The organism is Actinomyces acetigenes, assembly GCF_031296635.1.
GTDB classification, from domain to species: Bacteria; Actinomycetota; Actinomycetes; order Actinomycetales; family Actinomycetaceae; genus Actinomyces; species Actinomyces acetigenes.
Window position 1 is genome coordinate 57,672 of the sequence record NZ_JASPFC010000002.1, and the last position, 57,671, is coordinate 115,342.

General features: G+C 68.7%; 47 protein-coding genes and 1 riboswitch (2 of these 48 cut by a window edge). Of the genes, 23 read left to right on the forward strand and 24 right to left on the reverse strand.

The window, feature by feature from the left end; translation table 11 throughout:
* The 4 genes from RIV14_RS01240 to RIV14_RS01255 form a co-directional block, all read right to left on the reverse strand.
* Positions 1–830: the 5' portion of an EamA family transporter gene (locus RIV14_RS01240; protein WP_075371844.1), read on the reverse strand. The gene continues 43 nt to the left of window position 1, outside the view; only the first 830 of its 873 coding nucleotides appear in the window; the start codon lies at positions 828–830; its stop codon lies beyond the left edge, outside the window.
* An 85-nt stretch (positions 831–915) separates the two neighbouring features.
* Positions 916–1,662 carry an ABC transporter permease gene (locus tag RIV14_RS01245; protein WP_075371843.1) on the reverse strand — a complete coding sequence of 249 codons (747 nt, stop codon included), beginning with the start codon at positions 1,660–1,662 and terminating at the stop codon, positions 916–918.
* Positions 1,662–2,495 (reverse strand): ABC transporter ATP-binding protein, encoded by an 834-nt coding sequence (locus RIV14_RS01250; protein ID WP_178387828.1) that lies wholly within the window; start codon positions 2,493–2,495, stop codon positions 1,662–1,664. The genes RIV14_RS01245 and RIV14_RS01250 overlap by 1 nt, the downstream gene beginning before the upstream one ends.
* A gap of 208 nt (positions 2,496–2,703) precedes the next feature.
* Positions 2,704–3,321: a TetR/AcrR family transcriptional regulator gene (locus RIV14_RS01255; protein WP_075371842.1), complete on the reverse strand. Its 618-nt coding sequence runs from the start codon at positions 3,319–3,321 to the stop codon at positions 2,704–2,706.
* A gap of 392 nt (positions 3,322–3,713) precedes the next feature.
* Between RIV14_RS01255 and RIV14_RS01260 the strand changes: the two genes are divergently transcribed.
* Entirely contained in the window at positions 3,714–3,983 is a 270-nt protein-coding gene (locus RIV14_RS01260) for a ribbon-helix-helix protein, CopG family (RefSeq protein ID WP_009397524.1), read from the forward strand.
* A 90-nt stretch (positions 3,984–4,073) separates the two neighbouring features.
* Here RIV14_RS01260 and RIV14_RS01265 read toward each other — a convergent pair whose 3' ends face one another.
* Positions 4,074–4,886, reverse strand: a complete 813-nt coding sequence (locus RIV14_RS01265) for a 16S rRNA (uracil(1498)-N(3))-methyltransferase (RefSeq protein ID WP_075371840.1) — start codon at positions 4,884–4,886, stop codon at positions 4,074–4,076.
* A gap of 60 nt (positions 4,887–4,946) precedes the next feature.
* Here RIV14_RS01265 and RIV14_RS01270 point away from each other — a divergent pair, with 60 nt between their 5' ends.
* A complete protein-coding gene (locus RIV14_RS01270; RefSeq protein WP_075371906.1) occupies positions 4,947–5,765 on the forward strand; it encodes a YggS family pyridoxal phosphate-dependent enzyme in 819 nt (272 codons plus the stop codon).
* Positions 5,766–5,806: 41 nt separating this feature from the next.
* Here RIV14_RS01270 and dnaJ read toward each other — a convergent pair whose 3' ends face one another.
* Positions 5,807–6,931, reverse strand: coding sequence for a molecular chaperone DnaJ (gene dnaJ / locus RIV14_RS01275; RefSeq protein ID WP_075371839.1), 1,125 nt, complete (start codon positions 6,929–6,931; stop codon positions 5,807–5,809).
* A 93-nt stretch (positions 6,932–7,024) separates the two neighbouring features.
* Positions 7,025–8,110, reverse strand: coding sequence for a heat-inducible transcriptional repressor HrcA (hrcA, locus tag RIV14_RS01280; RefSeq protein ID WP_075371838.1), 1,086 nt, complete (start codon positions 8,108–8,110; stop codon positions 7,025–7,027).
* 171 nt (positions 8,111–8,281) lie between these two features.
* On the opposite strand from hrcA, the gene RIV14_RS01285 reads away from it, so the two are divergent.
* Positions 8,282–9,358 carry a DUF3097 domain-containing protein gene (locus RIV14_RS01285; protein WP_075371837.1) on the forward strand — a complete coding sequence of 359 codons (1,077 nt, stop codon included), beginning with the start codon at positions 8,282–8,284 and terminating at the stop codon, positions 9,356–9,358.
* Between the two features lie 31 nt (positions 9,359–9,389).
* Here RIV14_RS01285 and RIV14_RS01290 read toward each other — a convergent pair whose 3' ends face one another.
* The 4 genes from RIV14_RS01290 to RIV14_RS01305 form a co-directional block, all read right to left on the reverse strand.
* Positions 9,390–10,811: a sodium:proton antiporter gene (locus RIV14_RS01290; RefSeq protein WP_075371836.1), complete on the reverse strand. Its 1,422-nt coding sequence runs from the start codon at positions 10,809–10,811 to the stop codon at positions 9,390–9,392.
* A 134-nt stretch (positions 10,812–10,945) separates the two neighbouring features.
* The gene (hemH, locus tag RIV14_RS01295) at positions 10,946–11,989 is read right to left on the reverse strand and encodes a ferrochelatase (protein WP_075371835.1); all 1,044 of its coding nucleotides are present in this window, start codon (positions 11,987–11,989) and stop codon (positions 10,946–10,948) included.
* 279 nt (positions 11,990–12,268) lie between these two features.
* Positions 12,269–12,583, reverse strand: a complete 315-nt coding sequence (locus tag RIV14_RS01300) for a hypothetical protein (protein WP_256699047.1) — start codon at positions 12,581–12,583, stop codon at positions 12,269–12,271.
* 45 nt (positions 12,584–12,628) lie between these two features.
* Positions 12,629–13,018: a hypothetical protein gene (locus RIV14_RS01305; protein ID WP_256699045.1), complete on the reverse strand. Its 390-nt coding sequence runs from the start codon at positions 13,016–13,018 to the stop codon at positions 12,629–12,631.
* A gap of 588 nt (positions 13,019–13,606) precedes the next feature.
* On the opposite strand from RIV14_RS01305, the gene RIV14_RS01310 reads away from it, so the two are divergent.
* Positions 13,607–14,308 (forward strand): hypothetical protein, encoded by a 702-nt coding sequence (locus tag RIV14_RS01310; RefSeq protein WP_075371833.1) that lies wholly within the window; start codon positions 13,607–13,609, stop codon positions 14,306–14,308.
* A gap of 158 nt (positions 14,309–14,466) precedes the next feature.
* Entirely contained in the window at positions 14,467–15,432 is a 966-nt protein-coding gene (locus tag RIV14_RS01315) for an ImmA/IrrE family metallo-endopeptidase (protein ID WP_256695018.1), read from the forward strand.
* Positions 15,433–15,459: 27 nt separating this feature from the next.
* On the opposite strand, the gene hemW is transcribed toward RIV14_RS01315, so the two are convergent.
* The 6 genes from hemW to RIV14_RS01345 all read right to left on the reverse strand — a co-directional run bounded on the left by hemW (position 15,460) and on the right by RIV14_RS01345 (position 23,315).
* On the reverse strand, positions 15,460–16,707 hold the full coding sequence (gene hemW, locus RIV14_RS01320; RefSeq protein ID WP_075371831.1) for a radical SAM family heme chaperone HemW: 1,248 nt from the start codon (positions 16,705–16,707) through the stop codon (positions 15,460–15,462).
* Between the two features lie 35 nt (positions 16,708–16,742).
* Complete coding sequence (locus RIV14_RS01325) at positions 16,743–18,023, reverse strand: MFS transporter (protein WP_428978856.1); 1,281 nt, start codon at positions 18,021–18,023, stop codon at positions 16,743–16,745.
* Positions 18,024–18,058: 35 nt separating this feature from the next.
* Entirely contained in the window at positions 18,059–19,069 is a 1,011-nt protein-coding gene (trmB, locus tag RIV14_RS01330; RefSeq protein ID WP_075371829.1) for a tRNA (guanosine(46)-N7)-methyltransferase TrmB, read from the reverse strand.
* 76 nt (positions 19,070–19,145) lie between these two features.
* Positions 19,146–19,961, reverse strand: coding sequence for an MOSC domain-containing protein (locus RIV14_RS01335; RefSeq protein ID WP_075371828.1), 816 nt, complete (start codon positions 19,959–19,961; stop codon positions 19,146–19,148).
* 74 nt (positions 19,962–20,035) lie between these two features.
* Positions 20,036–21,919, reverse strand: a complete 1,884-nt coding sequence (gene lepA, locus RIV14_RS01340) for a translation elongation factor 4 (RefSeq protein WP_075371827.1) — start codon at positions 21,917–21,919, stop codon at positions 20,036–20,038.
* A 301-nt stretch (positions 21,920–22,220) separates the two neighbouring features.
* Positions 22,221–23,315 (reverse strand): pentapeptide repeat-containing protein, encoded by a 1,095-nt coding sequence (locus tag RIV14_RS01345; protein ID WP_143223433.1) that lies wholly within the window; start codon positions 23,313–23,315, stop codon positions 22,221–22,223.
* Between the two features lie 796 nt (positions 23,316–24,111).
* Between RIV14_RS01345 and RIV14_RS01350 the strand changes: the two genes are divergently transcribed.
* The 16 genes from RIV14_RS01350 (at position 24,112) to ribH (ending at position 43,545) form a co-directional block, all read left to right on the forward strand.
* Positions 24,112–24,600: a DedA family protein gene (locus tag RIV14_RS01350; RefSeq protein WP_081379546.1), complete on the forward strand. Its 489-nt coding sequence runs from the start codon at positions 24,112–24,114 to the stop codon at positions 24,598–24,600.
* Positions 24,601–24,748: 148 nt separating this feature from the next.
* Entirely contained in the window at positions 24,749–26,350 is a 1,602-nt protein-coding gene (locus tag RIV14_RS01355; RefSeq protein ID WP_075371825.1) for a S8 family peptidase, read from the forward strand.
* 274 nt (positions 26,351–26,624) lie between these two features.
* Positions 26,625–28,382 (forward strand): anthranilate synthase component 1, encoded by a 1,758-nt coding sequence (locus RIV14_RS01360; RefSeq protein WP_075371824.1) that lies wholly within the window; start codon positions 26,625–26,627, stop codon positions 28,380–28,382.
* A 6-nt stretch (positions 28,383–28,388) separates the two neighbouring features.
* A complete protein-coding gene (locus RIV14_RS01365; RefSeq protein WP_081381226.1) occupies positions 28,389–29,096 on the forward strand; it encodes an anthranilate synthase component II in 708 nt (235 codons plus the stop codon).
* 114 nt (positions 29,097–29,210) lie between these two features.
* Complete coding sequence (gene trpD, locus RIV14_RS01370; RefSeq protein WP_075371823.1) at positions 29,211–30,275, forward strand: anthranilate phosphoribosyltransferase; 1,065 nt, start codon at positions 29,211–29,213, stop codon at positions 30,273–30,275.
* Positions 30,276–30,284: 9 nt separating this feature from the next.
* Entirely contained in the window at positions 30,285–32,552 is a 2,268-nt protein-coding gene (gene trpB, locus RIV14_RS01375; protein WP_075371822.1) for a tryptophan synthase subunit beta, read from the forward strand.
* 1 nt (position 32,553) lies between these two features.
* Positions 32,554–33,429, forward strand: coding sequence for a tryptophan synthase subunit alpha (trpA, locus tag RIV14_RS01380; protein WP_075371821.1), 876 nt, complete (start codon positions 32,554–32,556; stop codon positions 33,427–33,429).
* 211 nt (positions 33,430–33,640) lie between these two features.
* A complete protein-coding gene (locus RIV14_RS01385) occupies positions 33,641–35,170 on the forward strand; it encodes a hypothetical protein (protein ID WP_075371903.1) in 1,530 nt (509 codons plus the stop codon).
* Between the two features lie 132 nt (positions 35,171–35,302).
* Complete coding sequence (locus tag RIV14_RS01390; RefSeq protein WP_075371820.1) at positions 35,303–36,814, forward strand: hypothetical protein; 1,512 nt, start codon at positions 35,303–35,305, stop codon at positions 36,812–36,814.
* 162 nt (positions 36,815–36,976) lie between these two features.
* Complete coding sequence (locus RIV14_RS01395) at positions 36,977–37,558, forward strand: type II toxin-antitoxin system PemK/MazF family toxin (protein ID WP_075371819.1); 582 nt, start codon at positions 36,977–36,979, stop codon at positions 37,556–37,558.
* A 240-nt stretch (positions 37,559–37,798) separates the two neighbouring features.
* A complete protein-coding gene (gene rpsT, locus RIV14_RS01400; protein WP_009396927.1) occupies positions 37,799–38,059 on the forward strand; it encodes a 30S ribosomal protein S20 in 261 nt (86 codons plus the stop codon).
* 107 nt (positions 38,060–38,166) lie between these two features.
* A complete protein-coding gene (locus RIV14_RS01405; protein ID WP_075371818.1) occupies positions 38,167–39,654 on the forward strand; it encodes a DUF1846 domain-containing protein in 1,488 nt (495 codons plus the stop codon).
* A 132-nt stretch (positions 39,655–39,786) separates the two neighbouring features.
* Positions 39,787–39,916, forward strand: a riboswitch (FMN riboswitch).
* Between the two features lie 86 nt (positions 39,917–40,002).
* Positions 40,003–41,091, forward strand: coding sequence for a bifunctional diaminohydroxyphosphoribosylaminopyrimidine deaminase/5-amino-6-(5-phosphoribosylamino)uracil reductase RibD (gene ribD, locus RIV14_RS01410; RefSeq protein WP_075371817.1), 1,089 nt, complete (start codon positions 40,003–40,005; stop codon positions 41,089–41,091).
* Positions 41,091–41,750 (forward strand): riboflavin synthase, encoded by a 660-nt coding sequence (locus tag RIV14_RS01415; protein ID WP_075371816.1) that lies wholly within the window; start codon positions 41,091–41,093, stop codon positions 41,748–41,750. Before ribD ends, RIV14_RS01415 begins: the two co-directional genes overlap by 1 nt.
* Complete coding sequence (locus RIV14_RS01420) at positions 41,744–43,075, forward strand: bifunctional 3,4-dihydroxy-2-butanone-4-phosphate synthase/GTP cyclohydrolase II (RefSeq protein ID WP_075371815.1); 1,332 nt, start codon at positions 41,744–41,746, stop codon at positions 43,073–43,075. Before RIV14_RS01415 ends, RIV14_RS01420 begins: the two co-directional genes overlap by 7 nt.
* The gene (ribH, locus tag RIV14_RS01425) at positions 43,072–43,545 is read left to right on the forward strand and encodes a 6,7-dimethyl-8-ribityllumazine synthase (protein WP_075371814.1); all 474 of its coding nucleotides are present in this window, start codon (positions 43,072–43,074) and stop codon (positions 43,543–43,545) included. Before RIV14_RS01420 ends, ribH begins: the two co-directional genes overlap by 4 nt.
* Before the next feature lie 8 nt (positions 43,546–43,553).
* On the opposite strand, the gene holA is transcribed toward ribH, so the two are convergent.
* From holA to RIV14_RS01450, 5 genes are all read right to left on the reverse strand, one after another.
* Positions 43,554–44,456, reverse strand: a complete 903-nt coding sequence (holA, locus tag RIV14_RS01430) for a DNA polymerase III subunit delta (RefSeq protein ID WP_256699062.1) — start codon at positions 44,454–44,456, stop codon at positions 43,554–43,556.
* The gene (locus RIV14_RS01435; protein WP_075371813.1) at positions 44,453–46,351 is read right to left on the reverse strand and encodes a ComEC/Rec2 family competence protein; all 1,899 of its coding nucleotides are present in this window, start codon (positions 46,349–46,351) and stop codon (positions 44,453–44,455) included. Before RIV14_RS01435 ends, holA begins: the two co-directional genes overlap by 4 nt.
* Complete coding sequence (locus RIV14_RS01440) at positions 46,348–47,130, reverse strand: ComEA family DNA-binding protein (protein WP_075371812.1); 783 nt, start codon at positions 47,128–47,130, stop codon at positions 46,348–46,350. The genes RIV14_RS01435 and RIV14_RS01440 overlap by 4 nt, the downstream gene beginning before the upstream one ends.
* A 157-nt stretch (positions 47,131–47,287) precedes the next feature.
* Complete coding sequence (locus RIV14_RS01445; RefSeq protein WP_075371811.1) at positions 47,288–48,163, reverse strand: DegV family protein; 876 nt, start codon at positions 48,161–48,163, stop codon at positions 47,288–47,290.
* Between the two features lie 130 nt (positions 48,164–48,293).
* Entirely contained in the window at positions 48,294–49,550 is a 1,257-nt protein-coding gene (locus RIV14_RS01450) for a glycosyltransferase (RefSeq protein ID WP_075371810.1), read from the reverse strand.
* Between the two features lie 269 nt (positions 49,551–49,819).
* On the opposite strand from RIV14_RS01450, the gene RIV14_RS01455 reads away from it, so the two are divergent.
* Positions 49,820–51,757, forward strand: a complete 1,938-nt coding sequence (locus RIV14_RS01455) for a helicase HerA-like domain-containing protein (RefSeq protein WP_075371809.1) — start codon at positions 49,820–49,822, stop codon at positions 51,755–51,757.
* 132 nt (positions 51,758–51,889) lie between these two features.
* Here RIV14_RS01455 and RIV14_RS01460 read toward each other — a convergent pair whose 3' ends face one another.
* Entirely contained in the window at positions 51,890–52,165 is a 276-nt protein-coding gene (locus RIV14_RS01460) for a hypothetical protein (protein WP_075371808.1), read from the reverse strand.
* A gap of 424 nt (positions 52,166–52,589) precedes the next feature.
* Positions 52,590–55,571 carry a leucine--tRNA ligase gene (locus RIV14_RS01465; protein WP_075371806.1) on the reverse strand — a complete coding sequence of 994 codons (2,982 nt, stop codon included), beginning with the start codon at positions 55,569–55,571 and terminating at the stop codon, positions 52,590–52,592.
* A 282-nt stretch (positions 55,572–55,853) separates the two neighbouring features.
* Here RIV14_RS01465 and RIV14_RS01470 point away from each other — a divergent pair, with 282 nt between their 5' ends.
* A protein-coding gene (locus RIV14_RS01470) for an HNH endonuclease signature motif containing protein (protein WP_075371805.1) crosses the window boundary here: on the forward strand, positions 55,854–57,671 show its 5' portion. Its footprint extends 735 nt past the window's final position; 1,818 of the gene's 2,553 nt are visible here — the first part of the coding sequence; the start codon lies at positions 55,854–55,856; the stop codon falls past the right edge of the window.

Below are 57,671 nucleotides of genomic sequence, written 5' to 3' on the forward strand. Positions count from 1 at the left end.
AGCCCGACGAGGTAGCGCCTGTTTACGGCCTCCCGCAGGACGAGGGTGGAGAAAAGGACGGTGACCAGCACGCTCAGCTTGTCGATGGGGACGACCACGCTGGCGGGGCCGTCCTGGAGCGCCCGGTAGTAGCAGAGCCAGGAGGCACACGTCGCAGCCCCGGAGGCCAGGACAAAGCCGAGCTCACCACGCGGCACGGCACGGACCTCCCGGAGTCTTCCGGTGACGACCACCATCACCCAGGCCATCACCAGGACCACCCCCGTACGGATCGCGGTACCGAGATTGGACTCCACCCCAGTGATGCCAGCCTTACCGAGGATCGCGGTGAGCGCGGCGAAGAAGGCTGAGCCGAGCGCATAGAGCAACCAGCCCCCGCCGCCGCGCACGGCCCGGGGCAGGACGCGCAGGTCATCGGCGTCGAGCATCAACAACGTCCCGACCGCAATGAACACAACCCCGAGCGCACCGATAAGGCGCACCCTCTCCCCCAGGAACATGAGGGCCAGCAGCACTGTCAGCACTGTGCTCAGCTTGTCGATCGGCACGACCTTGCTGACGCTACCGAGCTGGAGCGCCTTGAAGTAGCAGAGCCAGGAAGCCCCGGTTGCCAGCCCCGAAAGCACCAGCAGGCCGGTGCTGCGGACATCGAGGTGAGTCAGGTCGGTCTGCGAGCCGACGATGAACACCATGCCCCAGGCCCCCACCAGCACCACGACAGTGCGCAGCGCCGTCGCCACAGTCGAGTCAGTGGTGCGGATCCCCTCCTTGGCCAAGACGGCGGTGATGCCGGCAAAAAGCGCTGAGCCGCAGGCGAAGACGATCCACATAAGGCAACCCTAACCCCGCCCGACGCCACGGCACGGCGGGCACGAAGGCCCTCACCCTCGCGCCCGCCGTCGCACGTTTCCCTGCTCAGCGGGTCTTGCGCGGCACGGTGGAGGCCGCCACCCCCAGCACCACCAGGCCGAAGCAGACCAGGTAGGCCAGGTATCGGAAGAAATCGTCGGAGGGCTCGCTGGCCGTCGTGAGCTCGGTGACGGCGTCAACCGCCCAGCTCATGGGCAGGGCGTCGCCGACCGCCTCCAGGGCGCGCGGCAGCTGGTCGCGACTGACCAGGAGCCCGCACAGGAACAGCTGGGGTGCGATAACCACCGGCATGAACTGGACGGCCTGGAACTCGGTGCGCGCGAAGGCCGAGACCAACAGCCCCAGAGACACCCCGACGAAGGCGTCGACCAGGGCGGTGAGCACCACCCACCCCCAGGAGGCGGAGATGTCCACGTCCAGGCCCCAGGCGGCTACGGCGCACAGGATGAGGGACTGGATGACGGCGGTCAGCGCGAAGGCGGTGGCGTAGCCGAACAGGAGGTCGGCCCGGTGGATCGGGGTGGTCCACAGCCGCTCCAGGGTGCCGCCCACGCGCTCGCGCAGCATGGCGACGCTGGTGACCAGGAACATGACCGTCATCGGCAGGATCGCCATCATGGAGACGGCGATGTGGTTGAACAGCAGGTCCGCACCGGGGTAGTCGCGGTAGACGAAGTACAGCAGCGTCAGCAGTGCGGCGGGCACGATCGAAATGAGGCCGACCGTGCGCCGGTCGGCACGCAGTTGAGCCAGGATGCGGCGGGTAGTGGCCAGGTAGGTGCGCAGACGCATCAGCGCTGCCCTCCCTTCTGCCCGAGCCGGCTCTCGGAGTCGGCGATGACGGCCAGGAAAGCGGCGTCCACCGTGTCCGCCCCGGTGCTGGCCAGGAGGTCCTTGGCCGTGGTGGTGGCCAGGATGCGGCCCTGACGCATGAGGAGGACCTGGTCGCAGCGGAAGGCCTCATCCATGACGTGACTGGAGACAAGGAGGGTGACGCCGCGCTCAGCCAGGGCGTGAAAGGTGGTCCACAGCTCCTCACGGGTGACCGGGTCCAGGCCGACGGTCGGCTCATCCATGACAAGCAGGTCGGGGTCAGCCACAAGCGCGCAGGCCAGGCTCACGCGGCCGGCCTCGCCACCGGAGTAGGTGGACACCGGTCGGTCCGCCAGGGCGGTCAGCCCGACAACGTCGAGAACCTCGTCCAAGTCGCGGGCCCGGCTACCGGCCAGGGAGGCGAAGTAGCGCAGGTTCTGGCGGGCAGTCAGGTCGGTATAGACGGCCTGGTCCTGGGTGACATAACCGACTCGGCCGCGCACGGCGGCGGCACCGGGGGCGTGCCCGAGGACCTCGACCTGCCCGCGGTAGCGCTGAACCCCAACGACGGTGCGCATGAGGGTGGTCTTGCCGCAGCCCGAGGGACCGAGCAGGCCGGTGATCGTGCCGGGCGCCAGGTTCAGGGCCAGGCCGTGGAGGATCTCCTTGCGCCCGCGACTCACGCGCAGGTCCGTCGCGGTGACGGCCGGCTGCGCCGAGGAGGCGCAGGACGTGATGTCTCGGCTGGAGTCGTGCGATTGGTTGCCGGCCCCCGACTCCCGGGGCGCCTCTCCTTCATCGCTTTTCATCATGTGATGAATATAGGTCGACGATGACCCGCTGTCCAGAGGCTGGGGCTGGAAACTGTCCACATGGGACGACTTTGAACAACCCTTCAGCCAGAGCGGTTCCCATCCGTGCAGGTCAGGGTGGCTTAGCTGGGCCCCAGGCCAGAAACGCAGCTTCAAAGCCGTCCCAAACGGACAAAACTCGGCTCGGAGACCGAGCCGATCTCAGTGATCAGACGGGATCAGTGACGTCGGGCAGGTCGTCGAAGGCGTAGTGCTGAATGGTAGGGCCGACGAGCGCGGCGACCGCCTCGATGTCGAGGCCGGCGATGTGGTCCATGCGGGCGACCCAGCGGGCCAGGCCGAGTCCGATGATCTGGCTGGCGATGAGCTGGGCGCGCAGCTGGGGGCGGTCGGGGCAGAAGTGGGTGACGATCGGCGAGAGAACCCCGGTGGCGATGAAATCACGGAAGGGCTCGACGTCACTGCCCTGACCGAGCGCGGCATGGATGACTGCGGTGAAGCGGTCCGCGCCCGCGTCGTCCCACAGGCCGATGAAGGCGCGCACGATTCCCTCCCCCAGCCGTTCGGGCTCGAGCTCGGTGATGGAGGCCGCCCGGTGCATGAGGTTGGCGTCAACCCCGGCGGTCGACTCGATGACGGCCTTGGCGAAGAGCGTGGCGCGGTCCGGGAAGTAGTGGTGGACCAGGGCAGGGTCGACGCCGGCGTCGCGCGCGATGCCGCGCAGGGAGGTCTGGTAGCCGTCGCGGGCGAAGGCGGTGCGGGCCGCCGCCAGGATGGCCTCACGCGTGTCCGGGCTCCCCGCCGGCCGCCGTCCCCGCGGGCTCATCGCTCACTCGTCTCACTCATAGACAGAGCATGCCTGCGATCCATCCCATTGGGAAGCGACCCTGCGACACGACATGCTAGAATTTTGTTTGACAAAATATGTCGGCAGGAGATTGTGCGGATGTTGGACAGGATCACCGTTCATCCTCGCATCACCCGCCGTCACCCTGACATACAGGTCGCAGACGTTGAGTCCGCCTGGCGCAGCGCCATCGCAGTCCGCCGAAGAAACTATGACCCGCCTGAGTACTACGCAGCAGCCGGAGCAGACCCTCATGGACGGCTGCTCGAGATGGTTGGGGTGGAACTCGACGATGGCAGCCTACTGATTTTTCACGCTATGAGACTCACCGACAAGATGGCTCAGGAACTACAGGTTAGGAGGGAGAACACATGAGCACCTATAAGACGAAGAGCGGCGCCACGCTCACTGATGACGAGATCGAGCGACTTGGTGAGGCAGCAGAACGAGGAGAGTATCCCGGCACTCCAGGAGAGTTCATTGTTTCTCCAGGCAGGCCTCGACTCTCAGACGAGGATCTTGTCACCATCGCCTTCAAAGTGCCACGCTCACATCGAGATGCACTGGACCGTAGGGCTGAGGCTCAGGGCGAAACTCGCAGTCAGTTCATGCGAGAAGCACTCGAAAGAGCACTAGCCTGAAGCAAGCGGCATCCACGCTGAAACCACGTTCGTCAGCCAGCCGACTCAGCTCCTCCGATCTCCACAAGGATCGTCACCATCACCACTGCCTCACTCCCACAGGCCGCTGGCGTGGGCGAGGACGGCCAGGGCGACGGGGCCGGCCGAGGCGGTGCGCATGACATGTGGGCCCAGCCGCACCGTCGTCGCCCCGGCCACCTCCAGGGCCGCCGTCTCCTCGGGGCTGATACCGCCCTCGGGCCCCACGACGACGGCCAGCGCCAACGGCGCCTGTCCGGGCGCGGGCAGGCGCACCGACTCCATCGCGGTGCTGATCGGGGTGCTGGCCTCCTCGTGCAGGACCAGCACCACGCCCCCGCCACGAACCGTCTGCCCCACCCAGTCGACCAGCCTGCGGGTGTCCCGCACCTCCTCAACCTCGGGCACGCGGGCCCGACGGGCCTGCTTGGCTGCCTGGAGGGCGGTGGCCTGCCAGCGCTGACGCCCCTTAGCCTGTTTGGCCCCCTGCCACACGGACACGCAGCGCTCGGACTGCCAGGGCAGCACCAGCCCCACCCCGACCTCGGTGGCGGTCTCCACGGCCTGCTCATCGCGCCCGCCCTTGGCCAGGGCCTGAACGAGGGCCAGCCGCAGCGACGGTTCGGGCTCCTCAACGCGCTCCAGGACCCGCACGGCCAGGCGGTCCTTGGCACCGCCGACGCCGGCCCCGGTCACCTCGCACAGCAGGCGCAGGCCTGCACCGTCAACGAGGTCCACGCGCTCCTGAGCACGCAGGCGCTTGACGGTCACGGCATGGCGGGCTTCAGGCCCGGTGAGCATGAGGACAGTTCCGGTCCCCGCCGATGCGACAGCGTCGGCAGGCTCAATGGTCTCGGGCGTCAAGAGAAAGACGGGTGCGGTCACGGCCCCAGCCTACGGGCCGCATCGAACCGGTGTCCGTCGGCGGTGCTAGCGTCAGTGACCATGACCGAGTTATCTTCAGCCGCCCATTCCCCTCAGTCGTCCCCGACCCCCACCTACACCACCGCCATCACGGTGGAGGACTTCCACCGCAACCTGGACGCCGTCCGCGCCCGAATCGACGCCGCCGCGAAGCGCGCCGGCCGCGACGCCTCCCAGATCCGTCTGCTGCCGGTGTCCAAGACCGTCCCCGAGGAGCGCCTGCGCACCGCCTTCGCCGCGGGTATCACCCAGATGGGTGAGAACAAGGTCCAGGAGGCCCAGCGCAAGAGCGAGAACCTGGCTGACCTGGGCATCTCCTGGTCGGTCATCGGCCACCTGCAGACGAACAAGGCCAAGAACGTGGCCGCCTTCGCCGACGAGTTCCAGGCCCTGGACTCCCTGCGCCTGGCCGAGGCCCTCGACCGGCGCCTGCAGGCGGCCGGGCGCGGCCTGGACGTCTACGTGCAGGTCAACTCCTCGGGCGAGCCCAGCAAGTTCGGGCTGGAGCCGGCCGACGTCGCCGACTTCCTCGCGGCACTGCCGGCCTACTCCTCGCTGCGGGTGCGCGGGCTCATGACCCTGGCCGCCAACACCAGTGACGAGGCACGGGTGCGCGAGTGCTTCAGCATCATGCGCCGGCTGCGCGACGCCGCCCTCCAGGCGGGCACCGTCGGCGACGGGCTGCTGTCGATGGGGATGAGCGGGGACTTCGAGGCCGCCATCGAGGGCGGCTCCACCTGCGTGCGGGTGGGCCAGGCGATCTTCGGGGCCCGGGCCACCCCCGACTCCCACTACTGGCCCGAGTCACCTCGCGCCGACCAGCCGCCGGCCAGCAGCTGAACGGCGGTCCGCAAAGCCGCCGCCCAGCCGCCAGGTAGCGCTCAGCGCCCGGAGAAGCGCTCCTTGAGCTTGCCCATGACGCTGGAGTCGCGCACAGGCTCGACGTCGTCCTCCCCGCGCAGGCGGGCCAGCTCGGCCAGCAGCTCGCGCTGGCGGTCGTCCAGGTGCGTGGGGGTCTCCACGACGATGGACACGTGCAGGTCCCCGCGGCCTTTGCGGCGCAGGCGTCCCACGCCCAGGCCGTCGAGGACGACCTCGTCGCCGGGCTGGCTGCCGGCCTTGACGGTGACGTTCTGCTCGCCATCGAGGGTCTGCAGCGGGAAGACGGCGCCCAGGGCGGCCGCGGTCATGGGCACGCGCAGCTCGGTGTAGAGGTCGTCGCCGTCGCGCTCGAGGAACTCGTGCGGCTTCTCGTGGATCTCCAGGTAGAGGTCGCCGTTGGGGCCGCCGGCCGGGCCGGCCTCGCCGCGCCCCGACATGCGGATACGGGTCCCGGTGGACACCCCGGCGGGGATGGAGACCTCCAGGTCCTGGCGCACCCGGGTGCGGCCCTCGCCGGAGCAGTCCTTGCAGGGGGTGACGATGACGGTGCCGTAGCCCTGGCAGCCCGGGCAGGGTGAGGAGGTCATCACCTGCCCCAGGAGGGTGCGGGTCATGCGCTGGACGTTGCCGACACCGTTGCACTGGGAGCAGGTGACCGGCTCGGTGCCCGGCGCGCAGCAGGAGCCCTCGCAGGCGGTGCAGGTGACGTAGGTGTCGATGGGTACTGACCGGGTCGCCCCGAAGGCGACGTCGGAGAGCTCCACGTCCACGGCCACGAGCGAGTCCTGGCCGCGTCGGGCCCGGGAGGCCGGTCCGCGGCTGGCCGCTCCCCCGCCGAAGAAGGACTGGAAGATGCCGCCCAGGTCGCCGAAGTCGGCTCCGGCGAAGCCCCCGCCGAATCCGCCGCCGCCTCGCACGGCGTCCTCCCCGCCCAGGTCGTACATCTGGCGCTTGTCGGCGTCGGAGAGGACCTCGTAGGCGGTGGAGACCTCCTTGAACTCCTCCTCGTGGCCGGGGCCGGCGACGTCGGGGTGCAGCTGGCGGGCCTTCTTGCGGTAGGCCTTCTTGATCTCCTCGGGGCTGGCGTCGCGGCTGACGCCGAGGACCTCGTAGTAGTTGCTCACTGCGTTCTTCCTTTACGGCTACGACTTCTTCGGTGGATGTTTGGGGGGCGGGCCCGGCCAGGCCGCTTGGGGGCGGGTCGGGCAGGCCGGTTCTCACGTCTCCGGTGGGGACAGGAACCGGGACAGGTAACGGGCCACGGCCCGGACGGCGGTCATGGTGGCCGGGTAGTCCATGCGGGTGGGGCCGATGACCCCGAGGTGGGCGACGGCCTCACCGGTTCCCGGCCCGTAGGTGGTGGTGACGACAGAGGCTTCGGCCAGGGCGTCGTCCTTGTTCTCCGAGCCGATGCTCACGCGCATCCGGTTCTCGCCGGCCGGGGCACCGTCAGCGGCGGTGAACAGGCGCAGCAGCACCACCTGCTCCTCGACGGCGTCCAGGAGCGGACCCAGGGAGGAGAAGTCCGGGGTGGCGCGGGCCAGGTTCGCGGTCCCGGCGACAACGAGGCGCTCCTCCGCGTCGGGGCGCAGGGCGGCGATGAGCTCGTCGGAGACGGCCTCGAGCAGGAAGCGCTCGTCGGCGGACGCCTGCTCGGCCAGGGTGGCCAGGATCGGGGCGACGTCGGCGGCGCGGCGACCCGCGAGGGCGCCGTTGAGCCGGGTGCGCAGGCGCTCCAGGACGAGGGGGTCGACGACGTCGGCGATGTCGAAACCCCCGTCATGGCGCGCGCTCAGGGAGCCCCGGGACCTGAGGGTCACGGTGCGCTGGTCGACGCGGCCGGTGTCGGTGATGATGACCAGCAGGACGCGCTCGGGCCCCAGGGCCACGAGCTCGAGGTGCTGGAGGGCAGCGTACCGCAGGCTCGGGTACTCGACGACGGCGAGCTGGCCGGTCAGCTGGGCCAGTGCCCGCACGGTGCGGGCCACGACCTGCTCCAGGTCGACCGCCCCGGACAGGAGCGCGGTGATGGCGGCCCGCTCGGGCGCCGAGAGGGGCTTGATGCGGGCGACCTCGTCGACGAAGAGGCGGTAGCCCTTCTGGGTGGGCACGCGCCCGGCCGAGGTGTGCGGCTGGTGGATGTAGCCCTCGTCCTCCAGGGCCGCCATGTCGTTGCGGATGGTCGCCGGGGACACGCCCAGCTGGTAGCGCTCCACGAGGGCCTTGGACCCCACGGGCTCGCGCGTGCGCACGTAGTCGGTGACGATGGCGGACAGGACCTTGAGACGTCGGTCGTTGGCCACGGGTCCTCCTCCCCTCATCAGTGCCGAGACGCGATCAGTGCTGGCGTCAGGCGGCAAGCCACCCGCACACCGGTGGGGTGCGGCCAGCGATTAGCACTCACCCCACGTGAGTGCCATCCTACGCTGTGGTCCGGCGGGTCCACCGCCGGCGGACCGTGAGTTTCCCCTACCGTGCCGAGGGTGAACACGCCCGCCCCGTACCACTCCCCCGTCCCCGGATCGACTGCCGCCCGCCGAGCCGCCCTGAGGGCTCGCGCCGAGGCCGAGCAGAAGCAGCAGGCGAAGGGAGCCCCGGCCGGTTCGCGCTCGCGCGGTGGGGCGGCTGCGAGCAGGTCCGCTGCCCGCAGGCCGTCGTCGAGTGACCGCTACGGCGGGGACGTCCTGTCGGTCAACCCGCACCGTACGGGGCCCGGCGCTATACGCCCGGAGTCGGTGCACGTGCCGGTGACGCCGGGACTGGTGGTTGAGGACCGGCAGACCGGGTTCGTCGGTGCTGCGGTGGCGGTGGAGAAGTCGGGCGGTCAGCACGTCGTGGTCCTGGAGGACCGTCACGGCGTGCGCCGCGGCTTCGCCCTGGGGCCGGGGTTCTGGATCGAGGGCCGCCCGGTGATCCTGGACCCGCCCGTGGCGCGCAGGCGCACGCCCACCGGAGCGGTAAGCGCCGCCGGGAGACGACTGACGGCCTCAGGCTCCTACGCGGTCGAGGGCGAGCGGGCCAAGGTGGCGCGCGCCTCACGCATCTGGGTGGAGGGCAAGCACGACGCCGAGCTGGTGGAGAAGGTCTGGGGTGACGACCTGCGCCACGAGGGCGTCGTCGTCCTCATGCTCGACGGCGTTGACAACCTCGAGGAGGTCATGGCCGACTTCGGCCCGGCCCCCGAGCGGCGGGCAGGCGTCCTCGTGGACCACCTGGTGGCCGGCTCCAAGGAGTCGCGGATCGCCCAAAGGGTGGCCGAGATGCCCGGTGGAGAGAACGTGCTGGTCCTGGGGCACCCGTACGTGGATGTGTGGCAGGCGGTCAAGCCGGCCCGGGTGGGGCTGGAGCGCTGGCCGGACATCCCGCGGGGCACCGACATCAAGCACGGCACCCTGGAGGCCCTGGGCTGGCCGCACGCCACCCAGGCCGACATCGCCCGGGGCTGGCAACGCATCCTGGCGACGGTGCGCTCCTACAAGGACCTCGAGCCGAGCCTGCTGGGCCGCATGGAGGAGCTCATTGACTTCGTCACCGCCCCGGGAACGCGCTGAAGCCGGAGACGGCTCATGAGGACAGGGCGGCTCAGCCCTCAGCGTCCTCGGTCTGGTCGGCCAGGGCCAGGCGGCGGGACTGGGACAGCAGGCGGGCGTCGAGCGCCAGCAGTCCCACGGTGAGCACTCCGCCCAGGATCTTCCACAGGAGGCCCGGGGCGATGAAGAGCAGGACCATGGCGGCGATGACCGGAACCAGGTGCTTCATGGAGCGCCCCACGTAGCCGCCGAAGCTGGGCATCTCGACGCCGTCGGACTCGGCGACAGACTTGACCATGAAGTTCGGGCCGTTGCCGATGTAGGTGATGGCACCGCACAGGACGGCCCCCAGCGAGATGGACACGAGGTAGAGCTCGGGAATCCCGGCCACCGGAACGCCGCCGGGGTGGGGAACCTTGCCGGCCATCTCGAAGAAGGTCGCGTAGGTGGGGGCGTTGTCCAGGACGGAGGAGAGCCCGCCGGTGAAGATGAAGAAGGTGACCTCGTTAAGCGGCAGCGAGCCGGCGACCTCGTCGAGGTAGTGCAGGGCCGGGATCATGGTGAGGAAGATGCCGATGAACAGGATGGCGACCTCGGCGATGGGGCCCCAGGTGAACTGGTTGTCCTTGAAGCGGGCCTCGCGGCTGCCCAGGAAGTAGGAGCCGGCCGCGGAGGCGAGCATGATGAACTCGCGCACGGGGATCCAGTCGCCCAGGGCGGCATGCCCCTCCTCGATGGCGTGCGCGTCGACGGAGGGGGCGAAGGCAACGGCGGCGATGATGGCGGCGAAGAAGACGAAGTTGAGCGAGCCCTTGAGGCCCAGGGGCTCGATCTCGGTGTCGTCGTCGTGCACGGCCTTGGCGGGCTCCTGGGAGTAGTAGTAGGAGTCCAGGGCGTAGTAGCTCACCAGCAGCATGGCGTTGACGAAGAGGTACTCGCGCAGGAGGTTGAAGGTCCAGGTGAAGGGCACCCCGCGCAGGAAGCCCAGGAACAGGGGCGGGTCGCCCAGGGGTGTGAGGAGCCCACCGCAGTTGGCCACGACGAAGATCGTGTACAGCACCGTGTGCACGCGGTAGCGGCGCTCCTTGTTGGTGGCCAGCAAGGGCCGAATGAGGAGCATGGCGGCACCGGTGGTACCCACGAAGGAGGCGATGACGCCGCCGATAGCCAGGAAGATCGTGTTGTTGCGGGGCGTGGCGCGGATGTCGCCCTTGAGGAAGATGCCGCCGGAGACCACGAACAGGGCCAGCAGCAGGGTGATGAACTGGAAGTACTCGACCACGGAGGCGAAGACGACCTCCCAGCCGCCGAGGACCCACATCCAGGCGGCCACCGGCACACCCAGGCTCACGGCGACGAGCAGCTGGCTGGAGTGCTTCTCCCACCAGTGGGCCGTGGCCGGAATCAGCGGCAGGACGGCGATACAGGCGAGCATGCCCGCGAAGGGCAGGACGGACCACCACTCAAGATGCACGGCGACTTCCTCACAGAATCGGGGTTGTTTACGTCACCATACCGTCCCGGGCATCAGTTTCCCCGGCGAGGGCCTGTGGTCTCTCGTGCTGAGACCGACCTTCCGGGCCGATGCCGCAGTGAGGGAGGCCGGGCTCAGATCCAGCCGGCCAGCACGTTTCGGGCCTGCTCAGCCAGGGTGGCGATGGCGCCCTCGGAGTCGTTGCCCCAGGGGATGTAGTGGAAGCTTCCGCCTCCGGCAGTGGTGAAGGTCTCGCGGTTGAGCTGGTTGATCTCCTCGAGGGTCTCCAGACAGTCGGAGAAGAAGCCGGGGCAGATGACGTCGAGGCGGGGGCAGCCGGCGCGGCCGAGCTCGCTGACTGTGTCAATGGTGGCCGGCCCGATCCAGGCGGCGGGTCCGAAGACGGACTGGAAGGTGAGCTCGGCGAGTCCCTCGGGCAGGTCGAGCCGCCGTGAGAGGAGCTCGACGGTGCGCTCGCACTCGGCGCGGTAGGGGTCCCCGGCGTTGTGCATGGCCTGGGGGATGGAGTGGAAGGACAGCAGGAGGCGCTCGCCGGCGGCCGGGTCGGGGCGGCCGTGGATCTGCCAGTGCTGCTCCAGGGCGGTGGCGAGGGCCTCGATATAGGCCGGGGCGGTCTCGAAGGAGCGGATGGTGCGCAGCTCGGGCTGGTTGCGGGAGGCCAGGATGAAGCGGGCGGCCTCATCGACGACGGTGCCGGCCGAGGAGGCCGCGTACTGCGGGTAGAGCGGGATGAGGGCGATCCTGTGGCAGCCGGCCTCCATGAGCTCACCCATGATGCGGCGTAGGGCCGGCTGCCCGTAGCGCATGGCGACACGCACCTGGACTGATTCGCCGAGCTCTTCCTGGAGCAGCTCGCCCTGGCGCTTGCTGTAGTGCATGAGCGGGGAACCGGAGCGGCTGGTCTCCTCGCCGGGGCGCCAGATGGTGGCGTACTTCGCTGCCGATGCGCGAGGGCGCACCCGCAGGATGATGCCTTCCAGGACGGGGCGCCACAGGAGGGGGTGCGTCTCAACGATCCGGCGGTCGGAGAGGAACTCCCGCAGGAAGGGCCGAACGGCTCTGGCCGTGGGGGCCGACGGCGTACCGAGGTTGGCCAGAATGAGGGCGGGACGCTCGTCCGCGCCACGCGGGACGGGGGCGGTGGGGCTCAGGGGCACGGAGGTCCTTGGGATGGGCAGGATCGTTCTCGACGACGGCGTTGAGCGACGTCGGCCTCACTCTAGCCGAGCGGGTGCGCCCTCCGGCTCGCAACGAGTCCGCGCCCCGCCGTCTGTGACGAGCGGGGCGCGGAGGAGACCTGAAGAGATGAGGTCAGCGAACGACGTCGTAGCCCTGGATACGCACGTAGGAGTAGGCGGAGAGCAACATCACCAGCGGGACCGTCACAAGCCAGCCGATCAGCGTGATCCCACCGAGGATGTAGAGGCCAGCACCGGTCAGGGCGAAGGGGATGAGCTCTCCGAGGCGATGTAGGTTCCAGAGGGACCCACCAAGCCGAAACCGTGCTCCTCTCCGTTGATATTATAGTGAGCCTCAATAGTGAAGCTCGAGAGAACGGTCCACAGACCAATCCCCACAATGAGAATGAGCGCATTCTCCTTGAACTTGGACCACGCCCAGGACATGCCGTCGCCGACGCTCATCGGCACGCCGCCCATCGCGCCCGCAGGGTAGGGAGGCATCCCTCCACCGGCACCCATACCGGACTGGGAACCGTCGTCTGGGTAACCTGGATACTGCGGAGTAGTCATCTCGCCAGCCTGCCGTGAGTTCCTGACACAACGCTGGATATATTACTACATCAGCTGAGGCAGACCTTGAGCGGCTCGCGCCTGCTGGATCGCCGCAAGGATCTTCCTCCTGCTCCACGTCACGAACTCCAGGTCGCCTCCCCGTGCGGTTGAGATGACGACGGTGACGTGGAGAATGAAGGTCTTGGGGCGTGCAGCAAGGATTTCTACCACGGGGATACGTAGCCGACTTCGCTCACTGTTGAGATTCATGGCGTGGGGCTCGAAGATGACCTCTGTGGTGGTGACCAGGAGATGGCCTCCACGTGCCACGCGACCCCGTGCACCAGTGACGATGGCAGGCAGCGAGATGAACCGCTCGAAAGCAGAGGCTGGCCGGTCGAGATGGTTCGCCGGCACCCTGAGCAGGACCTGCACCCCAGGTGTCATCGCCATAGCCGTCCCCTCTCGATTCTGCCCAGGTATTGGCCTGCCGTGAGCCTACTGCCTCACCGGCTCAGCGCGATGGGTAGAACCACCCGACAACACACGGATTCGTTCGTCACAATGCCCTTCCTGAGGTAAACACCTCTGCGGCCAGAAGCACGGGACGTTCTCAGCTCCCTGCCTCCAGCAGTCGCAGCCTTGCAGGCTCACTGGGTCAGGGCGCGGGTGACGGTGTCAGTCATGAGGCGGCTGCGCAGGGTGAGGAGCGCCCGCCCCCCTTGAGGCAGCACTCACATGGAGGAAGCCCGTCAACCACGAGACCTACCCAACGACGAGGAGCGCCTGCGTAAGGTCTACCAGCGCAAACGCAACCAGGGCACACAGCCTTAGGCCATGCCGTCCTCGCCCTAACCCACCGCGACACCCTGACCCTGCACGCCATGATCCGCAACGACATTCTCTACGCCCCCATCCATCAACACAGCCACCCGCAGCCGCTTGACACACCACACAGCACCCCTGCTACTTCCGGTTCTGTACGCTCATCTGTGGTAACTTCTGGTTCCGTCCACTCGTTCGAGGCTCCGGGAGGCCCTCATGACTCAGCCCACAACACAGTTGCCACGCGCACGAGTCATCACCGGGACGGCGGCCGAGCAGGAGCTCCGCGCGATGGGCCTGTCCCCCTCCAACCTCACTCGGCCCTGCGTTGAGGGGTTGCAGAACGCAGTCGCCGGATACTCACCTTTTGAACCGGCGATCTCCTTCGGGTTCTCCATCTGGTCGAAGATCGTGGGAGCGCTGCGCAAACAGCTCAACGGCGAGGATTGGAAGCACCATGACATCGCCAACGCTCCCCGATCAGTCAGCCCAGACGGAACCACGGCAATCGCAGCAGTTGGCGGCGACTCACAGACTGCTCACGCGGATGGTAACCCGCGCAACGCACGCACCAAAGGCCCCAGATTCGCCAATGAGGTCGAAAACAACGCAGCAAAGAGTAGCGCTCCGCGATACACGCAGTGTCGGCTCGACCTCGGACCGGGCGATAAGGATACAGTCTTCGCCGACCTGCAAACCTGGGTCCTGCTCTATTTCTGGGACCGAGCCAGCAATGAGTTACGCCTGGAGCTGTCACTGCCGATAGACTGCGACAAAGGCTTCGTCACCCAGTGGGAGACGCGCATCATTCTGCCCACACAAGACCTTTCAGGATACACTGACTTGACTTCCGGTGACGGAATGCAGGCCTACGCAGCCACACAGGACGTGGACTTCGAGATCACCGCCATCTCATGACACTCGAGGCATCGCGAGTCACCCTGGCCAGACAGAGGGCAGGACTGTCCAAGTCAGCACTAGCCCACAAAGCAGGGACGACACCTCGCACAGTAACAACATGGGAGTCTGTGGGACCCCCCTCATCAAGATTGCATCAGATCGCGACCATCACAGGCATGCCGCCTGAGTTCTTCTCAACCAAGGAGATTGACCTACTGGACGAGAAACAGGTGTTCTTCCGGGCACGACGACGTTCTCCTTCCGTCTTACTGCGTCGTTCAACAGCCTTCGGAGCACTGGGCGTCGAGTTCTACAGGTCCATCTCTAAACATTTTAGGACACCCGCCCTCAACCTGATCGACACCGAGTTTCGCAACTCACCTCAAGAGGCGGCTATGGCTCTGCGTCTAGCATGGGGAATGGGCCTGGGACCTGCCCCCAATCTGGTGCAGATGGCTGAGGCTCACGGCATCAGAGTCCTCGGGATTCCATTGGAGGACGTCAAAGTGGATGCATTCAGTTTCTGGTCAGCGGAGGGACGCCCCTTCATCTTCCTGTCCCGAGTCAAGACAGCGGAGCGTTCACGTTTCGATCTAGCACACGAGATCGGCCACCTGATACTCCACTCAGATGTCACCAGAACCGAAGAGTCGACAGACCGACAGATCGAGCATGAAGCGAACATTTTTGCCGCCGAGTTCCTGCTTCCCACAGAGTCCTTGCGTGCCAAACTATCAAATCCTCCGTCGCTCAATACTCTGATGAAGATCAAGATCACCTACGGAACGTCGGCCATCGCAACGGCGCGTTCGATCTACGACGCAGGAGTGCTGTCGGACTGGGGATACCGGCAGATGCTCGCTGCGCTCACCACACGAGGCTTCCATCAAGGGGAGCCGGGCAGCACACTCCCCTACGAGAAATCACGAGTCTTCAGCACACTCAATGATCATCTCAGGTCTCGGGAACTCTCGGTCTCGGACTGGGCCAGGACAATCGGTCAACGTCCTGACGATGTTACTGGTTTTATGCTCGGCCAAGCACTTCACGCAGCCCCGACTCCGGGTACGGAATCCAGTTTTGAGAATCTGGTCAGCGAGAAGCACCCGGCTGTCAAACCAAAACTTCAGATTGTGAAGTAGCCCAGTTCAGCAGTACCGTGGTTGGGTTCATCGAGTCAGGGCGCGGGTGACGGTGTCAGCCATGAGACGGCCGCGCAGGGTCAGGACCGCACGGCCCCTCAGGGCCGCTCCAGCGTCGAGGAGTCCATCGCCGACGAGGCCGGCCACAACGGGCACCAGGTGCGGTGGGGTGGCTCGGCCCGCATCAGGGCGCTCCGCTGAGGGGCAGTCCGGCCGGTTCCCGAGGCTCGCCAGCTCGATGCCCTCACGCAGCCGGATACCCAGCATGATCCGCTCCAGCTCGCGGGACTCGGCATCGATGACCTCGTGCCCGGCCACGGGCAGGTGACCGGTGGCGATCTGCCCGGCCCAGGCGACCGGGTGCTTGGTGTTCCACAGGCGCACGTCGCCCAGGTGGGAGTGGGCTCCGGGCCCGGCGCCCCACCAGTCCCAGTCGAGCCAGTAAGCCTGGTTGTGGCGGCACTCGGCGCCGGGCCGCGCCCAGTTGGAGATCTCGTACCACTCGTAGCCGGCCTGCCCCAGGGCAGCGTCGGCCATCTCGTACTTGGTGGCCTCGTCGTCGTCCTCGGGCATCGGGAGCTCTCCGCGGCGGACCTGCCCCCACATGCGAGTGCCCTCCTCGATGACCAGGGCGTAGGCGCTCACATGGTCCGGGCCGATGAGGGTCACCGCGTCCAGGGAGCGCTGCCAGTCCTCGGCGGACTCCCCCGGCGCCCCGTAGATGAGATCCAGGGAGGTGCTCAGGCCCGCCCTCCGCGCCCACTCCACCACGCGGGGCACCCGGGAGGGCTCGTGGGTGCGCTCCAGAACCTTCAGCACGTGGGGCACCGCCGACTGCATCCCGAAGGAGACCCGGGTGAAACCGCCTTCGGCCAGGGCTGCCAGGCCGGCCTCGTCCACGGAGTCCGGGTTGGCCTCGGTGGTCACCTCCGCGTCGGCCGCGAGCCCGAAGCACTCGCGTGCCAGCTCCAGCATGCCCACCAGGTCGGCGGCGGGCAGCATGGTGGGGGTTCCTCCGCCCACGAAGACGGTCTGGGCGGCGCGCGCCGGCAGCCCCGCGTCGTCCATGGCGCGGCGGGCGGCGCGCAGCTCGCCGGCGAGAGTTCCCACAAAGTCCTCGGCCGAGGCGCCCTGTCCCATGGCCAGGTTCGTGTAGGTGTTGAAGTCGCAGTAACCGCAACGCACCCGGCAGTAGGGCACGTGCAGATACACCGAGAACGGGCGCTGCCCCCCGCCCGGAGCGGGCACGGCCACCTGCGCTGGCAGCTCCCCCATTCCCGGCAGGGGCTCACCCACCGGCTGGGCCGGGCTCACTGATCGCCGCCTCGCTCGGCCCGCTCGTCGTCGCCCCGCAGGACGCCGGCGGGAATGGACGGCTCGGGCCTGCCGGCGGAGTCGCCCGCGTGGGCCGCGATCTGGGCGCACACGCTCATGAGCACGAGCACCCCCACGACCATGGAGAAAGGGGCCACCCAGCCGCCGCTGCGCTCATGGACCCAGCCCATCACCACGGGGCCGACGGCGGCCAGGCAGTAGCCCGTCGTCTGGATGATCGCGGTGGTTTGGCGGTTCTCATCAACCGACTCCGAGCGGCGGATGACCAGGGTGAACAGGGCGGCGAAGAAGGCGCCCTGTGCAATGCCGGAGAGCATGCAGGGCACCAGCCAGTAGCCGGGGGCCACCGTCAGGCAGACCGGCAGCATGAGCCAGCAGGCGCAGATGACACCGAGGACCCTGCTGGCCGGCCACCGCAGTGCCTCGAGCATGACCGGGACCAGCAGGGGCCCCACGATTCCCAGCAGGGAGAACACGGAGGCGGCCACTCCCGCAGCGGACTCGCTCATGGAGAGCTCGTCAACCAGGGCCGTGGGCAGCCAGCCCGAGATCGCGTAGTAGGAGAAGGTCTGGGCCGCGAAGGCGACCGCCATCGCCCAGGTCAGGGGGCGTCTCCAGACAGCGGCGCCGGCCGACGACGTCGGACGGGCCAGGGAGCGCTCCGTCACCCAGGAGGTCATGCCCGACCGCTCTCGCAGGCTCCGCCGGGGCGCCTTGCTGCCGGGTGGGAAGACCCACAGCCACAGGGCCCCGGCCAACAGCACCGGGATCGCGGTCCAGGCGGCGGCCGAACCCTGCCAGCCAATGACAAGGGCCAGCGGCACGGCCAGGGCGGTGGCCGCGGTGACGATGACGTTGCAGGTCGAGGAGTACAGGCCCGTCATGAGTGAGGTGCGGTGCCAGAAGTCGCGGCCGATGACCATGGGCGCGACCAGGTTGCCCACCGTCAGCCCCGCCCCGATGATGACGGTTCCGGCGAAGGCCGCCCAGGTGGTGCCGGCCGAGCGCAGCAGTGCCCCGGCCAGAGCCATACCCAAGGTGAGCAGGCCCGCAGTGTTGATGCCGAGGCGACGCACCACGGTCGAGGCCAGCGGGGTGAGCAGCCCGAAGCACAGGATCGGCACGGAGGTCAGTGCGCCGCGCGCCACCTCCCCCATACCCAGGTCCTGACCCAGGCGCGTCAGCAGGGGCGGGATGACGCCGACCGGTGCCCGCAGGACCGCGCAGAACCCGAGGAAGCCGGCGACGATGGCCATGAGCCAGGCGCGGCGGGGCAACCTGGGGACATCAGTCACAGCCGGTCCGCCGGATGCAGCAGGCCGTCACCGCGCCCCTCGCGCAGCCGCCAGGGCTGGGACTCCAGGTGGTTCCAGGCCTGCCCCTCGGCCTCGAGGCGGTCCAGCATGGAGGCGCCCCGCTCGGGGATCCAGGCCACCTCGGTGCGCACTGCGGTCAGGTCGCGGATTGTGCGCCCGGCATCCAGGCCCCGCTGCTCGAAGCGGGTCATGACCCGCCCCTCGTAACGGGGCGACCACCCGCCGCGCACCCCCGCCGGGGATCCCGGGTCCAGGCCGTTGCCCAGGCTGTCCTCCTCGGCGGTCTCGGCCCCCAGGTCGGGGCGGGCGCCGGCGTCGTCGTGCCGGAAGTAGGGCAGGGTGGTGTCCGGACGCAGGCCGGTGGGCAGCGCCGCCACGTCCTCGATGACGTCGCGCATCTGCCAGGCGTAGTCCGCCCAGTCGGTGGCCAGGCGCCACACCCCGCCGGGACGCAGCACCCGGGCAACCGAGTCGGCGAAGGCGGTAGTCACCAGGCGGCGCTTGCGGTGGCGGGGCTTGCGCCAGGGGTCGGGGAAGAAGACCCACACCTCGCTGGCGCAGGACACCGGCAGGGCCGTGGCCAGCAGCTGGGAGGCGTCGGCGGGGACGACGCGCACGTTGTGCAGGCCCTGACGGTGGATCGAGGTCACCAACCGTGCGATGGCGGTCTCCCAGACCTCCACCGCCAGGTAGTCAGCCCCCGGGTGGGTGGCGGCATGGGCCAGGAGCGCCTCACCACTGCCCGAGCCGACCTCGACGATCAGCGGCCGCACCTGCCCCACGTGCCCGAAGACCTTCTCCGGATCCAGGCGGAAGCTCGGGGACACGGTGCGCACGGCGTCGGCCCGCGGCACATCGACCACGTAGCGGGGACCGAGCTTGGCCAGGGCCTCGGCCTGGGCGGGGCGCAGCCTGCCACCGGCGCGCGAGAAGGAGCGCACCCTGGAGTGGATGGCGTGGGAGCGAGGAGGGTGGTACTGAGCCATACGAAGCCTTGCGTCCTTTACTTCTATGAGGTCTCGAAACCGTCTGCCGGGAGCCGTTCGACGCTGAGCGGCGCCGTCAACCGACCCGCTCGTGGGCGGCGGCGCGCACGTACTTCTTAGTGAAGGGCGCGATGACGCAGTTGCCGAAAATCTCGGAGTTGAGCAGCGCCTGGGCGTCGCGCGGGTCGTGGTGGGCGAACCAGCGCCGGCAGGTGACCCGGTGGCCCGGGGAGGAGACCACGCGCACCTCGTCGCCGGCCTGCACCGTCCCCTCGGTGAGCACCGCCAGGTAGACGCCCACCCGGTTGCGCGCCGAGAAGACCTCCACCCAGTCCGCGCGCCCCACACCTCGGGCGAAGGTGGCGCACGGGTTGCGTACGCCGGTCACCCTGACCCGCAGCCCTGCGTTGCTCGGGTCGCCGATGGACAGGATCGCGCCGATCTCCACGTCGTCAATGTCCCCCTCGATGAGGAGGTTCTCCCCCAGCCGCCCCGGCTCGATACCGCCCAGGACCTCGGACCAGTGGCGTTGCTCGGCGGCGCTCATGGCGTAGAGCGCCTTGTCACTGCCCCCGTGGTGGGCACGGTCCCCGTGCTTGTCGGTGACGATCCCGGTGCGGCTCACCTCAACCGGACCGTTGACGGCGCCCTTGTGGATCGCCGAGACGCCTGCCGCTCCGGCGTCGGGCCGCAGCCCCTTGATGGTGCACACCGCGCTGACGGTTCCCACCAGGTCGCCGTCGTGGAACGGTGATGGCTCATCGTTGTGGCGCCCGTCCGCGCCGGCATGGGGCTCGCCCAGGACCCGGGCCAGCTCCCGGGTCAGGACCAGGCCGGAGCCGTCGTCGGTCAGGGCAGCGTCAACCGTGGTCTGCCTACTCGTGTCACTCATGTTCGCAGCCGTCCTTCCGTCGTCCGCAGGCGCCGTCCTGGTCCTGCTCGGTCCTGTTCGTGCCCGCGGCTGCGCTACTTGCCCGGCTTGGCCCCGGTGGGCGTGTCCGCGCCGAGGGCCGCGATGAAGGCCTCCTGGGGCACCTCGACCCGGCCGATGGCCTTCATGCGCTTCTTGCCCTCCTTCTGCTTCTCCAGCAGCTTGCGCTTACGGGTGATGTCACCGCCGTAGCACTTGGCCAGCATGTCCTTGCGCAGGGCCCGGATGGTCTCGCGGGCGATGACGCGGGTGCCGATGGCCGCCTGCACGGGAACCTCAAACTGCTGGCGCGGGATGAGATCCTTGAGACGCTTGGTCATCATGACACCGTAGGAGTAGGCCGAGTCGCGGTGGACGATGGCACTGAAGGCGTCCACCTTGTCCCCGTTGAGCAGGATGTCGACCTTGACCAGGTTGGCGTCCTGGGAGCCGTCCGCCTCGTAGTCCAGGGAGGCGTAGCCGCGGGTGCGCGACTTCAGGGCGTCGAAGAAGTCGAAGACGATCTCCGCCAGCGGCAGCACGTAGTGCATCTCCACGCGGGACTCGGAGAGGTAGTCCATGCCCTGCATGGTGCCGCGACGCGACTGGCACAGTTCCATGACCGTGCCCACGAACTCGCTGGGGGTCAGGATCGTGGCCCGCACCACCGGCTCGCAGACGGCAGCGACCTTGCCCTCGGGGAACTCGCTGGGGTTGGTGACCGTGTGCGTGGTGCGGTCCTCCATCGTCACCTCGTAGACCACGGAGGGGGCGGTGGAAATGATGTCCAGGTTGAACTCGCGCTCCAGGCGCTCGCGGATGATCTCCAGGTGCAGCAGGCCCAGGTAGCCGCAGCGGAAGCCGAAGCCCAGGGCCACGGAGGTCTCCGGCTCGTAGGTCAGGGCGGCGTCGTTGAGCTTGAGCTTGTCCAGGGCGTCGCGCAGGGCCGGGAAGTCCGAGCCGTCCACCGGGAACAGGCCGGAGAAGACCATAGGCTTGGGGTCCTGATAGCCCGACAGCGGCTCGTCGGCCGGGGCCGCCGCGGAGGTGACCGTGTCACCGACCTTGGACTGGCGCACGTCCTTGACCCCGGTGATGAGGTAGCCGACCTCGCCGGCCCCCAAACCGGCCGACGGCGTGGGCTCGGGGCTGATGACGCCGATCTCCAGCAGGTCGTGGACGGCCTTGGTGGAGAGCATCTCGATGCGCTCGCGGGGCTTGAGGGCGCCGTCGACGACGCGCACGTAGGTGACCACGCCGCGGTAGGTGTCGTAGACGGAGTCGAAGATCATGGCGCGGGCCGGGGCCTCGGGGTCGCCGTGCGGGGGTGGGACGGTCTCGACGATCCGGTCGAGCAGCTCGGGCACGCCCTGGCCGGTCTTGCCCGAGACCTTGAGGACGTCGTCGACGTCGCAGCCGATGAGGGAGGCGATCTCCTCGGCGTGCTTCTCCGGCTCGGCGGCGGGCAGGTCGATCTTGTTGAGGACCGGGATGATGGTCAGGTCCCCCTCGATGGCCATGTAGAGGTTGGCCAGGGTCTGGGCCTGGATGCCCTGGGCGGCGTCGACCAGGAGGACCGCGCCCTCGCAGGCGGCCAGGGAGCGGTTGACCTCGTAGGAGAAGTCGACGTGCCCGGGGGTGTCGATCATGTTGAGAGCGTAGGCGCGCGTGACGCCGTCGTCGCCCTCGATGGCCCAGGGCATGCGCACGGCCTGGGACTTGATGGTGATGCCGCGCTCACGCTCGATGTCCATGCGGTCCAGGTACTGGGCGCGCATGTCGCGGGGCTGGACGACGCCGGTGGCCTGGAGCATGCGGTCGGCCAGGGTGGACTTGCCGTGGTCGATGTGCGCGATGATGCAGAAGTTGCGCAGCCGGGCCTGCTCGGTGGCGGCGGGCTGGACGCTGGTCATCTGCTCTGGTGTGGGGATCGGTGACACGGAGATCGGTTCCTGGCTCTTCCTCATATCCGGGATGGGTCTTGACCAAGTCTCCCACGACGGCGGCCCACCACCCCAGCCCGCCGGGCCAACCCACAGTGTGAGGTGCGGCCACTCAGAACAGTGCAAGGACCTGCCGACAGCAGCCGGCAACACCATCAAGAAAATACATTAATTTCAAAACTAAAGTTATCTGCACAACGGAAAATAAGGCTCAACCCTCAATATTCACACACCTATATTAAAAGCAATTTCAGAAAAGCAGCCTCCTAAGTAGGTGTTCAGAACTCATCGACTCGCATCATTCCCGCAACTTTTCTCGACCCCTATTTTTGCGACACCACACCTCCGGTTCGTCAATCTCCAGAGCAGGCTCACTAGAAAAGTCTGCCCAACTAGCACCGGAAGGTAACTCTAATATAAATTCTGACGGCGGTTCCACCAAAAAAATTGGGGGATCTGTATGCCAATACTCGACATTAAAGCGCGCCCCTCCGAAATTCCCGGACCCACCTCTTTCGAACTTAATGCCACGGAAACGCGCATCTCCCGCAAATAGCGCTCTCGAAAAAGTTACATACCCCCTAAAGGTTGCCTTATTAAAATTCGCAAACGCCCGAAATCTTGCACCCTTAAACCAAGCTTCATCAGAAAATAACGCCCCATGAAACGAAGCGCTTTCAACAAACGTAGACATCCCGAGATTTAGATAATTATGAAATTGTGCCCCACTAGCGTTCAACCAGCGACATGTGATTCCCCAAAGGTGAACTCTTTCGGTGAAATGGACACCGTGTAAGTCAATTTCACAGTCGCACCATAACTGATCGTCAGCGACATCTTGCTTGACTTGAAGACAAGGATGTGAATCGACCCTCCCTTTACGGAGATGGCGCGCTAGCACATTTAAAATAGTAGATTCCACCGGACCATCGTTCGTTGTATAGTATAGTTCGGAAGTGTCTTTGACCTCATGACTACGCACCTCAGTACCATCAAGAGAATTCCAGCATCCTCGCTCAACACGTAAGTAGCCGCATAGAATGTTGACAACACGCTGATGATAAGAACTGCCATAGGTGTCAGCCAAATCCGCCAGAGAATAGACGCCCGCAATCCGAACCTGAGGCGAGTCACTACCGAGTTGCTGAACCGCGGATAAAAGCTTGACATCAGCCTCATTATGTTCCACGCCGGCACGTTCTCGATATTTTATCACTAAGTACCCCACAGCACCGATACCGCCAATCATGGTCAAGGAAACCTTGATACGCTCGAAAGGCTCAGTTCGCAGTTCGCCGCCAACCCAATTGACAAAAATTCGATGCAACGAAAGGTATGGCCCACTCCCCCACATCCACCCCAACGCAGTGAAAGCAGCAATAGCCAGAATCACCCAAAACACGATAGCCCCAAGTAACCCCCACCGCCGAGGCCTGATAATAATAGCTCCGAACCTCCTAACCTCACCCCATGCCGTCCGGAATATACGCCGAATTGACTCAAGAGCCTGAACCTTCCACAACAACAATATACTCCTTCACTAAACATTCTAAGCAATCTCAGAAAACTAAGCTAAGCAAAATTAGCCTCCAAACCACAGATCACTGCGCTTCGACTGGAAGACCAACATTGACTGCGACCCAACTCCATAGTCACCCCCAACCGGAGATGGAGCACTGAAACGCATCCCCTCGAGGGCCCGATACAGAACAGTGATGAGTCGCCTACAATCTGGGGACACGCATTAAACTCAGAACAGTGAAACTACCTTGAGACAGCACCCCCTCACCTACCCAGAGACTCATAACCTGCACTAATATTATGGCTGTCAGTCGATTGTTAGCGCCCTCAGAATCCACAACTACTCCTCGGCTCTGAGCACCCTTGTAGGGAGTGTAGCTTGCCCCACCCCAGCACCCAAAGCGAAGCATACAAATTCTCACACTTCGCACCGATGCGATTACCGGATTCCCTTATGCCTATCCACCTCCCGATAATTTCGCTGCGGCGAGCCAACTCCTCCTGCGCAAACCCGGATGGCACCCAAGCATCCACCAGCACACCTCCATTTACTTACAGTTATCCTCAAAATAACCACGTTGAGACAATATCGTTGCATCAGAAATTGTGTAAATACTGTCACACAAGAGAGATGTGACAGTTCTATCTCATAGGTTAGCCTTCCTCGCATGCTGGAACGGATCCACTCCCTGCCCTATCCCTGGGTCTTCCTGTTCTTCTGGTGCCTGGCCATGATGCGTTCGCACACCATGTACTGGATCGGCCGGGGCATCACGGCGGGGACCGCGCGCACCCGGTGGGTCTCGCTGCTCGAGTCCCCCGTGTACGCCCGCGCCCAGGCGTGGTCGGCGCGCTGGGGCGTGCTGGCAGTGCCGGTGTCCTTCCTGACCGTCGGCATCCAGAGCGTCATCCAGCTCTCCGCGGGAGTGGCCCGCATGCCGCTGCGCCGCTACGTGGCGGCCACGGCCGCCGGGGCGATCGCCTGGGCCGCCGTCTACACGACCATCGGCATGGCGATCCTGACGGCCTGGCTGACCGGACCGACAGGGCGTCTCATCTGCCTCCTGATGCTCACGGCCCTAGCGCTTGTCGTGGTCATTCGCCGCAGTCGGGTCATGCGCGCAGGCCGCGGCAGCGGGCGCCGCGAACGCGTCTGACCCGGGCAGCTCCGGCCCCAGAACCCGCTGGGGAGGCCTCCCCACACTCACCGGTGGGAGTTTTCCGCCGTCTCATGCCAGAATCGTCGCATTCCGGGTTCCTGAGCACTCCCTGTCCCGAGACGTCCCTACCGAAAGCCTCCCCACCATGACCCTCAGCAGAAAACGCGTCCTGCTCATCGTCGTCGCCTCCATTGCGACAGTCTGTCTCATCGCCGTCGGCCTGGTTCGCGCCGGAGTCCTCGGCGGACACAAGGCCACCGCTGCGGCCTCGGCCTCGGCCCACGGCAACGCGGCGAAGGTCACCGAGCCCAGTGACCGCTTCATCATCTCTTACGCCGAGAACTCGGCGGCGGGCAAGGTCATCGCCTCCGCGAAGGCCTACGGAGAGAACGTCCTCAACTCTCTGCCCGCCAAGGACAAGGAGGCGCTGACCGCCGCCGCGGGCAAGTTCTCGGTCAAGCTGGAGAGCGTGACCGCTCACGCCATGAGCACGGCTGCCGTGAAGCTGAGTGACAAGCTCACCGTGGATCAGGTCAAGGAGTTCATCTCCACGCTCGAGGCCGCCGACGGTATCGAGGCCGTCGAGCCCGATCTGCACGTCACCGCCCTGGGCAACACCTCCACCCAGGACAGCAATGTCCCCAACGATCCCTACTTCTCCGAGCAGTGGGACATGACCTCGGGCTCCTACGGGATCAACGCCACCAACGCCTGGTCGCAGTCCACCGGCAAGGGCGTCACGGTCGCCGTCATCGATAACGGCGTTCTGACCGACCACCCGGACCTCGAGGGTCAGCTCCTGCCCGGCTACGACTTCATCTCCGACGCCAAGAGAGCCCGTGACAACGACGGCTACGACGCCGACCCCTACGACGAGGGCGACTGGAACGAACCGGGTGAGTGCCCCGCCCCGAACGGAGCCGATAGGGGCCGGCCGTCGTCCTGGCACGGCTCCCATGTTGCCGGGACCATTGCAGCGCGCACGAACAACGGCGATGGTGTGGCAGGTGTCGCCCCGGACGCCAAGATCGTGCCCGTCCGCGCCCTGGGTCGTTGCGGTGGCGAGAGCGCCAATATCGTCGACGCCATCACCTGGGCCTCGGGTGGCAAGGTCAACGGCGCACCGACCAACAAGAACCCCGCTCAGATCCTCAACTTGAGCGTGGGCGGCGCCCGCGTCTGCCCTCGCTTCTACCAGAAGGCCATCAATGCTGCCGTCGAACGCGGCTCCATCGTCGTGGCGGCCGCCGGCAACAATAATGAGGACGCCAGAAACGCCGCCCCTGCCAGCTGCGAGAACGTCATCACCGTCGGTGCCACGACGAGCACCGGGACCCGCTCGTCCTTCTCGAACTACGGTGACACCGTCGAGATCTCCGCCCCCGGTGGAGACAGCGACAAGAACAGCCCGAAGATCCTGTCCACGACCGATGAGTCGCAGACTGTACCTCGGAGCATCGGCTACTCCGACATGGTGGGCACCAGTCAGGCGGCTCCCCACGTCTCCGGCACCATCGCGCTGATGCTGTCCGCCAACCCCGATCTGAAGACTACGGAGATCGTCACCATCCTGCAGAACACGGCCACCCCCTTGTCCAAGTGCGACCAGAAGTCCTGCGGCGCCGGCATCGTCAACGCGGCCTCCGCCGTCGCCGAGGCGAGCAGCAAGAGCGCCAAACCCAGCAGCAAGCCCAGCGCCAAGCCCAGTGCCACCACCAGTGGAAGAACCCTCCGCCTGGGCAACTAACGCGGACGAGCACCTGAGGCGCACCAATGCCTGTGCACGCCACACGACAGGTGCGGGCAGGCGTCTCATCCCCGGCCGACGATTTGGTCACGTCACGACCTCGTTCTACCCTCGGTGCTATGACAGCGTTCCGTGACCGCCAGTGGTGGTGGCTCCCCTCGAGGCGAGCCGCCATCATCCTGACGCGTTAGGACCTTCCGGCTCGCTCACCGCGGGCCCGCCCGACGCATGAGTGAGAGGCCCGCCTGAACCCCGATCTCAGGAAAGAGGCCCCATGTCACCCACCGTGCCAGACACTGCCCCCGCGGCCGCACCGTCAGCTGCCTCGCCGACTGTGCTGACGCGCTCGGTGCGCTACCACGCCGACGGCGGCGCCCTGCTGGAGCAGCTGACTCGCTCCGGTCTGCTGCGCACCATCGCGGGCCCAGCCGACGAGGGCTCCGCGCGCCCGGTGGACTGCGTCCTGCTGGAGAGCGCCGACATCACCACCAAGGCCTCGCGTACCACGGTTGCCGTCCTGGAGGCCTCGGCCAGGCTGACCTGCTGGGGCGGGACCGTGATGGCTGAGGCGCTGGACGCCGTTGACGCAGGAGCCCCCGGGGCCGATGGTCTGGTGGCTCTGGCGCGTCTTGAGGAGGGCCTGGCCGAGTACGTCACCGACCGCTCCCCCGGCCGGTTGACTCTGACCCTGCCCACGATCTGCGACGACGACCCGACCATCGAGGAGCGTGAGCGGCTCACCGCCCTGTCCACGATCGAGCCGCTGCGCCTCCTGGCCCGGGCCGAGGTCGACCACCCCCACCTGCCGCTGGAGGCGGGGGCCTTCGCCTTCGACTACCTGTCCACCTTCGAGTCCCTGCCCGAGGTGGCCCAGGGCGCCAACACCTGCCCCGACTACCTCTTCTATGACGCGCGCATCATCCTGGTCGTCGACCACCCCACGCGGGAGGCGACCCTGGTGGGAGCCTCGGTTGACGCCGCCGACCTGGAGCAGCGTATGGAGGCGTTGGCCGTCGCCATCGACGGGCTTGAGGACTCAGCCGACAGCGCCGACGTAGCGCACGCAGCCTTCGAGGCACCGGCCCCGGCCGGTGGCCCCGATTCCCCCATCCTGCACGCGGTGCCCACCGTCTCCGACGCCGACTTCGAGGCGGTCGTGGAGGAGATGCGCGGCTATATCGCCGACGGCGACGTCTACCAGGTGGTGCCCTCGCGCGGCTTCACCATTGACTGCCCTGATGCGCTGGCCGCCTACCACGTGCTGCGCCACGCCAACCCCAGCCCGTACATGTTCTACCTGGCCTCCCCGGACTTCGAGCTCTTCGGTGCCTCCCCGGAGTCGGCGCTGCTGTACTCGGTGCGCAGCGGCCGGGTCGCCATCCGCCCCATCGCCGGGACCCGGCCGCGCGGTCTGCACGCCGACGGCTCGGTGGACCACGAGCGCGACACCCGCCTGGAGCTGGAGCTGCGCACCGACGCCAAGGAGGTCGCCGAGCACGTCATGCTCGTGGACCTGGCCCGCAACGACGTCGCCCGGGTCAGCCGTCCGGGAACCCGCAGTGTCCAGGACCTCCTGCGCGTGGACCGCTACAGCCGGGTGATGCACCTGGTCTCGGAGGTCTCCGGCGAGCTGGCCGAGGACCTGGACGCCTTGGACGCCTTCCGCGCCTCCATGACGATGGGCACCCTCACCGGGGCCCCCAAGCTGCGGGCCGCCGAGCTCATCCGCCAGGCCGAGGGCGTGCGTCGCGGCTCCTACGGCGGCTCAGTGGGGTACATCCGCGGTGACGGCGAGCTGGATACCTGCATCGTCATCCGCTCCGGTTTCGTCTCCGCCGGTACCGCCCTGGTCCAGGCCGGGGCCGGTGTCGTGGCGGCCTCTTCCCCGGCCGCCGAGGCCGCCGAGACCGTTCACAAGGCCCGCGCCGTCCTGGAGGCGGTCGCCGCCGCGCAGGGCGCCACCCTCGTCATTGACCGCACCGGCAATCAGACCGGTAGTCAGACTGGCAGCCGGACCGACAAGGAGGCCTGAGCCATGATGCCCCTCACCAGCAGCCAGAGCACCGCGCAGGACGCCCGTAGTGTTGCCGAGGCATCGGCACCGGCTCGGGTGGTTCTGCTCGACAACCGCGACTCCTTCGTCTACAACCTCGTCGACCAGTTCGCGACCCTCGGCTCCCAGATCGAGGTCTACCGCAACAACGTGCCGGCCTCCCGGGTGCTCTCCGCCCTGGAGCCCACCGCGGCCGAGCGGCAGGTAGGGCGGCGCCCGGTCCTGTGCCTGTCCCCGGGGCCGGGCTATCCGGCGACGTCGGGCTGCCTCATGGAGCTCATCGCCACCGCCCTGGATGAGGCGATTCCCACGTTGGGCATCTGCCTGGGGTTCCAGGCCCTGGTCGAGGCCTGCGGCGGGCGGGTCGCCCCGGTCGGCCCGGTCCACGGCCGCTCCGACCGCCTCGAGGTCACTGAGGCGGGGCGCGCGGACGAGGCCTTCGCGGTGCTCGACGGCGGTCCCCTGGATGTGGCCCGCTACCACTCCCTGGGTACGCGCACACTGCCCGAGGCACTCGTCAGTCTGGCCCGGACCACCCAGACGGATGAGGACGCAAGCGGCGGCATCGTCATGGCGGCCCGGCACCGGTCGCTGCCCGCGGTCGGGCTGCAGTTCCACCCCGAGTCGATCCTCACCCCGCAGGGCCCGGCCCTGCTCAAGGCCGTCACTGCCGGCCTGGCCCGGACACCCTGAGCCACACCTGCGCCCCGTCGGCCCGCACATACCGACGTCGGAGCCACCGTTCGGGCAGAATCACCCCCGGGCGCTCGACCAGCCTCAACCACCCGTATAAGGAGCTACAGACCGATGAGTCAGACCAACAGCGCGGCCCCGGCCGCTGCGCAGGAGGCGCACGAGCTGCTGCGAGAGGTGGTTCAGGGGCGGCGCCTGAGCCGCGAGCAGGCCTCGACGGTCTTTGCGGCCCTGGGCGTCGGCGACCTGTCCGAGGTAGAGACGGCGGCACTACTTGCGGCGCTGCACGCACGCGGTGAGGAGCCCCAGGAGGTCGCCGGGGCCGCAAGCGCCTTCCGTCAGGTGGCCCGGGACTTCCCGTCGGTGTCCTTCCCGCTGGTGGACGTCGTGGGCACCGGGGGCGATGGCGTGGGCACGATCAACATCTCCACAGGGGCGGGCCTGGTGGCCGCCTCGATGGGGGTCGCGGTGGCCAAGCACGGCAACCGGGCCGTGTCCTCCAAGACGGGGGCGGCCGATGTCATCGCCGAGCTGGGGCTGCCGCTGGACGTGGAGCCGGCCACGGCGGTCGAGCTGTTGGCCCGTGACCACTTCACCTTCCTGTTCGCCCAGGCCTACCACCCGGCGATGCGGCATGTGGCGCCGGTGCGCAAGGCGCTGGCCACGCCCACGATCTTCAATGTCCTGGGGCCGCTGGTGAACCCGGCCCACCTGACCTTCCAGCTCATGGGCGTGTGGGACCCGGGGATGCTGGACATGATCGCTGAGGCCATGGTCCAGCTGGGACGTGAGCGCGCGCTCGTGGTCCACGGCTCCGGCCTGGACGAGATCGCCGTCCACGGCCCCACCCTTGTGCGTGAGGCGACGCCCGACGGGGTCAGGGCCTATGAGGTCACGCCTGAGGATCTGGGGGTGCCCGCCTACGAACTGGCCGACCTGCTGGGTGGGGAGCCGACCGACAACGCCCGCCTGCTGCGCAAGGCCGTCTCGGGTGAGGGGCGGCCCGCCCACCGTGACGCGATCGCCGTCAATGCCGGCGCCCTGCTGTACCTCACCGGCCGGGCCGGCAGCCTCGCCGACGGCACGGCGGCGGCCCTGGAGCAGATCCTTTCCGGCGGCGTGGCCCGCCACCTGGAGTCCATGACCAAAGCCAGTGACCTCGCCACTGAGACGGCCTGAGGAGGAGCCGTGACCACCCCAGACACCGCCCCCGTCCCCACCGCGCCACCCGATGGCGCAGGCCCTGGCGCGCGCGCCTACCGTGAGCCGGTCGAGGCGCGCCTCATCGCCACGGGCACCGTCCTGGACTCGATCGTCCAGGCGCGCCGCGAGCGCATTGATGAGCTGCGCGCCCGTTTCGGGCACCTGAGAGCCGAGGACCTGGAGCGCTCGCAGCGCTCCTTCGCGGCGGCCCTGCGTACCCGCAGCGGCCAGGAGCTCAGCCCGCAGCCGGCTCTCATCATGGAGTGCAAGGCGGCCTCGCCCTCACGCGGCACCATCCGCTCCGACTACGACCCGGCCTCGCTGGCCGCCCAGTACGCGCCTTACGCGGCCGCGGTCTCGGTGCTCACCGAGCCCGACCGCTTCAACGGCTCCTTCGACGACCTGGCGGCCGTGCGCGAGGTGGTGGACGTGCCCGTCCTGTGCAAGGACTTCATCGTCGATGAGGTCCAGGTGCTGGCGGCCCGCAGCCTGGGGGCGGATGCGGTCCTGCTCATGCTCTCGGTGGTGCCCGACGACGTCTACCGCGAGCTGGCCGACCTGGCCCACAGCCTGGGCATGGAGGTGCTCACGGAGGTCTCGACCCCACAGGAGATGCACCGCGCCTCGGTTCTGGGGGCGGAGGTCATCGGCATCAACAACCGCAACCTGCGCACCTTGGAGACGGACCTGGCGCGCACTGAGGAGCTCGCCCCACTGGCTCCGGCCGGGGTGGTCCTCGTGGGTGAGTCGGGGGTCGGTGCTCCCCAGGACGTGCGGCGTCTGTCCGGCCTGGTGGACGCCCTCCTGGTGGGTTCGTCCCTGTCCGGGGCCCCGGACCCGGCCGAGGCCGCCCGGGAGCTGGCCACCGCGGTGCCGCTGCCGGAAGGTGAGGGTGCGTCGTCGTCGGCCCTGGACCGGGACGGCCAGGGGTCGGGGCACCATCCGCGCCTGCCGGCCTTCTTCGGTCCCTACGGGGGCCAGTTCGTACCCGAGCTGCTCATCCCGGCGCTGGACCAGCTCGAGGACGCCTTCATCGATGCCCAGGCCGATCCGGCCTTTGCCGCCGAGCTGGAGACGCTCATGACCCGCTACCTGGGGCGTCCCACGGCTGTCACCGAGCTGCGCAACCTGCCGTTGGAGGGCAACGCGCGCATCCTGCTCAAGCGAGAGGACCTGGTTCATGGAGGCGCCCACAAGGGCAACCAGGTTCTGGGGCAGGCCCTCCTGGCCAAGCGGATGGGTAAGCAGCGCATCATCGCCGAGACCGGCGCCGGCCAGCACGGGACGGCCACGGCCATGGTCTGCGCCCTGCTGGGCCTGGACTGCACCATCTATATGGGGGCCACCGATGTCGTGCGCCAGGCGCCCAATGTCGAGCGCATGGAGCTCATGGGCGCCACGGTGGTCCCGGTGGACAGTGGCGCGGGCACGCTCAAGGACGCGGTCAACGAGGCGCTGCGCGACTGGACGGCCTCCTTCGCCGACACCCACTACCTGCTGGGCACGGCCGCCGGCCCGCACCCCTTCCCCACGATCGTGCGTGAGTACCACCGGGTCATCTCCCGGGAGGCTCGCGCCCAGGTCCTGGGGCTGACGGGGCGGCTTCCGGACTCGGTCATCGCCTGCGTGGGGGGTGGCTCCAACGCGATCGGCATGTTCGCCGAGTTCATCAACGACCCCGGGGTCGAGCTCGTCGGGGTCGAGCCGGCCGGTGAGGGGCTGGACACGCCCCGCCACGGCGCCCCCATCAACAAGGGGCTGGTGGGGATCCTCCACGGGGCGCGCAGCTACCTCATGCGCACCTCGGAGGGGCAGGTCGAGGAGTCCTTCTCGGTCTCGGCGGGCCTGGACTACCCGGGCGTGGGGCCCGAGCACGCCTGGTTGTCGGACACCGGCCGGGCCCGCTACGTGGGCATCGGTGACGACGAGGCGATCGAGGCCTTCCGGCTGCTGTCGCGCCACGAGGGGATCATCCCGGCCATGGAGTCCGCCCACGCCCTGGCTCAGGCCCTGGCGATGGCCCGGGTGGTGCCCGACGGCGAGGAGCCCCCGATCCTGCTGGTGTGCCTGTCGGGCCGTGGGGACAAGGATCTCGACCAGGTGCAGGCGAGGCTGGGGGGCTCCTTCTCCACTGATGGCGCCGTGGCCAGGGCCTCGCGCATGGTGGAGCAGATGGGCAAGCGCACCGAGTACGCGGGCCTGAACGCCGCCAAGGGCGCCAGCCTGAACGCAGGCTTGGATGAGGAGTTCTGAGATGAGTCGTTATCCTGCAATGTTCGCCGCCCTCAAGGAGCGCGGTGAGGGCGCCTTCGTCCCCTTCGTCATGGTCGGTGACCCCGATGCGGACACCAGCGAGGCCGTCATCGAGGCGCTCATCGCCGGTGGGGCCGACGCGCTGGAGCTGGGTGTGCCCTTCACCGACCCGGTCGCTGACGGTCCCACGATCCAGAAGGCGCATGTGCGGGCCCTGGCCGCGGGTGTGGGTTTCCAGGACTGCCTGGAGGTGGTTCAGCGGGTGCGCCGGCGCCACCCGTGGCTGCCTATCGGCATGCTCATCTACGGCAACGTGCCCTTCGCGATGGGCCTGGAGCGCTTCTACTCCGAGTGCGCGCAGGCCGGTATCGACTCGGTGCTGCTGCCCGACGTCCCGATCCGCGAGTCGGCCGCCTTCAGCCGGGCCGCTGAGGAAGCCGGTGTCGACGCCGTCTACATCGCCCCGCCGTCGGCCGCGGCCGAGACTCTGGACGCGGTGGCGGCGGCCTCGCGCGGCTACGTCTACGCCGTCTCCCGGGTGGGGGTGACCGGCACCGAGTGGGCCTCCTCCACCGTGGGCCTGGCCGAGTCGGTGGAGCGTCTGCGGGCCGACGCCGCTGCACCGGTGATGCTGGGCTTCGGCATCTCCACGCCCGAGCAGGTCGCCGAGGCCATCGCAGCCGGCGCCGACGGCGCCATCAGTGGATCGGCCACGGTCAAGATCGTGGAGCGCTACGCCCCTGAGATCGTGGCGGCAGCCTGCGGCAACAACGGCGCAGGAGGTCATGAGGAGCGCCGTCACTACGCGCTCGGGGCGCTGCGCAGTGACCTCGTCGCATTCACCGCCACGATGAAGGAGGCCACGCGCCCGCACTGATGGGCGAGGTCTGGCAGACGAGTCGAGAAGAACAATGACAAGGGTCGGTTGCGCCAAAAGTTGGACGTGACCGACCTTTGTCCATGCCTTTCACGAAAGCCGGGGAAGCGCGGTAGAAGAAGCACTTCGCCATTTCCATAGCGCCCTGTTCAGGGATATATTAAAGGACCGATTGGCTTCCCTTCCGATCATTTCAGTGAAAGGCGTGCTCATGCACTTCCCGTCCTCCCCACCCGCTCGTCCGTGGCGGCGCCTCCTGGGTGTCGCCATCACTCTTCCTCTGCTCACCGTCGGCGCCGTCGCCGCTCCGGTGAGCGCAGCCGTCCCAACCGCCGCCCCGGACACCGGTATCACCGTGGAGGGGCGCTATCATTCCGCCGGTGCCGGATGCCATGGCTCCGACAGTGCCGAGGGCTGTCTGAGCTGGGGGGTGCGCGTCCCCTCGACCATCGCCCCGAACGCATCCACCACCATCACTATTGAGGCCGATTCCGTGCCGGGTCAGTGGACCTGGTCCTGTCCCTCTCCGGACGGCGACAGGGTGGCGGGAACCAGTGCCTTCTACATCGACAGGGGCAAGGACGAGCCCGTATCGAAGCTGGCCGGCTCCGGCCTGGGTTTCTTCGACCATCTCTACTACAACCAGCACGGGGACAGCGCCGGCTCGGTCACAGCCGCTTCCTGCACTCCTGAGCACCTGAGCCTGACCTACGAGGTCGACTTCGACTCCGCCCGGGACCAGAGCTCCTATCTCGACCTGGACCTGGGGACCACGGTGGTGGCTCCCGGCGCGGACGCGCGCAGCTACACCTTCAGCCCGAAGATCACGACCTCCACGGGCAGCCTGGTTCTCACGCCCACCGCGACGGCCCAGAAGCCCGCTGCCAGTGCGGCTCACGCCACCGTGTCCACCCAGGAGGTCGCGGTCGACGGCGCCGCCAAGGACACCTCCCGCTTCACCATGACGGCGCGGAACGACTCCACCACACCCCTGTCCAACTTCACCATCTCCGCCGGCCGGTCCAGAGGACAGGCACAGGTAGGTGCTCTGACCTGCGACCTGACCTCCTTCGGAGGCAAGGTCGTCTCCGCCACGGGACCGGCCGCGAACCTCACGGTCGCCAGCGGAGCGGCAAAGGTCCCTCAGGGCAAGGAGATCACCTGCCAGGTGGACCTGACCGGCATCACGGGACGCAACACGGTCAAGGCCGCACTGACCACCGGCAACCAGACCTTCTCCAGCGACTACACCAAGGACCGCCCCATCAGCGAGGTGAAGGTCCAGCCCACTGATCGCGGAGTTGAGGCCGCCCCCACCGGCACCTACGAGGTCGAGGTCGGCTACTCCGTCACCTTCACCAACACCACCGACGCCGACGGCCACACCTCCAATATCGTCCTGCACCCCCCGATCCCGGCCGGCTTCAGCTTCATGTACGTGTTGGACAGTGGCGTCCCGTGGTGGATCAGCCCGGACGACTACGCGCTCCAGCCCGATGGCTCCATACCCCTGTCCACGAGCGACACCCTGTACGCCCACTCCTCGACCACGATGACTTTCACCGCCTTCTACCAGGTCAATGCCGAGGCGGTCACCGAGGACACCTGGAAGTCCCTGGGCACCTGCGACCCCAAGGACCCCTCCAAGGGACTGACCACCCAGATCGACGTCGTCGGCAGCGACGGGGTTGAGCCCGGCACCTACTCGGCCTGCACCGTCGTGACGCGCACGAAGAACTGAGCACGAGCACAGGTCGATCAGCCCGGCTGGTTGAAGGTCGGATAGGTGAGTACCTCACCTATCCGACCTTCATATGACTTTCTCCTGCAACGGGAATCCAATGCTCCATTCACCTCACCGAAAGGCGTGCTCATGCACTTCCCATCCTCCCCACCCGCTCGTCCGTGGCGGCGCCTCCTGCGCATCGCCCTGGCTTTTCCCCTGCTCGCCGCCGCAGCCGTCGCCGCCCCGGCATCCGCTGATACCGACATCACCGTGGAGGGGCTCTACCACACGGCTGGCGCCGGCTGCCATGGCTCCGGCAATGCCGAGGGTTGTCTGAGCTGGAGGGTCCGCATCCCATCGGCCATTGCCCCGAAGAGCTCCACGAACGTCACCATCGAGGCCGACTCCGTGCCGGGTCAGTGGACCTGGTCCTGTCCCTCCCAGAGCGGCGATGAGGTGGCCGGGACCAGCTCCTTCTACATCGACAACGGCGGCGGTGAGCCCCCGAGCTTGATGGCGGACTCCGAGCTGAGCTCCATCTCTGAGTTGTACAACCCGCTGCTGAACGAGTCCATCGGCTCGGTCAAAGCCGTTTCCTGCACTCCTGAGCACCTGAGCCTGACCTATGAGGTCAACTTCTTCACCTACTGGGACAAGAACAGCTACTTCGATCTGGACCTGGGGACCACGGTGGCGGCTCCCGGTGCGGACGCGCGCAGCTACCGTTTCTCGCCCACCATCGAGGTTTCGACGCGCAACGCGATTCTTCAGCCCACTGTCACGGCGAACAAGCCCGCTGCCAGCGAGGCTCACGCCACCGTGTCCGTTGAGAACGTCAGGGTCGATGGGGCCGCCAAGGACGCCGCCCGCTTCACCATGACGGCGCGAAATGACTCCACGACTCCCCTGTCGGACTTCACCATCTCCGCCGGCAGGTCCAGAGGACAGGCCCAGGTGGGCGCCCTGACCTGCGACCTGACCGCCGTCGGAGGCAAGGTCGTCTCCGCCACGGGACCGGCCGAGAACCTCACCGTCTCCAGCGGTACAGCGAAGGTCCCCCAGGGCAAGGAGATCACCTGCCAGGTCGACCTGACCGGCGTCACGGGACGCAACCGGGTCAAGACCGCACTGACCACCGGCAACCAGACCTTCTCCAGCGACTACACCAAGGACCGGCCGGTGGTTGAGGTGGAGACTCATCCCACGGATCTCCTGGTCGAGGCCGCCCCCACCGGCACCTACGAGGTCGAGGTCGGCTACACCATCACCTTCACCAACAACACCGACGCCGGGGGGAGCAGCTCCGATATCGTCCTGCGCCCCCGGATCCCCGCCGGCTTCACCCTCAAGAGCGTCACAGGTACCGGTACCCCGCGGTGGGTCGGCCCGGACAGCTATGCCCTTCAGGATGACGGCTCCTTGTCATTGCGCACCGGAGCCTCCCTGAACGCCCACTCGTCAACCACGATGACCTTCACCAGCACCTACCAGGTCAACGCCGAGGCGGTCACCGAGGACACCTGGAAGTCCCTGGGTACCTGCGACCCCCAGGACCCCTCCCAGGGACTGACCATGCAGATCGACGTCGACGGCAGCTACGGCGGCACCGAGGCCGGGACCCACGCGATCTGCATTCCCGTGACGCGCACCGGGAACTAGCACCTTCACGGTGCGGGCCTTGCGGGTGCACGCATCATCGGCGCATTCGCCGGCGCCTCCGGTGGTCCTCCTCCTGCTTCGGGGCGGGGCCACCGGTGGTGCTGGTTGCCGCCGTGAGCCTGCGGCGGCCGCCCCATCCCGTCCGACGGTAGGGTGGCGCCCATGGCCAGCCTTCTCAACCGGATCCTCACCCTGCTCGGGCACGCCGCCTCCGACGCACTTGCTCAGAAGCCCTCGGCGCCGTCCGGCACGTCCGGCAGCACGCCATCCGGTTCCGCTGAGCCTGCGCAGTCCCGCACCCCCAAGTCGTCGGCGGCCCCCTCGTCGCGAGGTGTCAGCGTCTACGACGTCTCCGCCCTGGGGCTGCCCGCCTTCAGCTACTCCCCCGACCCGGACGGCGACGCCGACCCCGGCGAGGTGGTGTGGGCCTGGGTGCCCTTCGAGGAGGATCCCACCCAGGGCAAGGACCGGCCCGTCCTGGTCCTGGCTCGCCACGAGAGCCGCCTGGTCGTGGCCCAGATGACGAGCAAGGACCACGACCGCGACGCCGCCCAGGAGGCGCGCTGGGGCCGCTTCTGGCACGACGTCGGCACCGGCGCCTGGGACCGTCAGGGCCGCCCCAGCGAGGTGCGCCTGGACCGTCTGCTCCTGGTGGAGCCGGCCTCCGTGCGCCGAGAGGGGGCCACGATGAACCGGGAGGTCTTCGACGGCGTCGTGGCCGCCCTGCGCCACCACCACTCCTGATCGCCTCCGCAGCACGGTCTGAGCGCAGAGGCTCATGGGGCGATGCACCTCACGCCTCGACCCCGCTTCGCGCCTGGGGGCACGGAGAACCTGAATGATACAGTCGCCTACTGGACCTCTGGCCTGGCCGGCTGCGGGGTCCGGCGACCGGGTCAGCCAGGTGCCCCACCACCTCATGTCAGCCCGTGGCGCGAACCCTCTCTCCGGCCATCGACCAATCAGACGCGAGAAAGTTTCACCGTGGCGAACATCAAGTCCCAGATCAAGCGCATCAAGACCAACGAGAAGGCCCGCCTGCGCAACAAGTCCGTCAAGTCCGAGCTCAAGACCTACGTGCGCCGCGTGCGCGAGGCCGTCGAGGCCGGTGACAAGGACGCCGCACTCGAGCACCTCAAGGCCGCCTCCCGCAAGCTGGACAAGGCCGTCTCCAAGGGCGTCATCCACAAGAACCAGGCCGCCAACCGCAAGTCCAAGCTCGCCAAGCGCGTCGCCTCCCTCTGAGGCCACCGCAGCAGTGAGCATCTGAAGGGCGCCTCCCTCCGGGGAGGCGCCCTCCTCTCTTTTCCATCCCCTCCACTCGTTCATCAGACCGCTTCAAGGAGAGCCCATTGCGCATCGGATTCGACCGCGAGAAGTACCTGCGGATGCAGTCCAGCCACATCGCGGAGCGCCGCGCCCAGTTCGGCGGCAAGCTCTATCTGGAGTTCGGCGGCAAGCTCATCGACGACATGCACGCCTCGCGCGTGCTGCCGGGCTTCACCCCGGACAACAAGATCGTCATGCTCGCCGAGCTGGCCGACGAGGTCGAGATCGTCATGGCGGTCAACGCCAAGCACCTCGCCCGCAACAAGGTCCGCGCGGACCTGGGCATCCCCTACGAGGACGACCTGCTGCGCCACATCGACGCCTTCCGCAGCTACGGGCTCTACGTGGGTAGCGTCGTCGTGACCCAGTGGACTGATGACAACCGCCAGGCCCACGACTTCAAGCGCAAGCTGGAGGCGCTGGACATCACGGTCTACCGTCACTTCCCCATCCCCGGCTACCCCGGTGACGTCGCCCGCATCGTCTCGGCGGAGGGCTACGGGCGCAACGAGTACATCGAGACCAAACGGGACCTCGTGGTCGTCACCGCCCCCGGCCCGGGCAGCGGCAAGATGGCCACCTGCCTGTCCCAGATCTACCACGACCACCAGCGGGGCATCTCCTCGGGCTACGCGAAGTTCGAGACCTTCCCGATCTGGAACCTGCCCCTGGACCACCCGGTCAACATCGCCTACGAGGCCGCCACCGCTGACCTCGACGACGTCAACATGATCGACCCCTTTCACCTGGCGGCCCACGGCGTCCAGACCGTCAACTACAACCGCGACGTCGAGGTCTTCCCGGTCCTGAGCCGCCTGTTCGAGGAGATCCTGGGCTCCTCACCCTACGCCTCCCCCACGGACATGGGCGTCAACATGGCCGGCAACTGCATCAGCGACGACGAGGCCTGCCGGCAGGCCGCCTGCCAGGAGATCATCCGCCGCTACTACCGGGCCCTGGTTGCCGAGAAGCGCGAAGTCATCGCCCCCGTCCAGTCCCAGCGGATCGGGCTGCTCATGGCCAAGGTAGGGGTGAGCAAGGAGGACCGCCCCGTCGTACGGCCCGCGCTGGAGGTAGCTGAGGCCACCGGCGAGCCGGCCTCGGCGATCGAGCTGCCCGACGGGCGCATCGTGACGGGCAAGACCTCCGCCCTGCTGGGGTGCTCCTCTGCGATGCTGCTCAACGCCCTCAAGCTCCTGGCCGGGATCGATGACCACATCAACCTGCTGGCCCCGGCCTCCATCGAACCCATCCAGAGGCTCAAGACACAGGAGCTGGGCAGCCGCAACCCGCGCTTGCACACCGACGAGGTGCTCATTGCCCTGGCCGTGTCCGCCAACGGGGACGACAACGCCCGCAAGGCCCTCGACCAGCTCGAGACGCTGCGGGGCTGCGAGGTCCACACCTCCACGATCCTGGGCCCGGTGGACGAGGGCATCTTCCGCGCCCTGGGCGTGCAGGTCACCAACGAGCCCGTCTACGCCACCAAGTCCCTGTACCGCAAGAAGTGAGGCCCGGTGCGGGCCACCCTCCCGCGGTGCGCCCGCACCCGGACACCCTGCCGAGGTGTGGATGGTCAACATAGATGCGCAGAGGTGACTGAACGCACTCGCGCGCGGTACATTCTCCCCAACGAGATGAGCTCGTGTGCTCTGGGGTCGGTGAAAGTCCGAACCGGCGGTGACAGTCCGCGACCCGGTCGCATCCAGCGGCCGGCTGACCAGGTGGAACTCCTGGACCGACGGTGAGAGTCCGGATGGGAAGCGCACACGGGACACACCATGCCTCGCCCGGTGCCGTGCACCCGGCGGTCGACCATGGCGGTGTCTCTCCCCAGCGCACCCGAGGGAGAGGACCGGATGACCTCGTTCACCACCGTGCAGACGGCCGCGATGCAGCGCGCCCTACGGGCCGCGGCCTCCCCCGACGCCCCGCCCGGCCCCAACCCCCGGGTCGGCTGCGTCATCCTCTCCCCCGACGGCGACATCCTCGCCGAGGGCCATCACCGTGGCGCCGGCAGCGCCCACGCCGAGGTCGACGCACTGGCGAACCTCGCTGCGACGGGCGCCTCCGCCCGAGGAGCGAGCGTCCTGGTCACCCTCGAGCCGTGCAACCACCAGGGCCACACCGGCCCGTGCGTCCAGGCGCTCCTCGACGCCGGCGTGGCCGAGGTCATCTACGCCCAGGACGACCCGACCGAGCAGGCCGGAGGCGGCGCGGCGGCGCTGGAGGCCGCCGGCGTGCGGGTACGGCGTGGGCTGTGCGCCCAGGAGGCCGCGCGTCTCAACCGCCCGTGGCTCCTGGCCGTGACCCGCGGACGCCCCATGGTGACGTGGAAGCTCGCCGCCACCCTCGACGGCCGTATCGCCGCCGCTGACGGCACCAGCCAGTGGATCACCCCGGTGGCGGCCCGCCACGACGCCCACCGCCTGCGCCGCCAGTGCGACGCCATCATGGTGGGCACCGGCACCGCCCTCGCCGACGACCCCGCCCTTACCGTCCGCGACGAGGCATGTCAGCCCGCACCGGCCCACCTCCAGCCGCTGCGCGTCGTCGTCGGCTCCAGGAGTCTGCCTGCCACCTCCAGGGTGCTCGCCGACGACCACTACCTCCTCCTGCCCGACCACGACCCGCGCGCCGTCCTGGCCGTCCTCGCCGAGCGCGAGATCCGCCATGTCCTGCTCGAAGGAGGCCCGACCCTCGCGACCGCCTTCCTGCGCGCCGGCCTCGTCGACCAGGTCGTCGCCTACACGGCCCCCGCGCTTCTGGGCGCGGGACCGGCCGCCCTCGCCGACTTCGGGGCGGCGACGATCACCGACGCCCTGAGGCTGAGTCACCCCCGCGTCGAGGTCCTCGGCGCGGGTGACGAGCTCGCCGTCCGCCTCTGCGGTGACCTGGAGGCCAACGACGTTCCCCCTGCCCACACCCCAACCGAGGAGAGTCACTGATGTTCACCGGAATCGTCGAGGAGCTCGGGCGCGTCGTCCGGCTCGAGACCGTCGAGGACAGCGCCCGGCTGACGGTCGAGGCGCCCACCGTCACCCAGGACGTGAGCCTGGGCGACTCCGTCAGCGTCAACGGGTGCTGCCTGACGGTCGCCGCCGTGCACGGGAGCACCTTCACCGCCGACCTCATGGCCGAGACTCTCACGCGCACCACCCTGGGTTCCCAGGCGCCGGGAGACCCGGTCAACCTCGAGCGCGCCCTGCGCGCCAGCGACCGGCTCGGCGGGCACATCGTCCAGGGGCACGTCGATGCCACCGCCGAGGTCCTCGACCACCACCGCGGTGAGCACTGGGACCTCCTACGCATCAGCCTGCCGCAGGAGATCGCCCGCTACGTCGCCGTCAAGGGATCGGTCGCCCTCGACGGAGTGTCGCTGACAGTCGTCGACGTCGTCGACGCCCCCAACACCCTCGACGTCTCCCCCGTGCCGGGAGCGGAGGCGTCGCTCAGCGTCGGGCTCATTCCCGAGACGCTGCGACGCACGACCTTGGGCACGAGGCGGCCCGGAGAACGGGTCAACCTCGAGGTCGACGTCCTGGCCAAGTACGCTGAGCGTCTTCTGGGCGCCCGCCCGAGCCAGGAGGGGCAGCAGACATGCTGAGCACCAGGAGCGCATCCCCAAGCACACGCATGAACCGCGTCGAGGACGCACTTGCCGCCCTGCGCGAGGGCCGGACGGTCATCGTCGTCGACGATGAGAGCCGGGAGAACGAGGGGGACCTCATCCTGCCCGCGCAGAGCGCCACGACCGAGCAGCTGGCCTTCGCGATCCGGCACTCGACCGGCATCATCTGCGCCCCCATGGCGGGCCAGGAGCTCGACCGCCTGGGCATCCCCATGATGACCGAGCACAACACCGATCCCAAGAGGACGGCCTTCACGCTGAGCGCCGACGCCCGCACCGGCATCACCACGGGTGTGAGCGCCGCCGACCGGGCACGCACCGTCCGCGTCCTGGCGGACCCGGGCTCAGCTCCAGGCGACCTCGTCCGCCCCGGCCACGTCTTCCCCCTGCGGGCGCGCGAGGGCGGAATCCTCACGCGCCGCGGTCACACGGAGGCCGCCGTCGACCTCATGCGCCTGTCGGGCAACCGGCCCGTGGGGGTCCTCGTGGAGGTCATTAACGACGACGGCACCATGGCGCGTCGGCACCAGCTACGTGAGCTCGCCGACGCCCACGCCATGCCCATGATCTCGATCAGTGACCTGGAGCGCTACCGGTGGCTGCACGAGGAGCTCGTCGAGGAGGTCATCTCAGCGCACCTGCCCACCGCGCACGGGGAGTTCACCGCCCACGCCCTGCGCAGCAGGGTCGACGGCACCGAGTACCTCGCACTCGTGTGCGGCCGCATCGCGGACGGTGAGGACGTCCTCACCCGAGTCCACTCCGCCTGCCTGACCGGCGACGTCCTGTCCTCCCTGCGCTGTGACTGCGGGCCGCAGCTGCGCGCCGCCATGGAGACGATCAGCGCCCGTGGCCGCGGGGTCCTCGTCTACGCCTCCGACCATGAGGGGCGCGGCATCGGGCTCATCGACAAGCTCCGCGCCTACGCGCTGCAGGAGGAGGGTATGGACACCCTCGACGCCAACGTCGCGCTGGGGCTGCCGGCCGACGCCCGCAGCTACGCCACCGCCGCCCAGGTGCTGCGCCACCTGGGCGTGCGCTCGGTCGAGCTCATGACGAACAACCCGGACAAGGTCGCGGGCCTGGAGCACTATGGCGTCAGCGTCCGCTCCATGACGCCGACACCGACCTTCGCCAACGGGGAGAACCTCAACTACCTACGCACCAAGCGCGACCGCATGGGCCATCTGCTCACCGGGCTCGATCCCATCAGGTCCGGCGTTGGATCCCCGCCCGGCGAGGCGAGGGCCGACGACGAAACCTGGCACACGAGTGACGAGAACGAAGGAGAGGAACGATGAGCGGATCTGGGGCACCTGAGCAGAGCGCACCTCACGCGCAGGGCATGAGGGTGACAGTCGTGGCCGCCCAGTGGCACGAGCGCATCATGGGGGGCCTGGTCGCCGGGGCGCTGCGCGCCGTCGAGGAGGCCGGAGCCCAGGCGAGCGTCGTCCGGGCGGTGGGCTCCTTCGAGCTGCCGGTCCTCGCCGCGGCCGCCGCGCAAGGCGGTGCCGAGGCTGTCGTCGCGCTGGGCGTTGTCATCCGCGGCGGCACCCCGCACTTCGACTACGTGTGCCGGGCCGCGACCGACGGGCTGAGTCGGGTGGCGCTGGACACCGGGGTGCCGGTGGGCTTCGGCGTGCTCACCTGCGACGACGAGGCCCAGGCGCTGGCCCGCTGCGGCGGACCGGGCGCGGAGGAGGACAAAGGCTACGAGGCGGCGTGCGCGGCCATGTCCACGGCACTCACGCTGGCCGCCATGCGAGGCTGAGGATGGCCTCAGCGCCGGCGGCTGCCGGCGCGACGGGCGTTGCAGATCGTCAGGACCGCCCGCTCGACGGCGTAGACGGGGTCGCGGCTGGCCCCCTTGGCCTCGGCGTCGGCCCGGGCCACGGCCAGGATCGAGGCGGCCAGAGCGTCGTCGGACCAGCCCTGGAGCTCACGGCGGGCCCGGTCCACCTGCCAGGGGGCCATGCCCAGCTCGGCGGGGCTCATGCGCCGCCCCCCGGCGGCCGCGACCCTGGCGAGCTGGCGCACCTTCATGGCCAGAGCCGCGACGATGGCCACCGGGTCGGTGCCGGTGGCCACGGCGTGGCGCAGGGCCGTGATGGCGGCCGGGGTGTTGCCGGCTGCGGCGGCGTCGGCCACGGTGAAGCCGGTGGCCTCGATGCGCCCGGCGTAGTAGGTGCGCACGTGGTCGACGCTGATGGTGCCCTGAGTGTCGGCGAGGAGCTGGTCGACGGCGGAGCACAGCTCGCGCAGGTCGCTGCCCAGGGCGTCGACGAGGGCGCCGACGGCCTCGGGGGCGATGCTCCGCCCGGCGCGGCGCACGTCGGCCGCGACCAGGGAGGACTTGTCCTTGGCGCTCTTGACGGCCTCGCACTGGATGGTCGGGTAGGGCGAGGCCTTGATGGCGTCCAGCAGGCGCTTGCCCCGCTGGCCCCCGTTGTGGCGCAGGATGACGCTGACCTCGGGGTCGGCGGCGCCCACGTAGGCGATGAGATCGCTCAGCAGGGCGTCAGTCATCTGCTCCAGGGCGGGGACGTAGACGAGCCGGGGCTCTCCGAACAGGGAGGGGGACACGAGGGTGTCGAGCTGGTGGGGCTCGTAGGTGGCGGCCTCCAGGCGCGTGATCTCGGTGGTGGGGTCCTTGGCCTTGGCCTGCGCCAGCAGACTCCTCACCGCTCGGTCGGCGAGGACCTCCTCGCCGGCGCGGATGAGAACGATCGGCGCCAGCTGGGCCTGGTCCCAGCGCAGTCCAGCCGGTGCCTTGCGAGGGCCCCGAGGGCGGGAGGTTCGAGTCGCTGCCATGGGGCAAGCCTGCCACGAGCGGGCCACGTCAACCCCCTGACTCCCTCCAGCAGAGCGCGGCGGGTGCGGGGAGCCACTGCGAGCAGGAGCCCGATCTCGCAGGCCCCCAGTGCCAGGGCTCCCGTCAGGCCCTCCGGCCAGGGCAGGGTAGCGCCGGGCAGGTGGGCGAAGAAGCCGGCCACCCACACCATCCAGGAGCAGGCCGCGAGCGCCGGCCAGGCGATGACGGCGGCAGCAGTGGGCCAGGCCGGAGCGACCAGTGCCGCCAGGAGCCCGCTGATGGTGGCGATGACCGCGGCCGGTTCGCTGAGCAGGTTGGCGGGCACCGACCAAGCCCCCACCGAGGGCTGAAGGAGGATGAGGATCGGCCCGCAGGCGGCCTGGGCCACCAGCGGCAGCGCCACGGCGGCGGCCAGCCACCTGGGAAGACGACGCGAGAGGCGGGCCGCGACCGGCTTGGAGCCGATGACGATTCCGGCGGTGGCCACCACGGACAGTGCGAAGCCGTAGTCGCGGGACTGCCAGGGGTCGATGAGCAGCAGAACGATGGCTCCGGAGCACAGGGCGGGCACGGAGGCGGCGCGCCTGCCGGCGACGACGCCCAGCAGCATGACGGCCCCCATGGTGGCGGCGCGCAGCACGGAGCCCGACGGGCGCACCAGGATGACGAGAGCAGTCAGCAGGACCGCTCCGAGCAGTGCTCGCCACCGTCGGGGCAGCACCCCGAGGGCTTCCAGCCCCAGTCCCAGGATGATGGCGACGTGCTGCCCGGAGACGGCGGTCAGGTGCGTCATGGAGACGGTGCGCATGTCCTCGCGCAGCTGGGCCGGCAGGGCGTGGTCGTCGCCCAGGGCGACACCGGGTACGAGGCTGCGGGCCCCTGGCGGCCAGAACCCCGTCTCCTCCCCCGCTCCTGCTGCGCCCGGTACCCCAGTGCCCGGTGCCCCGACAGCCTGGGCGAGACCGGCACGGACGGAGGTGACGGCCCCGAGTATCCCGCTGGGCGGGCCAAGAACGGTGAGGCCGGCGCGCTTGGGGATGATGGCCGCTTCGGCGCGGCCGGGGTCGGTGGGGCGCAGGCGCGTGCGCACTTGGACGCGGGTTCCCATGGGCAGGCTCAGCCACTGCTTGTCGCCCAGGACGGTGGCGCTCAGAGTGGAGGCCCGCGTGTCCACCTGTTCGACGTCGAGGGCGGTGATGACCAGGGTGGAGCGGCTGGTGGCCGAGACTCGCGGCTGCTGGGAGACGGTGCCGATGAGGGTGACCGGCTGGCCGCAGGCCACTGCCGCGGTCAGCGGGTCGCGCTGGCGGGCCCACAGGTGGGCGGCGCTGATGGTCAGGACCGTCGCGGCGCACAGGGCGCACACGAGCAGGCTGGCGCTGAGGGTTCCCATTGCCCTGGGGTCGTGGTCGGGGGCTCCGGGACGCGGGTCGGCCCGGTGGCGCGGTGGCCGGAAGCGCAGGACGGGAACCACGAGCAGCGCAGCCAGGGCGGTGCACCCCGAGGCCAGGAGCAGGGGGCCTCTCCAGGCATCTGCTGCCTCACGTCCGACGGCCCACCAGGCGCCGGCCCAGCAGGTGGCCGCGGGGGCGAGCAGGCGCAGGTCCAGGGCCTCGGGGGCCTTGGTGGAGGTGGCGTGCCGGTGCCGGTGCCGGTTTCGGTGCCGGTTGCGGCCCTGTTCCTGGCACGGTCGCGCATACAGCGCGGGGTCGTCCCACGGGGCCCTGGGGCTGTCCCCGTCATTGCCACCATGGTTCTCGTTCATACGGTGGCCTGTTCTCGCAGGCCCTCGAGCTTGGCCTTGCCGATGCCGGGGACGTCGGTGAGGGCGTCGACGCTTGCGAAGGGCCCGTGGGAGTCGCGGTACTCGACGATCCGTTGGGCCAGGGCCGGGCCGATGCCGGGCAGCTTCTCCAGCTCGGAGGCGGAGGCCGTGTTGATGTTGATCGTCCCGGATGCGTCGCCGTTGGTCTTCCCCGGGGCTGTTCCCACACTGGGGGTGGCGGCCCCACCGGGTTGCGGTGCGGGGTTGGGCAGGACCTCGCCGATGCGCGGGACCCGGATCTGCTCGCCGTCGGTCAGGACCCGGGCGAGGTTGAGCTGCTCGGTGTCGGCGTCCGCACTGGCTCCTCCGACGGCGTTGATGGCATCGGTGACGCGGCTGCCCGGGGGCAGGGTCACCACTCCCGGGCTGCTTACTGCCCCGGTCACGTGCACGACGACGCTGCCCGATGTCGCGCTCAAGCCGCCTGGTCCTGCCGCTGATCCCGCGGCAGGCGCAGTGGCTGGTCTCATGGCTGGACTCGTGGCCGTCCCGGCGGGTGGTGGCCGCATCGCCGCGGAGGCCCCTGCCGCGGCGGCCGGGGCCGCTTGACCGCTGGCGCTGGCGCCGGCGCTGGTGGAGACTATTACGGCCCTCAGTGCCAGGGCGAGAGCCAGGATGAGGAGGGCGGAGCCGGCGATGATCGCGGCTCGTGGCGCGATCGCGAGGCGGCGTGGCCGACGCACCGGCTCCTCGGGGTCGGTTGAGCAGGCCAGACGCACAAGGTCGTCCAAGGACTTGTGCGTACGGCTCCGTCTGGCTCCCATGTCCACGACGGTAGGGACTGGGGTCGTGCGGCGCATGGGGAGGTCGTCTGCTCTGTGGAGAGCACTGGCGTCTGGCGGCCTGTGGCAACCGGGCTGCGTCGTCGGCCCTGGCTCAGTGGGTCCTCAGGTCCGGGGCGACGGCGATGCCGAGGGCGCCGGGGCCCACGTGGGTGCTCGTGGCCTCGTCGACCGGGAGGGTGAGGACCTCGGTGACCTTGGCGCCTGCCTCCTCCATGGCCTGGCGAAGATCGGTCTCGAGCAGCGCCAGCTTGTCGGCGTCGTCGCCTTGGATAACCAGGCGCACCGGGTCGGCGGGGCGCCTGGGGCCGGACAGGGCGGTGCCGCCGGCGACGCGGACGGCCTGCGCGATGAGGTGGCGCCTGGCTCGGGCCGCACCACGCACGATCTCCAGCGTGCGGATCCCGTCGCGGGTCAGGGCCAGGACCGGGCGGATTCCAAGCACGCCGTCCAGGCGGGCCGTGGTGCGGTCGATCCTTCCCGAGCGTGCCAGGCGCCCCAGGTCGTCAACGACGAAGAGCTGACAGGAGCGGGCGGTGCTGGCCTGAGCCAGGGCGGCACCGCGACGGGCGTCGTGGGCGCCGGCGGCGGCCAGCACCGCGAGCCCCAGGGCGCCGGAGCTGGTGCCGGAGTCGACGACGCGCAGCCACTGCGGGCGACGACGCCCCGTGCTCGGGCCCGGGGCGTTGTTGTCGGCCTGGTAGTCGGCCTCGAGCCGGGCGGCGGCGATGCGGGCGTTGTCCATGGTGCCGGAAAGGGCCGAGGAGATGTGGATGGCCAGGACCTCTTCGGCCCTGCTGGCCGCGCGCCGGTAGGCGTCCGCCAGCTCCTGGACACTGGGCCGGGAGGTGGTCCCGGGCTCACCGTTCTCAGCGGGGATGGCGTGCAGCGGCACCACCTCGATCGCGCGCTCACGCAGGAGGGGCTCCGTCAGGCAGGCGGCGGAGTCGGTGACGACGGCGAGCGACATGTGGCATACCTTATCGGCAAGCCGCTCGCTCACCGGCAAGGCGCCGCACGCTGCGGCTGCCGCGGGTGCTGTGACTGCCGCCTGCGTGCCCCGGGCCGTGCGTCATTGCTCGCTCAGGGCTCGCGGACCTTCAGCGATAAGAGACCAGGAGGTCCTCGTAGAGGTTGATGAGCCGTTTAGTCATCGTCTCGGAGTCAAACTGCTGAGCCACCTCCAGGGCCCCGTCGGACAGCTCGGCGAGCCGGGCGTCGTCGAAGAGCAGGGAGGCGAAGACCCGGGCGAAGTCCTCCCCCTCGATGCCGTCGGTGAGGATCGCGTTGCGCTCGGTGAGGCACTCGGTCATCCGCTCATCGCAGTAGACGATCGGCAGCCCGCAGGCGGCGGCCTCCAGGAACACCATGGGCTGGTTGTCGAAGTGGTAGGAGGCCAGGGAGAAGACATCGGCCTGCTTGAGCAGGACGGCGACCTCCTCCGGCGAGCGCGCACCGGTCAGGATCACCCGGTGGGCCACCCCGAGCTCCTCGGCACGCCGCCCCAGCTCCTCCTGGGAGGGTCCGGGGCCCACGAGCACCAGCTTGACCGGCAGGTCGGCCAGATGGGGCATGGCCTCGATGAGCGTCATCTGCCGCTTCTCCGGGCTGAGGCGAGCCACGCAGATGATGATCTTCTCACCGGGGGCCTTGGGGATCGGCGAGTCGGCGGCGCGGGCACTGCGGTAACGGGAAGAGTCCAGCCCGTTGGGCAGCACCATGCAGGGGACGGTCAGCCCGCCGTCGTTGATGAGGATCCTGGCCAGGTGTTGGGAAGGCGACAGGCAGGCGTCGCACTTGTTGGCGAAGGCCGCTGTCAGGCGCCACCCCTGACGGGACAGGGCCATCTTCATGTCGCGCTTGTTGAGGTGCTTGATGGTCTCCCGGTGGACGCGGGGAAGGACCGGCAGCGACTTGAGCGCCACTGGAAAGGCGACGGACAGGGCCAACAGGCCCGAGACCACGGCCAGCGGATAGTCGTCGATGAGCTCGGTGTAGAGGGTGTGGATGGTGGTGACGTGGGGGATGTTCTGACGCTTGGCCACCCAGTGCGCCAGGACCCCCAGGCTGAACTGAGTCTGGCTGTGGACGACGTCGAAGTCGTAGGCGTCGAAGCGCCGGGCCAGGCCGGGATAGATGGTGGCGACCTCGCGGCTGTCGAAGACGTAGTAGCGCGAGGAGGACAGGCGGATGATGTGGTCGTCGGTCTCCTCATGGCCCTCGGCCTTGGGGGCCACCACGTAGACCTCGTGTCCCATGCGCTCCAGGGCAGCGCGGAAGGTGGCTGTGGAGGTGGCCACGCCGTGGACGGAGGGGAGGTAGTCGTCGATGAAGAAGGCGATCCGCACGTCGCTCACCTGATCCTGTGGTCCGGGTGTGTAAGCAGCAGGCCCGTAAGGGGAAGTTCTTCCGGAAACGACGACGCAGGGGGCAACATGGGGCGTGTAAACCTCGCGGCACTGGGGACACGGGCAGGCGTGGGATCGGACGTATGCTCCCAACGCCATCGAGGCCCGAGGCTACCTTGTCTGCCGGGCACCTGCCTCCCTCACGGTCAGGAACGGCGCCACCTGCACCGCCACGCCCTGGTCTGCGCGCTGGCAGGTTCGGCGTTTACGATGGCTCCATGACCGATTCCGCTGAGATCGCACGCCTCAAGGCCGAGGCCGCCCAGGCCGCCGCCGAAGCCGCCGCAGCCAAGGCGGCCGCCGCCCAGGCGGCCCTTGACGCCGCCATCGCCGCTACTCCGGCCTCGCCCGTGGAGCAGACTGACGAGCGGCCCCAGGAGACGGTTCAGGAGCAGGCCCCTGCGCAGGCTGAGGCCGCCGCTGCGACCGAGCAGACTTCGGGGAGCACGGAGGCCGAGGAGGCCGGCTACACCGCCCAGGTGCGTTCGGGCTACAGCTTCTCCTCCCCCACCCTGCCGGTGGGCACCTACCTCGACACGCTCTCGGGCGGTGAGCCCGCGGCGGTCAAGGGCCTGTCGGTGGGTATCCCGCTGGGGCTGCTCAACCGGCACGCGCTGGTGGCCGGGGCGACCGGTACCGGTAAGACCCGTACGCTCCAGCTCCTGGCCGAGGGACTGTCCGCCGCTGGCGTCCCGGTGTTCCTGGCCGACGTCAAGGGGGACCTGACCGGTCTGGCCGAGGCCGGAGCCTCCAATGACAAGATCGCCTCGCGCATCGCCTCCACCGGTCAGGACTGGAAGGGGCAGTCCTTCCCCATCGAGCTGTTCAACCTCGGCGGGTCGGACTCCGGCGCAGGCATCAGCGGCACCCCGATCCGCACGACGGTCACCGAGTTCGGGCCGATCCTGCTCTCGCGGGTCCTGGGCCTGAACGACACGCAGGCCTCCGCCCTCCAGCTGGTCTTCCACTGGGCGGACAGCCAGGGGTTGGCCCTGTTGGACCTGAAGGACCTGCGTGCCGTCGTCGACTACCTGACGAACACGGAAGCAGGCAAGGAGGAGCTCAAGACCATCGGTGGGGTCTCTGCGGCCACGGCCGGGGTCATCCTGCGGGAGATCGCCGCCCTGGAGGCGGCCGGAGGTGAGGCCTTTTTCGGTGAGCCGGCGCTCGATGTACGTGACCTCATGCGGGTCTCCCCCGATGGGCGCGGCGTCATCTCAGCCCTGGAGCTGGCGGACATCCAGTCTCAGGGCACGCTGTTCTCCACCTTCCTCATGTGGCTGCTCGCCGAGCTCTTCGAGACCCTGCCGGAGGTCGGCGACCCGGACAAGCCCACCATGGTCTTCTTCTTCGACGAGGCGCACCTGCTGTTCTCCGGCGCCTCGAAGGCCTTCCTGGAGGCCGTGGTGCGCACGGTGCGGCTCATCCGCTCCAAGGGCGTGGGCATCGTCTTCATCACCCAGTCGCCCACGGATGTTCCCGACGAGGTCCTGGCCCAGCTCGGCAGCCGGGTGCAGCACGCGCTACGCGCCCACACCCCGGCCGACGCCGCAAACCTCAAGAAGGCGGTCTCCACCTTCCCGGTCAGCCCGGTGGACCTCAGCCGGGTGCTCACGTCGCTGGGCACCGGCCAGGCCGTCGTCAGCGTGCTCGATGAGAAGGGGCGCCCGGCGCCGGTAGCCCCGGTGGTTATCAACGTGCCCGCCGCCGTCATGGGTCCGGCCCAGGGCGGCACCGTCAACCAGGTGCTGGTCTCCTCCCCGTTGAAACCCAAGTACGCCACGAGTGTGGACAACGAGTCCGCCTATGAGCTGCTGGCTCAGCGGGTCCAGGCCGACGCCGAGGCCGCTGAGGCCGCCCGCGCCGCCGAACAGGCCGCTAAGGAGGCCGAGCAGGCCGCCAAGGAGCAGGCCAAGGCCGACGCCGCGGCCCAGAAGGCCCTGGAGAAGGAGGCCGCCCGCCAGGCGGCTCAGCGTCAGAAGGAGGCCGAGCGCCTGGAGCGCGAGGCCGTCAAGGAGGCCCAGCGTCGCCAGCGCGAGGCGGAGAAGGCCGCCGAGCGCCGCCAGCGGGAGGTCGAGAAGACCATCGGCTCGGTGGGCCGCCAGATCACCCGCGAGATCACGCGCTCCATCTTCGGCACCCTCAGGCGCCGCTGAGCCCCTGTCGCCATATCGCGTGTGCGTTATTGACCAGCACCAATCCTCAGCCTAAAGGTGACACATGAGGGTTGGGCGGTTGGCGCTGAAGCACGAGGTGTCCCGGACGGATGTGGAACATGCCTGGCTGCACTATTGCGCTACGGCTCTATACCGCTGACGAGCGGCTTCCCCACTGGTTCCCATCGCCTCACCGAGCTCGCGCCAGGACAGTTGCTGCTTGCGCGCCGCGTGCACTGCTTCAGCAAGCTCACGCTCGGCCGTGTCGCGGCGCCACGCCGCAAGCTTGACGGCCATGATCGGTGGCAGCGGGGCATCCTGATCACCGGGCTTGGGGTCATAGTTCTCGAAGGCGTCGGCGAACTCGTCGGCGCGAGCTGTGATGTCTGCAATAGTGCGTCGAGTCATCGTGATTCACCTCAGATACTTGGACCGAGCTGGGCGCATAGCATGTGCAACAGCAATGACGCCGTGCCATTCGATGACACCCACCTCAACGAGGATGCCAGTCTTGTCAGCGCCTATGAACATCGTCATCGAATCATCTTGTACGAAGTGCCGAACAGGGAAGCGCAGTGCATGGAGTATGTCCTCATCCGACACACCATGCCGATGTGCGCTGTCGAGGATAAGCGGGTCCCGCTCCACAGCACAAGATTACTTGTTGCTGACTTTCCGGCCAAGGTGTCGTCTCTATGCACTCCTCACCCCTGTCCTCCTCAGGCGCAGAGTAAGGGGCTGCACCAACCGTCTCGGTTGGTGCAGCCCCTCGTGCTGTTCCTGGGCTACCGCGGCGCGGCCGTGAGCGGCGCCGTCGGAGAGCCTGCCCCGGTCACTCGGGGACGATGCTCACCAGCTTGGGGGCCCGGACGATCACCTTGCGCACGCCACGCCCGTCCAGGGTGCGGATGACGCCGGGGGCCGCCAGGGCCAGCTTCTCCAGCTCGGCCTCGGAGATGTCGGGGTCGACCTCGAGGCGGTCGCGAACCTTGCCCTTGACCTGGATGACGCAGGTGACCTTCTCGGCGGCCAGCAGCGCCTCATCGGTCACGACCGGGAAGTCCTCGTGGGCCAGGGAGTACTCGTGGCCCAGGCGTTTCCAGATCTCCTCGGTGATGTGCGGGGCCACGGGAGCCGTCATGAGCACGAGGGCCTCGACGGCCTCGCGCGGGACCGCACTGAGCCCGGTGAGGTGGTTGTTGAGGACGATAAGCTTGGCGATGGCCGTGTTCAGGCGCATCCCCTCGTAGTCCTCGCGCACGCCCACGATCGTCTTGGCCACGAGCCGGCGGGTCTCCTCGTCGGCGCTCTCCTCGGTCACCGTCAGCTCGCCGGTGGTCTCGTCGACGACGTTGCGCCACAGGCGCTGCAGGAAGCGCTGGCTGCCGGCGACGGCGCGGGTGTCCCACGGGCGGTCGGCGTCCAGCGGCCCCATGCTCATCTCGTAGACGCGGAAGGTGTCGGCGCCGTAGGCCTCGTACATGTCGTCGGGGGTGACGATGTTCTTCAGGGACTTGCCCATCTTGCCGTACTCGCGGCGCACCGGCTGCCCCTGCCACAGGTAGCTGGTGGTGCCGTCCTCGGCGGTGACCTCCTCGACCTCGTCGGCGGGCACGTACTGGCCGCGGGAGTCGGTATAGGCGTAGGCCTGGACGTAGCCCTGGTTGAAGAGGCGGTGGTAGGGCTCGGAGGAGGAGACGTGGCCCAGGTCGAACAGGACCTTGTGCCAGAAGCGCGAGTAGAGCAGGTGCAGGACGGCGTGCTCGACGCCGCCGACGTACAGGTCGGTGCCGCCGGAGGTGTTGCCGACCTGCGGGCGCGGCCCCATCCAGTAGGCCTCGTTAACCGGGTCGACGAGCGCCTTGTCATCGGTGGGGTCGATGTAGCGCATCTCGTACCAGCACGAGCCGGCCCACTGCGGCATCGTGTTGGTCTCGCGGTAGTACGTCCGGGGGCCGTCGCCCAGGTCGAGCTCGACCTCGACCCACTCCGTGGCCTTGCCCAGCGGCGGTTCCGGAGAGGAGTCGGCGTCGTCGGGGTCGTAGGAGCGCGGCGAGTAGTCGGTGACCTCGGGCAACTCGACCGGCAGCATCGACTCGGGCAGGGCGTGGACGCCGCCGTCCTCGTCCCACACGATCGGGAAGGGCTCACCCCAGTAGCGCTGGCGGGAGAAGAGCCAGTCGCGCAGGCGGTAGGTGACCGCGCCGCGGCCGGCGCCCTTGGCCTCCAGCCAGCCGATCATGGTGGCCTTGGCCTCATCCTTGCTCATGCCGTTGATGTCCAGGTCGCCCTGGGCGGAGTTCACGACGACGCCGTCACCGGTGTAGGCCTGGGCGCTCAGGTCGACGCCGTGGGGGTCGTCGGCCGGGCCGATGGTCTGGATGATGTCGATGTCGTACTTGGTGGCGAAGGCGTAGTCGCGCTCGTCGTGGGCGGGAACGGCCATGATGGCGCCGGTCCCGTAGCCCATGAGGACGTAGTCGGCCACGAAGACCGGCACCTTCGCCCCGTTGACGGGGTTGATGCCGAAGAAGCCGGTGAAGACGCCGGTCTTGACCCGGCCCTCGTCGGTGCGGTCGGCGTCCGACGTCGCCGCGGCCTGGGCGCGGTAGGCGGCCACGGCCTCGGCGGGGGTCGCGTAGCCGCCGGTCCAGGCCTCCTTGGTGCCCTCGGGCCAGGCGGCCGGGACAGAAAGGGCCGCGGCGGCGTCGGCGATCTGGGCCTCGGTGCGCACCGAGCCGGAGGCCTGGAGGCCGCCCAGCATGGGGTGCTCGGGGGCCACCACCATGAAGGTGGCGCCGAAGAGGGTGTCGGGGCGGGTGGTGTAGACGCTCAGCGACGCGTCCTGCTGGTCGCCCTGGCCGGCCCCGGGCACGGCGAAGGTCACCTCGGCGCCCTCGGAGCGGCCGATCCAGTTGCGCTGCATGAGCTTGACCTTCTCGGGCCAGTCCACGGTGTCCAGGTCCTCGGCGAGGCGGTCGCCGTAGGCGGTGATGCGCATCATCCACTGGCGCAGGTTGCGCTTGAAGACCGGGTAGTTGCCCCGCTCGGAGCGCCCCTCGGAGGTGACCTCCTCGTTGGCCAGCACCGTGCCCAGGCCGGGGCACCAGTTGACGGGGGCGTTGGAGACGTAGGCCAGGCGGAAGGAGTCAATGACCTCGGCCTGCTCGGCGGCGCTCAGGGCGTCCCAGTCGCGGCCGCCGGGGACGGGGACCTGACCGGAGGCGAGCTTGTCGCGCAGCTCGGACACCGGCCGGGCCGCGCCCTTGCCGCGGCCGTCACGGCGCGGGGCCTCGGGGTCGAACCAGGAGTTGAAGACCTGCAGGAAGATCCACTGGGTCCAGCGCACGTAGTCGACGTCGATGGTGGCCAGGGAGCGGCGCGGGTCGTGGGACAGGCCCAGGCGGCGCAGCTGGCGGCGCATGTTGGCGATGTTGGCCTCGGTGGAGATGCGCGGGTGCTGGCCGGTGGTGACGGCGTACTGCTCGGCGGGCAGGCCGAAAGCGTCGTAACCCATCGTGTACAGGACGTTCTTGCCGGTCATCCGGGTGAAGCGGGCGACGACGTCGGTGGCGATGTAGCCCAGCGGGTGGCCCACGTGCAGGCCCTTGCCGGAGGGGTAGGGGAACATGTCCAGCAGGAAGAACTTCTCCTTGTCCGCCCCGGGGCCGGCCAGAGCGCCGACGGGGTTGTCGGCGTTGAAGGTGCCCTCGGCCTCCCAGCGGTCCTGCCAGGCGGTCTCGATGGAGTCCGCCAGCTCCGCCGTGTAACGGAAGGGGGTGTCGGACTCGACCGGTGCGGTTCTCTCTGACATCGCGGCAGCGCTCTTTTCCTACTCGTGCTTCCTGGTGCTGGGGCACAGCCTATCGCCCGGCAGCTGTGGGGCCCGGCGGCGTCCGCCCCACGGGCGGGCGAGACCGGTCACGTCGGCCAGGCCCAGCGAGGTTCGAGCAGTCTCGGCGGGCGTCAGGCCGGCTCCGAGAGAGAAGGCGCCGGTGATAAAGGCGCCAGATATGCGGCTAATCGTTGCTGTTCCAGTGATTCTGGAGCCTGCTTCAGCGTGCGGGGCGCGGGCACCACTTGCTACACTGTACATATGTTCGAAGGTGGTGTGCTTCCTCGCGTCCCGGCCGATGATGCGGTTGGGATGTCGGGGGCGCCTGGCGGGGACGTGGCGCCGGAGCCTGTGACCTGCCCTGAGGACGTGGCGGGCCTGCTGGGATCCTTGGCCGCTGGTGGAGCGCTGGCCGGAGTGGTGGAGGGGCTGCTGGCCCGCCTGCTGGTGACTGCCCAGGACGCCGACGACGAGGGCGCCACCGCTGACGAGGATGCAGTGCCGACCCTCTTCACCAACGAGTCGGGTACTGACGTGGCGCTGGTGGCCGCCTCCGAACAGCGCCGGACGGTGGGCGCGGAGGAGGCCAGCACCTCGGGACTGATCGGCCTGGGGGCGTCGGGTTTGGGGGAGCTGGCCGCGGCCTGCCGCCGCCTGGCGACCTGGGCCACCTGGGGCGAGGCCCTGGCGGCGGCCTGCCTGGCCGGGTGCCCTGAGCTGTCGAGTCACCCGGGCCAGTGGGGCCCGCATGGTGAGGTCTCTCCGGTGGTGGGTTATGAGGAGCGGCGGTTCAATGCCACCTGCCTGCTCTCCACCCGCCTGGGCGTCTCTCGGACTCGGGCCGGTCAGATGGTGGATCACGGCCAGGCCCTCATGAGCATGGGCTTCGCCCCGGTCGAGGCCATGGAACGCTGCGGGGTCCTGGACTCGGCGAAGGCGTCCCTGGTGACCCGCCGTCTGGAAGACGTACCCACTCTGGTGGCGCTGGCGGTCCAGGACAAGGTTCTACCTCAGGCGCCCAGGCGGAGCGTGTCGCAGGTGGGGCGGGATCTGGATCGGGCCCTGATGGAGATCGACCCTGACGGCCACGCTGAGCGGAGCCAGAACAATACCGAGCGGCGGTGCGTGTCACGCCCCCGGCCTGCGGGAGAGGGCCTTTGCCAAGTCCGGCTTCTGCTGCCGACCATGGACGCCCTGCTGCTGGACGCCACCCTGGACGCGATCGCCGCTTCGGCGCGGGCCTGCGGCGAGAAGCGCACCCTGGGGCAGCTGCGAGCCGATGCCATCACCGCGATGACCCTCTCAACACTGCGCACCAGCCAGCAGGCCGCCTACCACAGGCCCACGCAAGCCCCCACCACCCCCGCAAGCACAAACCACGACAACAGCAGTGGTGGCGGTGGCGGCACCGACAACGACTGTCACGGAGGGTACAGCCTCGGCGGCGGCATCTGCGGCAGCGGCAGCGGCATCGGTGCCAGCGGTGGTGACGGTATCTGCGGTGGTGGTTTGAGTGAGCCGGGTTCAGTGCTCTCGTCCTCGATTCCTCTTGAGTCCCCTTCCCCAGGGCGGCTGCTGCCTGACGGGGTACCTCTGGAAGGGCTCCTGGGCGCTTTGAGCGGCCTGGTGGGATCGAACAGCCCCTGGTGGACACCCTCAGCCACCGGCCACCTTCCTCTGCCAGCAGGCATCCGCATCAACGTCAACGTCACCGTTCCTCTGAGCAGCCTGACCGACCCAGGTGGCCTGGCCCAGCCAGAGGATGCCGCCGCTCACGACCCTGGCGTTCTCCGCCCTGGCACCAGCGTTGTAGACAACCGGTTCCAGGACGGCGATCCTGGGGGCTGTGGTCCTGGGGGCAGCGAGAGCCCCGACGACCCCCTCTGTCTTGAGCCCGGTGGAGCCGGCCCTGGCGAGAGCCCCACCGCCACGCTCGAGCCTCTCAACAGCGCAGACTCCCCGAGCGGCGGGAGAAGTCTGCCCGGCCATAACGGGAGGAATCTGTCTGAACCCGCCCCGGTTGCTCCCACCACCCAGCCCACCGCCCAGTTCGTCTCCCCGTTGTCCTCCACACCAGTC

What these genes read in the sequence shown, in the direction of transcription:
- RIV14_RS01420 (WP_075371815.1), top strand. Translation starts at nt 41,744, where the DNA reads ATGCTGAGCACCAGGAGCGCATCCCCAAGCACACGCATGAACCGCGTC.
- RIV14_RS01390 (WP_075371820.1), top strand. Translation starts at nt 35,303, where the DNA reads ATGCACTTCCCATCCTCCCCACCCGCTCGTCCGTGGCGGCGCCTCCTG.
- RIV14_RS01245 (WP_075371843.1), bottom strand. Translation starts at nt 1,662, where the DNA reads ATGCGTCTGCGCACCTACCTGGCCACTACCCGCCGCATCCTGGCTCAA.
- RIV14_RS01415 (WP_075371816.1), top strand. Translation starts at nt 41,091, where the DNA reads ATGTTCACCGGAATCGTCGAGGAGCTCGGGCGCGTCGTCCGGCTCGAG.
- RIV14_RS01250 (WP_178387828.1), bottom strand. Translation starts at nt 2,495, where the DNA reads ATGATGAAAAGCGATGAAGGAGAGGCGCCCCGGGAGTCGGGGGCCGGC.
- RIV14_RS01455 (WP_075371809.1), top strand. Translation starts at nt 49,820, where the DNA reads ATGACCGATTCCGCTGAGATCGCACGCCTCAAGGCCGAGGCCGCCCAG.
- RIV14_RS01365 (WP_081381226.1), top strand. Translation starts at nt 28,389, where the DNA reads ATGCCCCTCACCAGCAGCCAGAGCACCGCGCAGGACGCCCGTAGTGTT.
- RIV14_RS01460 (WP_075371808.1), bottom strand. Translation starts at nt 52,165, where the DNA reads ATGACTCGACGCACTATTGCAGACATCACAGCTCGCGCCGACGAGTTC.
- trmB (WP_075371829.1), bottom strand. Translation starts at nt 19,069, where the DNA reads ATGGCTCAGTACCACCCTCCTCGCTCCCACGCCATCCACTCCAGGGTG.
- RIV14_RS01360 (WP_075371824.1), top strand. Translation starts at nt 26,625, where the DNA reads ATGTCACCCACCGTGCCAGACACTGCCCCCGCGGCCGCACCGTCAGCT.
- hemW (WP_075371831.1), bottom strand. Translation starts at nt 16,707, where the DNA reads ATGGGGGAGCTGCCAGCGCAGGTGGCCGTGCCCGCTCCGGGCGGGGGG.
- RIV14_RS01350 (WP_081379546.1), top strand. Translation starts at nt 24,112, where the DNA reads ATGCTGGAACGGATCCACTCCCTGCCCTATCCCTGGGTCTTCCTGTTC.
- trpA (WP_075371821.1), top strand. Translation starts at nt 32,554, where the DNA reads ATGAGTCGTTATCCTGCAATGTTCGCCGCCCTCAAGGAGCGCGGTGAG.
- RIV14_RS01435 (WP_075371813.1), bottom strand. Translation starts at nt 46,351, where the DNA reads ATGAACGAGAACCATGGTGGCAATGACGGGGACAGCCCCAGGGCCCCG.
- RIV14_RS01300 (WP_256699047.1), bottom strand. Translation starts at nt 12,583, where the DNA reads ATGACTACTCCGCAGTATCCAGGTTACCCAGACGACGGTTCCCAGTCC.
- trpD (WP_075371823.1), top strand. Translation starts at nt 29,211, where the DNA reads ATGAGTCAGACCAACAGCGCGGCCCCGGCCGCTGCGCAGGAGGCGCAC.
- RIV14_RS01445 (WP_075371811.1), bottom strand. Translation starts at nt 48,163, where the DNA reads ATGTCGCTCGCCGTCGTCACCGACTCCGCCGCCTGCCTGACGGAGCCC.
- RIV14_RS01335 (WP_075371828.1), bottom strand. Translation starts at nt 19,961, where the DNA reads ATGAGTGACACGAGTAGGCAGACCACGGTTGACGCTGCCCTGACCGAC.
- RIV14_RS01315 (WP_256695018.1), top strand. Translation starts at nt 14,467, where the DNA reads ATGCCGCCTGAGTTCTTCTCAACCAAGGAGATTGACCTACTGGACGAG.
- RIV14_RS01305 (WP_256699045.1), bottom strand. Translation starts at nt 13,018, where the DNA reads ATGGCGATGACACCTGGGGTGCAGGTCCTGCTCAGGGTGCCGGCGAAC.
- RIV14_RS01310 (WP_075371833.1), top strand. Translation starts at nt 13,607, where the DNA reads ATGACTCAGCCCACAACACAGTTGCCACGCGCACGAGTCATCACCGGG.
- RIV14_RS01355 (WP_075371825.1), top strand. Translation starts at nt 24,749, where the DNA reads ATGACCCTCAGCAGAAAACGCGTCCTGCTCATCGTCGTCGCCTCCATT.
- RIV14_RS01260 (WP_009397524.1), top strand. Translation starts at nt 3,714, where the DNA reads ATGAGCACCTATAAGACGAAGAGCGGCGCCACGCTCACTGATGACGAG.
- ribH (WP_075371814.1), top strand. Translation starts at nt 43,072, where the DNA reads ATGAGCGGATCTGGGGCACCTGAGCAGAGCGCACCTCACGCGCAGGGC.
- RIV14_RS01270 (WP_075371906.1), top strand. Translation starts at nt 4,947, where the DNA reads ATGACCGAGTTATCTTCAGCCGCCCATTCCCCTCAGTCGTCCCCGACC.
- RIV14_RS01465 (WP_075371806.1), bottom strand. Translation starts at nt 55,571, where the DNA reads ATGTCAGAGAGAACCGCACCGGTCGAGTCCGACACCCCCTTCCGTTAC.
- RIV14_RS01385 (WP_075371903.1), top strand. Translation starts at nt 33,641, where the DNA reads ATGCACTTCCCGTCCTCCCCACCCGCTCGTCCGTGGCGGCGCCTCCTG.
- RIV14_RS01395 (WP_075371819.1), top strand. Translation starts at nt 36,977, where the DNA reads ATGGCCAGCCTTCTCAACCGGATCCTCACCCTGCTCGGGCACGCCGCC.
- RIV14_RS01325 (WP_428978856.1), bottom strand. Translation starts at nt 18,023, where the DNA reads ATGGCCATCGTCGCCGGCTTCCTCGGGTTCTGCGCGGTCCTGCGGGCA.
- RIV14_RS01255 (WP_075371842.1), bottom strand. Translation starts at nt 3,321, where the DNA reads ATGAGCCCGCGGGGACGGCGGCCGGCGGGGAGCCCGGACACGCGTGAG.
- ribD (WP_075371817.1), top strand. Translation starts at nt 40,003, where the DNA reads ATGACCTCGTTCACCACCGTGCAGACGGCCGCGATGCAGCGCGCCCTA.